52 protein-coding genes, 1 other RNA gene and 1 pseudogene are annotated in these 56,317 nt (G+C 59.7%); 16 read left to right on the top strand and 38 right to left on the bottom strand.

Annotated elements, in window-relative coordinates:
• Window positions 1-377: 377 nt before the first annotated feature.
• From KGA81_RS03815 to KGA81_RS03850, 8 genes are all read right to left on the bottom strand, one after another.
• Window positions 378-1,475, bottom strand: a complete 1,098-nt coding sequence (locus tag KGA81_RS03815; protein WP_223544642.1) for a polyamine ABC transporter substrate-binding protein — start codon at window positions 1,473-1,475, stop codon at window positions 378-380.
• Between the two features lie 168 nt (window positions 1,476-1,643).
• Window positions 1,644-2,528 carry an ABC transporter permease subunit gene (locus KGA81_RS03820; RefSeq protein WP_223544643.1) on the bottom strand — a complete coding sequence of 295 codons (885 nt, stop codon included), beginning with the start codon at window positions 2,526-2,528 and terminating at the stop codon, window positions 1,644-1,646.
• The gene (locus KGA81_RS03825) at window positions 2,525-3,406 is read right to left on the bottom strand and encodes an ABC transporter permease subunit (RefSeq protein ID WP_317850772.1); all 882 of its coding nucleotides are present in this window, start codon (window positions 3,404-3,406) and stop codon (window positions 2,525-2,527) included. Before KGA81_RS03825 ends, KGA81_RS03820 begins: the two co-directional genes overlap by 4 nt.
• A gap of 35 nt (window positions 3,407-3,441) precedes the next feature.
• Window positions 3,442-4,584 carry an ABC transporter ATP-binding protein gene (locus tag KGA81_RS03830; RefSeq protein ID WP_223544645.1) on the bottom strand — a complete coding sequence of 381 codons (1,143 nt, stop codon included), beginning with the start codon at window positions 4,582-4,584 and terminating at the stop codon, window positions 3,442-3,444.
• Between the two features lie 50 nt (window positions 4,585-4,634).
• Window positions 4,635-5,732: a polyamine ABC transporter substrate-binding protein gene (locus tag KGA81_RS03835; protein ID WP_317850769.1), complete on the bottom strand. Its 1,098-nt coding sequence runs from the start codon at window positions 5,730-5,732 to the stop codon at window positions 4,635-4,637.
• A 187-nt stretch (window positions 5,733-5,919) separates the two neighbouring features.
• Entirely contained in the window at window positions 5,920-7,029 is a 1,110-nt protein-coding gene (locus tag KGA81_RS03840) for a polyamine ABC transporter substrate-binding protein (RefSeq protein ID WP_223544646.1), read from the bottom strand.
• 171 nt (window positions 7,030-7,200) lie between these two features.
• Window positions 7,201-8,565, bottom strand: a complete 1,365-nt coding sequence (locus KGA81_RS03845) for an aspartate aminotransferase family protein (RefSeq protein ID WP_223544647.1) — start codon at window positions 8,563-8,565, stop codon at window positions 7,201-7,203.
• A 59-nt stretch (window positions 8,566-8,624) separates the two neighbouring features.
• Window positions 8,625-9,983 carry a glutamine synthetase family protein gene (locus KGA81_RS03850; RefSeq protein WP_223544648.1) on the bottom strand — a complete coding sequence of 453 codons (1,359 nt, stop codon included), beginning with the start codon at window positions 9,981-9,983 and terminating at the stop codon, window positions 8,625-8,627.
• A 667-nt stretch (window positions 9,984-10,650) separates the two neighbouring features.
• Here KGA81_RS03850 and KGA81_RS03855 point away from each other — a divergent pair.
• The gene (locus tag KGA81_RS03855) at window positions 10,651-12,027 is read left to right on the top strand and encodes a glutamine synthetase family protein (RefSeq protein ID WP_223544649.1); all 1,377 of its coding nucleotides are present in this window, start codon (window positions 10,651-10,653) and stop codon (window positions 12,025-12,027) included.
• A gap of 197 nt (window positions 12,028-12,224) precedes the next feature.
• The gene (locus KGA81_RS03860) at window positions 12,225-12,860 is read left to right on the top strand and encodes a TetR/AcrR family transcriptional regulator (protein ID WP_223544650.1); all 636 of its coding nucleotides are present in this window, start codon (window positions 12,225-12,227) and stop codon (window positions 12,858-12,860) included.
• A 64-nt stretch (window positions 12,861-12,924) separates the two neighbouring features.
• On the opposite strand, the gene KGA81_RS03865 is transcribed toward KGA81_RS03860, so the two are convergent.
• The 11 genes from KGA81_RS03865 to argE form a co-directional block, all read right to left on the bottom strand.
• A complete protein-coding gene (locus tag KGA81_RS03865) occupies window positions 12,925-13,140 on the bottom strand; it encodes a molybdopterin-binding protein (RefSeq protein ID WP_007967989.1) in 216 nt (71 codons plus the stop codon).
• 33 nt (window positions 13,141-13,173) lie between these two features.
• Window positions 13,174-13,980 carry an aliphatic sulfonates ABC transporter ATP-binding protein gene (ssuB, locus tag KGA81_RS03870; RefSeq protein ID WP_223544651.1) on the bottom strand — a complete coding sequence of 269 codons (807 nt, stop codon included), beginning with the start codon at window positions 13,978-13,980 and terminating at the stop codon, window positions 13,174-13,176.
• Window positions 13,977-14,759, bottom strand: a complete 783-nt coding sequence (ssuC, locus tag KGA81_RS03875; RefSeq protein ID WP_057712846.1) for an aliphatic sulfonate ABC transporter permease SsuC — start codon at window positions 14,757-14,759, stop codon at window positions 13,977-13,979. The genes ssuB and ssuC overlap by 4 nt, the downstream gene beginning before the upstream one ends.
• Window positions 14,760-14,768: 9 nt before the next feature.
• Window positions 14,769-15,917, bottom strand: coding sequence for an FMNH2-dependent alkanesulfonate monooxygenase (ssuD, locus tag KGA81_RS03880; protein ID WP_223544652.1), 1,149 nt, complete (start codon window positions 15,915-15,917; stop codon window positions 14,769-14,771).
• Window positions 15,918-15,942: 25 nt separating this feature from the next.
• Window positions 15,943-16,923, bottom strand: a complete 981-nt coding sequence (locus tag KGA81_RS03885) for a sulfonate ABC transporter substrate-binding protein (RefSeq protein ID WP_223544653.1) — start codon at window positions 16,921-16,923, stop codon at window positions 15,943-15,945.
• A gap of 91 nt (window positions 16,924-17,014) precedes the next feature.
• Window positions 17,015-17,608 carry an NADPH-dependent FMN reductase gene (gene ssuE, locus KGA81_RS03890; RefSeq protein ID WP_223544654.1) on the bottom strand — a complete coding sequence of 198 codons (594 nt, stop codon included), beginning with the start codon at window positions 17,606-17,608 and terminating at the stop codon, window positions 17,015-17,017.
• Window positions 17,609-17,937: 329 nt separating this feature from the next.
• Window positions 17,938-18,576 (bottom strand): peroxiredoxin, encoded by a 639-nt coding sequence (locus KGA81_RS03895; protein WP_223544655.1) that lies wholly within the window; start codon window positions 18,574-18,576, stop codon window positions 17,938-17,940.
• A gap of 292 nt (window positions 18,577-18,868) precedes the next feature.
• Window positions 18,869-20,212 (bottom strand): OprD family porin, encoded by a 1,344-nt coding sequence (locus tag KGA81_RS03900; RefSeq protein ID WP_223544656.1) that lies wholly within the window; start codon window positions 20,210-20,212, stop codon window positions 18,869-18,871.
• A 413-nt stretch (window positions 20,213-20,625) separates the two neighbouring features.
• The gene (locus KGA81_RS03905; RefSeq protein ID WP_223544657.1) at window positions 20,626-21,966 is read right to left on the bottom strand and encodes an OprD family outer membrane porin; all 1,341 of its coding nucleotides are present in this window, start codon (window positions 21,964-21,966) and stop codon (window positions 20,626-20,628) included.
• A 515-nt stretch (window positions 21,967-22,481) separates the two neighbouring features.
• On the bottom strand, window positions 22,482-23,780 hold the full coding sequence (gene argA / locus KGA81_RS03910; protein WP_223544658.1) for an amino-acid N-acetyltransferase: 1,299 nt from the start codon (window positions 23,778-23,780) through the stop codon (window positions 22,482-22,484).
• Between the two features lie 270 nt (window positions 23,781-24,050).
• A complete protein-coding gene (gene argE / locus KGA81_RS03915) occupies window positions 24,051-25,199 on the bottom strand; it encodes an acetylornithine deacetylase (protein WP_223544659.1) in 1,149 nt (382 codons plus the stop codon).
• Window positions 25,200-25,356: 157 nt separating this feature from the next.
• Between argE and KGA81_RS03920 the strand changes: the two genes are divergently transcribed.
• Window positions 25,357-26,724: an inorganic triphosphatase gene (locus KGA81_RS03920; protein WP_223544660.1), complete on the top strand. Its 1,368-nt coding sequence runs from the start codon at window positions 25,357-25,359 to the stop codon at window positions 26,722-26,724.
• Window positions 26,725-26,847: 123 nt separating this feature from the next.
• On the opposite strand, the gene KGA81_RS03925 is transcribed toward KGA81_RS03920, so the two are convergent.
• Window positions 26,848-27,312, bottom strand: a complete 465-nt coding sequence (locus tag KGA81_RS03925; RefSeq protein WP_008015415.1) for an Lrp/AsnC family transcriptional regulator — start codon at window positions 27,310-27,312, stop codon at window positions 26,848-26,850.
• Between the two features lie 126 nt (window positions 27,313-27,438).
• Between KGA81_RS03925 and KGA81_RS03930 the strand changes: the two genes are divergently transcribed.
• From KGA81_RS03930 to KGA81_RS03950, 5 genes are all read left to right on the top strand, one after another.
• Window positions 27,439-27,777: a hypothetical protein gene (locus KGA81_RS03930; RefSeq protein ID WP_223544661.1), complete on the top strand. Its 339-nt coding sequence runs from the start codon at window positions 27,439-27,441 to the stop codon at window positions 27,775-27,777.
• A 90-nt stretch (window positions 27,778-27,867) separates the two neighbouring features.
• A complete protein-coding gene (locus KGA81_RS03935) occupies window positions 27,868-29,652 on the top strand; it encodes a GspE/PulE family protein (protein WP_223544662.1) in 1,785 nt (594 codons plus the stop codon).
• An 84-nt stretch (window positions 29,653-29,736) separates the two neighbouring features.
• On the top strand, window positions 29,737-30,657 hold the full coding sequence (locus KGA81_RS03940) for an SPFH domain-containing protein (RefSeq protein ID WP_223544663.1): 921 nt from the start codon (window positions 29,737-29,739) through the stop codon (window positions 30,655-30,657).
• Window positions 30,658-30,665: 8 nt separating this feature from the next.
• A complete protein-coding gene (locus KGA81_RS03945) occupies window positions 30,666-31,115 on the top strand; it encodes an NfeD family protein (protein WP_223544664.1) in 450 nt (149 codons plus the stop codon).
• 68 nt (window positions 31,116-31,183) lie between these two features.
• On the top strand, window positions 31,184-31,501 hold the full coding sequence (locus KGA81_RS03950; protein WP_223544665.1) for a DUF2388 domain-containing protein: 318 nt from the start codon (window positions 31,184-31,186) through the stop codon (window positions 31,499-31,501).
• Between the two features lie 195 nt (window positions 31,502-31,696).
• Here the strand turns inward: KGA81_RS03950 and gcvP are convergent, their stop codons facing one another.
• The gene (gcvP, locus tag KGA81_RS03955; protein WP_223544666.1) at window positions 31,697-34,570 is read right to left on the bottom strand and encodes an aminomethyl-transferring glycine dehydrogenase; all 2,874 of its coding nucleotides are present in this window, start codon (window positions 34,568-34,570) and stop codon (window positions 31,697-31,699) included.
• 153 nt (window positions 34,571-34,723) lie between these two features.
• Here gcvP and KGA81_RS03960 point away from each other — a divergent pair, with 153 nt between their 5' ends.
• On the top strand, window positions 34,724-35,863 hold the full coding sequence (locus KGA81_RS03960; RefSeq protein WP_223544667.1) for a DegT/DnrJ/EryC1/StrS family aminotransferase: 1,140 nt from the start codon (window positions 34,724-34,726) through the stop codon (window positions 35,861-35,863).
• Between the two features lie 107 nt (window positions 35,864-35,970).
• On the opposite strand, the gene gcvH is transcribed toward KGA81_RS03960, so the two are convergent.
• The 9 genes and pseudogenes from gcvH to KGA81_RS04005 form a co-directional block, all read right to left on the bottom strand.
• On the bottom strand, window positions 35,971-36,354 hold the full coding sequence (gcvH, locus tag KGA81_RS03965) for a glycine cleavage system protein GcvH (protein ID WP_223544668.1): 384 nt from the start codon (window positions 36,352-36,354) through the stop codon (window positions 35,971-35,973).
• 49 nt (window positions 36,355-36,403) lie between these two features.
• Window positions 36,404-37,486, bottom strand: a complete 1,083-nt coding sequence (gene gcvT / locus KGA81_RS03970) for a glycine cleavage system aminomethyltransferase GcvT (RefSeq protein ID WP_223544669.1) — start codon at window positions 37,484-37,486, stop codon at window positions 36,404-36,406.
• Window positions 37,487-37,641: 155 nt separating this feature from the next.
• The gene (locus tag KGA81_RS03975) at window positions 37,642-39,258 is read right to left on the bottom strand and encodes an ABC transporter permease (protein ID WP_223544670.1); all 1,617 of its coding nucleotides are present in this window, start codon (window positions 39,256-39,258) and stop codon (window positions 37,642-37,644) included.
• A 193-nt stretch (window positions 39,259-39,451) separates the two neighbouring features.
• Window positions 39,452-40,456, bottom strand: coding sequence for an extracellular solute-binding protein (locus tag KGA81_RS03980; RefSeq protein WP_223544671.1), 1,005 nt, complete (start codon window positions 40,454-40,456; stop codon window positions 39,452-39,454).
• Window positions 40,457-40,687: 231 nt separating this feature from the next.
• Window positions 40,688-41,905 carry a 2-octaprenyl-3-methyl-6-methoxy-1,4-benzoquinol hydroxylase gene (locus KGA81_RS03985; RefSeq protein ID WP_223544914.1) on the bottom strand — a complete coding sequence of 406 codons (1,218 nt, stop codon included), beginning with the start codon at window positions 41,903-41,905 and terminating at the stop codon, window positions 40,688-40,690.
• Between the two features lie 9 nt (window positions 41,906-41,914).
• Window positions 41,915-42,025 (bottom strand): annotated as a pseudogene (locus tag KGA81_RS03990) (tetrameric acyl-CoA thioesterase); the annotation flags it as partial.
• Window positions 42,026-42,063: 38 nt separating this feature from the next.
• Window positions 42,064-43,251 carry a 2-octaprenyl-6-methoxyphenyl hydroxylase gene (gene ubiH, locus KGA81_RS03995; RefSeq protein ID WP_223544672.1) on the bottom strand — a complete coding sequence of 396 codons (1,188 nt, stop codon included), beginning with the start codon at window positions 43,249-43,251 and terminating at the stop codon, window positions 42,064-42,066.
• Complete coding sequence (gene pepP / locus KGA81_RS04000) at window positions 43,248-44,582, bottom strand: Xaa-Pro aminopeptidase (protein WP_223544673.1); 1,335 nt, start codon at window positions 44,580-44,582, stop codon at window positions 43,248-43,250. Before pepP ends, ubiH begins: the two co-directional genes overlap by 4 nt.
• A 27-nt stretch (window positions 44,583-44,609) precedes the next feature.
• Window positions 44,610-45,167: a YecA family protein gene (locus KGA81_RS04005; RefSeq protein WP_223544674.1), complete on the bottom strand. Its 558-nt coding sequence runs from the start codon at window positions 45,165-45,167 to the stop codon at window positions 44,610-44,612.
• 194 nt (window positions 45,168-45,361) lie between these two features.
• On the opposite strand from KGA81_RS04005, the gene KGA81_RS04015 reads away from it, so the two are divergent.
• From KGA81_RS04015 to KGA81_RS04030, 4 genes are all read left to right on the top strand, one after another.
• A complete protein-coding gene (locus KGA81_RS04015) occupies window positions 45,362-45,571 on the top strand; it encodes a TIGR02449 family protein (RefSeq protein ID WP_007940359.1) in 210 nt (69 codons plus the stop codon).
• Window positions 45,568-45,885: a cell division protein ZapA gene (locus KGA81_RS04020; RefSeq protein WP_223544675.1), complete on the top strand. Its 318-nt coding sequence runs from the start codon at window positions 45,568-45,570 to the stop codon at window positions 45,883-45,885. The genes KGA81_RS04015 and KGA81_RS04020 overlap by 4 nt, the downstream gene beginning before the upstream one ends.
• A gap of 30 nt (window positions 45,886-45,915) precedes the next feature.
• Window positions 45,916-46,094: non-coding RNA, 6S RNA (gene ssrS, locus KGA81_RS04025), on the top strand.
• 86 nt (window positions 46,095-46,180) lie between these two features.
• Window positions 46,181-46,786 (top strand): 5-formyltetrahydrofolate cyclo-ligase, encoded by a 606-nt coding sequence (locus KGA81_RS04030; protein WP_223544676.1) that lies wholly within the window; start codon window positions 46,181-46,183, stop codon window positions 46,784-46,786.
• 40 nt (window positions 46,787-46,826) lie between these two features.
• Here KGA81_RS04030 and KGA81_RS04035 read toward each other — a convergent pair whose 3' ends face one another.
• Entirely contained in the window at window positions 46,827-46,982 is a 156-nt protein-coding gene (locus tag KGA81_RS04035) for a hypothetical protein (RefSeq protein WP_007978897.1), read from the bottom strand.
• Between the two features lie 195 nt (window positions 46,983-47,177).
• Here KGA81_RS04035 and KGA81_RS04040 point away from each other — a divergent pair, with 195 nt between their 5' ends.
• Complete coding sequence (locus tag KGA81_RS04040) at window positions 47,178-47,630, top strand: EVE domain-containing protein (RefSeq protein ID WP_223544677.1); 453 nt, start codon at window positions 47,178-47,180, stop codon at window positions 47,628-47,630.
• A 156-nt stretch (window positions 47,631-47,786) separates the two neighbouring features.
• On the opposite strand, the gene KGA81_RS04045 is transcribed toward KGA81_RS04040, so the two are convergent.
• Window positions 47,787-48,194 carry a flagellar basal body-associated protein FliL gene (locus tag KGA81_RS04045; RefSeq protein WP_218431642.1) on the bottom strand — a complete coding sequence of 136 codons (408 nt, stop codon included), beginning with the start codon at window positions 48,192-48,194 and terminating at the stop codon, window positions 47,787-47,789.
• A gap of 150 nt (window positions 48,195-48,344) precedes the next feature.
• Between KGA81_RS04045 and KGA81_RS04050 the strand changes: the two genes are divergently transcribed.
• Window positions 48,345-49,322 (top strand): NADPH:quinone oxidoreductase family protein, encoded by a 978-nt coding sequence (locus KGA81_RS04050; protein ID WP_223544678.1) that lies wholly within the window; start codon window positions 48,345-48,347, stop codon window positions 49,320-49,322.
• A 122-nt stretch (window positions 49,323-49,444) separates the two neighbouring features.
• Here the strand turns inward: KGA81_RS04050 and KGA81_RS04055 are convergent, their stop codons facing one another.
• Window positions 49,445-50,113 carry a gamma-glutamylcyclotransferase gene (locus KGA81_RS04055; protein WP_223456517.1) on the bottom strand — a complete coding sequence of 223 codons (669 nt, stop codon included), beginning with the start codon at window positions 50,111-50,113 and terminating at the stop codon, window positions 49,445-49,447.
• 313 nt (window positions 50,114-50,426) lie between these two features.
• On the opposite strand from KGA81_RS04055, the gene KGA81_RS04060 reads away from it, so the two are divergent.
• The gene (locus tag KGA81_RS04060) at window positions 50,427-50,903 is read left to right on the top strand and encodes a sn-glycerol-3-phosphate transporter (RefSeq protein WP_263293228.1); all 477 of its coding nucleotides are present in this window, start codon (window positions 50,427-50,429) and stop codon (window positions 50,901-50,903) included.
• 12 nt (window positions 50,904-50,915) lie between these two features.
• Here the strand turns inward: KGA81_RS04060 and KGA81_RS04065 are convergent, their stop codons facing one another.
• From KGA81_RS04065 to KGA81_RS04085, 5 genes are all read right to left on the bottom strand, one after another.
• On the bottom strand, window positions 50,916-51,884 hold the full coding sequence (locus KGA81_RS04065) for a CDP-6-deoxy-delta-3,4-glucoseen reductase (RefSeq protein ID WP_223544679.1): 969 nt from the start codon (window positions 51,882-51,884) through the stop codon (window positions 50,916-50,918).
• Window positions 51,884-53,350, bottom strand: a complete 1,467-nt coding sequence (gene ubiD, locus KGA81_RS04070) for a 4-hydroxy-3-polyprenylbenzoate decarboxylase (protein WP_108217171.1) — start codon at window positions 53,348-53,350, stop codon at window positions 51,884-51,886. The genes KGA81_RS04065 and ubiD overlap by 1 nt, the downstream gene beginning before the upstream one ends.
• Window positions 53,351-53,490: 140 nt before the next feature.
• Window positions 53,491-54,750, bottom strand: coding sequence for a transcription termination factor Rho (rho, locus tag KGA81_RS04075; RefSeq protein WP_057712815.1), 1,260 nt, complete (start codon window positions 54,748-54,750; stop codon window positions 53,491-53,493).
• 247 nt (window positions 54,751-54,997) lie between these two features.
• A complete protein-coding gene (gene trxA, locus KGA81_RS04080) occupies window positions 54,998-55,327 on the bottom strand; it encodes a thioredoxin TrxA (RefSeq protein WP_003206727.1) in 330 nt (109 codons plus the stop codon).
• Window positions 55,328-55,448: 121 nt separating this feature from the next.
• Window positions 55,449-56,156: a FadR/GntR family transcriptional regulator gene (locus KGA81_RS04085; RefSeq protein WP_223544680.1), complete on the bottom strand. Its 708-nt coding sequence runs from the start codon at window positions 56,154-56,156 to the stop codon at window positions 55,449-55,451.
• Window positions 56,157-56,317 lie beyond the last annotated feature (161 nt).

The following is a 56,317-nucleotide window of genomic DNA, read 5'->3' on the forward strand; positions in this document are numbered from 1 at the left end:
AAAAAGGAAGGAAAGTATTAATATCGCGCATAAGAACGCCGGTTTGTTAGATGTGTTTGCTCGCACGAACATCATCAACCAAATCGGCGTTCTTGTTTCTGTGTTTCCCGGGATTCCGTGAAGAACCATAAAAAAGGCGCCCGAGGGCGCCAAACTTCACCTGAACCGAGGGAGCCAGGTGAGGCCGTTCTACTGCAGGAGAGGCAGCGGTGGTAAGGCGCTGCGTGAACGGAAATGGGTAAAGCTGAAAGGTGTGCTGGATGTTCTGGCCTCATCGCGAGCAAGCTCGCTCCCACAGTGGTCGGCAGTGAACCACTTATGTGGGAGCGAGCTTGCTCGCGATGGCAATGTCAGACTCAGCAGATTGATTGAGTGAATTACTGCCCGAGTTTCACCTTGGTCCAGCCACGGGTCATGATCCGCTGGACGGCAATCGGCTGGTCCGGCACGGCATAGAGCGTGGCCATCACCGCTTCCGGCGGGTAGGAGCCCGGATCGTTGCGGATCGCTTCATCCACCAACGGCGTGGCCGCCGCGTTCGCATTGCTGTAGCCGATGTTGTTGGTGATGTCGGCAATCACGTCGGGGCGCATCAGGAAGTTCATGAACAGGTAAGCGTTCTCGACGTTGGCGGCATCGCGGGGGATGGCGAGCATGTCGTAGAAACTGGCGGCGCCTTCTTTCGGGATGCTGTAGTCGATCTTCACCTTGTCCCCGGCTTCCCGGGCGCGGGCCTTGGCCTGCAGCACGTCGCCTGAGTAACCGACGGCCACGCAGATGTTGCCGTTGGCCAGGTCCGAGATGTATTTCGACGAATGGAAGTACGCCACGTTCGGGCGAATCTTCATGAACAGCGCCTGGGCTTGGGCGATGTGCTGTTTGTCCTGATCGTTCACCGGGTAGCCCAGGTAGTGCAGGGCGGTCGGGATCATTTCAGTCGGTGAATCGAGGAAGCTGATGCCGCAGGCTTTGAGCTTCTCGGCGTTTTCCGGTTTGAACAGCAGGTCCCAGGAGTTGGTCGGGGCATTGGCGCCGAGCACTTCCTTGACCTTCTGCGGGTTGAAGCCGATGCCGATCGAGCCCCACATGTACGGGATGGCGTAGGCGTTATCGGGATCGCTTGCCGAGGCGTTCTTCAGCAGCACCGGATTGAGGTTTTTCCAGTTCGCAAGCTTCGACTTGTCCAGTTCCTGATAGACGCCGGCCTTGATCTGCTTGGCCAGGAAACTGTTGGACGGCACGACGATGTCGTAGCCGGATTTACCCGCCAGCAGACGTGCTTCAAGGGTTTCGTTGCTGTCGAACACATCGTAGGTCACCTGGATGCCGGTCTCGTCCTCGAACTTCCTGACGGTGTCCGGGCCTATGTAATCGGACCAGTTGTAGACGCGCAGAACCTTGTCATTGGCCTGGGCAACCGTGGCGATTGCGCCCAATAAGGACAGTGTCAGCAGAGTCCTGCCAAACATTTTCATCGGTACAACTCCATTTCTTTTTTATTCAAAAACACAATGCAAAATCACAGTGAATCTGTGGCGAGCGAGCTTGCTCGCGCTGGACTGCGCAGCAGGCCCATCTTTTGGGGCCGCTTCGCGACCCAGCGGGAGCAAGCTCCCTCGCCACAAAGAGCGAACCACAGTGCCTTAGGCGGTGGCTGCGAGCATTTTCTTTTCAGGTTGCTGCCAGGATTCGCTGGCGGTCTGGTCCATGGCTTCCTGGATCGCACGCTTGCGGCTTTCTTCGGCACGACGGCTGAAGAACCAGACCATGAAGGTCACGATCGACACCGCCAACAGGATCAGGCTGGCCACGGCGTTGATCTCGGGCTTGACCCCCAGACGCACCGCCGAGAACACTTCCATCGGCAGGGTCGTGGAACCCGGACCCGAGACGAAGCTCGCCAGCACCAGGTCATCCAGCGACAGCGCGAAGGACATCATGCCGCCCGCTGCCAGCGACGGGGCGATCATCGGGATGGTGATCAGGAAGAACACCTTCCACGGCTTCGCGCCCAGGTCCATGGCCGCCTCTTCGATGGACAGGTCCAGCTCGCGCAAACGCGCCGAGACCACCACCGCCACATAGGCCGCGCAGAACGTGGTGTGGGCAATCCAGATGGTGACGATGCCACGTTCCTGCGGCCAGCCGATCATCTGCGCCATGGCCACGAACAGCAGCAACAGCGACAGACCGGTGATCACCTCAGGCATCACCAGTGGCGCGGTGACCAGGCCACCGAACAGGGTGCGGCCCTTGAAGCGCGTAATGCGCGTCAGGACGAACGCCGCCAATGTACCCAGTGCCACCGCCGCCACCGCCGTGTAGCAGGCGATTTCCAGCGAGCGCACCACTGAGCCCATCAACTGGCTGTTGTCGAGCAGGCCGGCGTACCACTTGATCGACCAGCCGCCCCACACCGTTACCAGTTTGGAGGCGTTGAACGAGTAGATCACCAGGATCAGCATCGGCGCGTAGATGAATAGCAAACCCGCTATCAGCATGAAACTTGAGAAACGGAAGCGCTTCATTCTTTACCCTCCATTTCCTTGGCCTGACTGCGGTTGAACAGAATGATCGGCACAATCAGGATCGCCAGCATCACCACCGCCAGGGCAGACGCCACCGGCCAGTCACGGTTGTTGAAGAACTCCTGCCAGAGCACTTTACCGATCATCAGGGTTTCCGGACCGCCGAGCAGTTCCGGGATCACGAACTCGCCCACCACCGGGATGAACACCAGCATGCAGCCTGCGATGATGCCGTTTTTCGACAGCGGCACGGTGATTTTCCAGAAGCTGTTGAAGGTGCTCGAGCCCAGGTCCGACGCGGCTTCCAGCAGGCTCTGGTCGTGCTTGACCAGGTTGGCATACAGCGGCAGGATCATGAACGGCAGGTAGGAATAGACCACGCCGATGTAGACCGCCAGGTTGGTGTTGAGGATCTGCAGCGGTTCGTCGATCCAGCCCATGCTCATCAGGAAACCGTTGAGCAGGCCGTTGTTGCTGAGAATGCCCATCCACGCATAAACACGGATCAGGATCGCGGTCCAGGTCGGCATCATGATCAGCAGCACCAGCACCGTCTGCACTTCCTTGCGGGCAACGGAGATGCCGTAGGCCATCGGGTAGCCGATCAGCAGGCAGAGGATGGTGCTGAAAAGCGCCATCTTCAACGAGCCGAGGTAAGCGGCGATGTACAGCTCGTCACCGGCCAGCATCGCGTAGTTGCCCAGGTTAAGCAGCAACTGCAGCTTCTGCTCGGCGTAGCTGTAGATTTCGGTGTACGGCGGAATGGCCACGTCCGCTTCGGCGAAGCTGATCTTCAGGACGATGAAGAACGGCAGCATGAAGAACAGGAACAGCCAGATGAACGGAATGCCGATGACCATCTGACGGCCACCGGGAATTATTCGATTGAGTCGACGCTTGAATTTGCGCATGTTCATGAGCGAAGCACCACGCCGCTGTCGTCTTCCCAGTACACGTAGACCTGATCACCCCAGGTCGGACGCTGCCCGCGACGCTCGGCGTTGGCCACGAACGACTGCACCAGCTTGCCGCTTGGCAGTTCGACGTAGAACACCGAATGGCCGCCGAGGTAGGCGATGTCGTGGACCTTGCCGCTGGACCAGTTGTACTGGCAGGTCGGCATGTTGGCGGTGACCAGCAGTTTTTCCGGACGGATCGCGTAGGTAACCGACTTGTCCTGCACCGAAGTGCTGATGCCGTGCCCGACGTAGATCTGACGATCCAGGTCTTTGCAGGTAATGATCGCGTGGCCTTCGGCGTCGTCGATCACTTCGCCTTCGAAGATGTTCACGTTGCCGATGAATTCGCAGACCAGGCGGCTGGTCGGGGTTTCGTAGATGTCGATCGGACTGCCGATCTGGGCAATCCAGCCCAGGTGCATGATCGCGATGCGTTCGGCCATGGTCATGGCCTCTTCCTGGTCGTGGGTCACCATCACGCAGGTCACGCCGACGCGCTCGATGATCTCCACCAGCTCCAGCTGCATTTGCGAACGCAGCTTCTTGTCCAGTGCGCCCATCGGTTCGTCGAGCAGCAGCAATTTCGGACGTTTGGCCAGGGAACGGGCCAGGGCCACCCGCTGACGCTGGCCGCCGGACAGTTGGTGCGGCTTGCGCTTGGCGTACTGGCTCATCTGTACCAGCTTGAGCATGTCGGCCACCCGCGCATCGACTTCAGCGGCCGGCAACTTGTCCTGCTTGAGGCCGAAGGCGATGTTCTGCGCCACGGTCATGTGCGGAAACAAGGCGTAGGACTGGAACATCATGTTGATCGGCCGCTCATAGGGCGGCATGTCGGTGATGTCTACGCTATCGAGGAAAATGCGCCCCTCCGTGGGCCGTTCGAAACCTGCGAGCATGCGCAGCAACGTGGACTTGCCCGATCCCGAACCGCCGAGCAGGGCGAAAATTTCGCCTTTCTTGATTTCCAGGGACACATCGTCCACGGCAATCGTCTCGTCGAACTTCTTCGTGACCCGGTCGATTTTGACCAGCACCTGTTTAGGTGACTGGTCGCCCTCGAGGGCTTTCTTATAGGCGCCGGAGGCAACTGCCATTTACGAAACTCCCAACAAAATTTTCAGTTCGCTCAAGGTGAGCCTTGAAACTATTTACCCGACTTGACCTTGGTCCAGCTGCGGGTCATCAAACGTTGAATATTCGGCGGCAGCTCGACCGACACGTAGGTCTTGTCGAGCACCGCTTGCGGTGGGTACACCGCTTCGTCGGTGCGAATGGACTGTTCCATCAGTTTGTCCGAACCCGGGTTAGGGTTGGCATAGCCGACGTAATCACTGACCTGGGCAATCACCTCAGGCTTCAGTAAATAGTTGATGAAAGCGTTGGCCTGCTTGACGTTGGTCGAGTCCTTCGGAATCGCCAGCATGTCGAACCAGAGTGCGCCGCCCTCTTTCGGGATCGAGTAGGCGATGTTCACGCCTTTCTTGGCTTCTTCGGCGCGATTCTTCGCCTGGAAGATGTCGCCAGAGAAACCGATCGCCACGCAGATATCGCCGTTGGCCAGATCCGCGATGTATTTCGAAGAGTGGAAGTAGGTCACGTAAGGCCGCACCGCGAGCAACTTGGCTTCGGCCTTTTTGTAGTCTTCAGGGTTGGTGCTGTTGGCATTCAGGCCCATGTAGTTGAGTACTGTCGGCATCATTTCATCGGCGGAGTCGAGGAAGGCTACACCACAGCTTTGCAGCTTCTTGATGTTTTGCGGCTCGAACAGCACGCCCCAGGAATCGATCGTGTCGACGCCCAGCACAGCCTTGACCTTGTCGACGTTGTAACCGATGCCATTGGTGCCCCACAGGTACGGCACGGCGTACAGGTTGCCCGGATCGTTCTGTTCCAGGCGCTTGAGCAGCACCGGGTCAAGGTTCGAATAATTCGGCAGCTGCGATTTGTCGAGCTTCTGGAATGCCCCGGCCTTGATCTGTTTGCCGAGGAAGTGGTTCGACGGCACGACCACGTCATAACCGGTACGCCCGGCCAGCAACTTGCCTTCCAGGGTTTCGTTGGAATCGAAGACGTCATAAACCGGCTTGATGCCGGTCTCTTTCTGGAAGTCGGCCAGGGTGGTTTCACCGATGTAGTCCGACCAGTTATAAATATGCACGGTGCCGGCGGCCTGGACACTGACAGCAATCGTCAGCCCGGCGCCGACCAGCATGGCTTTGCGCAAGAAAGAAAAAACAGGCAAGTGGAGGTCCTCTGAAATTAGTTGGGCCCAAGTTGCCCCGCGCTACATGACAACCGTGGTTGCCCGGCAACAAAACCGGCGCGCAACTTACCCTCGAAAAACCGTTCCAGCAAAACTTTTGTCATTTAATTCAACCTGTTGCCGCCACCGCGCAGGTGGCGACAACAGGCTGTTACATCAAACCGGCTTATTTACCGGATTTGATCTTGGTCCAGCTGCGGGTCAATTCCCGCTGAGTCGCCGCTGGCAGGTCGGCGATGGCATACAACTTGGCCAGCACATCGGCTGTCGGGTAGATGCCTGGATCGCTGGTGATGTCTTTGTCGACCAGAGGTGTTGCAGCAGCGTTACCGTTCGGGAAGCGTACGGCGTTGGTGATACCGGCCATGACTTCAGGCTTCTGCAGGAACGTCATGAACTTGTAGGCGCCCTGAACGTTCTCGGCATCCTTGGGAATCGCGACCATGTCGTAGAAGGTGCCAGCGCCTTCTTTCGGAATGGCGTAGCTGACTTTGACCTTGTCACCCGCCTCTGCGGCACGGGACTTGGCCTGCTGAACGTCACCCGAGTAGCCGACCGCTACGCAGATGTTGCCGTTGGCCAGGTCCGAGATGTACTTGGACGAGTGGAAGTAGGTGATCGAAGGACGAATCTTGAGGAACAGTTCCTCGGCTTTCTTGATGTCTTCTTTCTTCTGGCTGTCGGTTGGCAGGCCCAGGTAGTGCAGCGCGACCGGGAGCATTTCGGTCGGCGAATCGAGGAAACTCACACCGCAACCCTTGAGCTTGGCGATGTTTTCCGGTTTGAGCAGTACGTCCCAGGAGTCGATGGTATCGACGCCCAACGCAGCCTTGACCTTCTCCGGGTTGTAACCGATGCCGATCGAGCCCCACATGTACGGGAAGGCGTGCTTGTTGCCAGGGTCACTGACCGAAACGGCCTTGAGCAGATCCTGGTTCAGGTTTTTCCAGTTAGGCAGCTTGGACCGGTCCAGCTCCTGATATACGCCGGCCTTGATCTGCTTGGCCAGGAAGTTGTTCGATGGCACGACCACGTCGTAGCCGGACTTGCCCGCCAGCAGTTTGGCTTCCAGGGTCTCGTTGCTGTCGAATACGTCGTAAACGACCTTGATCCCCGACTCTTTCTCGAAGTTCGCGATGGTGTCCGGAGCGATGTAGTCGGACCAGTTGTAGACGTGCAACACCTTGTCATCCGCCTGAACCGCACCCGCCATCATGCCCGCGACGGACAGGGCGAGAAGTGTCTTGCCAGCAAGCTTTTTACCTAATGCCTTCATGCGTCATGCTCCAAATTTTTCTTTTTTGAACCACTTTGTTCAGCGGCCGAACCCTGACAACTGGAACTGTGGCTAGTCTGGCAAGATCCGAGGCGGTCTTTCAAGAAAAGACCGGCCTTTGTGACGGCTTTGAGCGAGAGCGCCGCAGCTCCCTCGCTCAGAGCCTAGCACTTAGCCCTGCAATGCACTCAGGGTCAGGTCAAGGCACTTGCGAGCCTTGGTTACCAGTTCATCGATTTCCGCCGGCGTGATCACCAGTGGCGGAGCGATGATCATGGTATCGCCGACTGCGCGCATGATCAGGCCGTTGTCGAAGCAGAACTGACGGCAGATCATGCCGACGCCCTTGCCCTCGTAACGCTTGCGAGTGGCCTTGTCCTGGACCAGTTCGATGGCCCCCAACAACCCGACCCCACGAACTTCACCCACCAGCGGGTGATCGTTCAGTTCCCGCAGACGCTTTTGCAAATACGGTGCCGTTTCTGACTTCACGCGCTCGACAATTTTTTCGTCGCGCAGGATACGGATGTTTTCCAGCCCCACAGCCGCTGCCACCGGGTGCCCGGAGTAGGTGAAACCGTGGTTGAAGTCACCGCCCTCGTTGAGCACGTCCACCACTTCGTCTCGCACGATCAGGCCGCCCATCGGGATGTAACCCGAGGTCAGGCCCTTGGCGATGGTCATCATGTCTGGCTTGAGGCCGTAGAAATCGCTGCCGAACCACTCGCCGGTACGACCGAAACCGCAAATCACTTCGTCAGCCACGAACAGGATGTCGTACTTGTCGAGAATTTCCTTGATGCGCGGCCAGTAGGTCGCTGGCGGAATGATCACGCCACCGGCGCCCTGGATCGGCTCGGCAATAAAGGCACCGACGTTGTCGACGCCGACTTCCAGAATCTTTTCTTCCAGCTGGTTGGCCGCCCAGATACCGAACTCTTCCGGAGTCATGTCGCCGCCTTCGGCGAACCAGTACGGCTGGGCAATGTGGACGATGCCCGGGATCGGCAGGTCGCCCTGTTCGTGCATGTACGTCATGCCACCCAGGCTCGCGCCGGCCACGGTGGAACCGTGATAGCCGTTCTTGCGGCTGATGATGACTTTCTTTTTCGGCTGGCCCTTGATCGCCCAGTAGTGACGAACCATACGCAGCATGGTGTCGTTGCCTTCAGAGCCGGAACCTGTGAAAAACACATGGTTCATGCCTTCTGGTGCGATGTCCGCGATAGCCTTGGCCAGCTCCAGTACCGGCGGGTGAGCGGTCTGGAAGAACAGGTTGTAGTAAGGCAGTTCGCGCATCTGTTTACTGGCGGCATCGGCCAGTTCATCGCGACCATAACCAATCGCGACACACCACAGGCCAGCCATACCGTCGAGGATCTTGTTGCCTTCGCTGTCCCAGAGGTAAACGCCCTTGGCATTGGTGATGATCCGCGGGCCTTTTTCTTTCAGCTGCTTGAAGTCGCTGAACGGAGCCAGGTGGTGATCATTGCTCAGGGTTTGCCATTCACGGGTTTGCGGATTGTTGCTGGTCATACGAATCTCCTAAAACAATCAGGTGAAGGCGCCGCCAGGCAGCGGCGGCGCCCGGCGTATCAGACGGCAAAGAGCAGGAATTCCCTTTCCCACGAACTGATCACGCGCTTGAAGTTTTCATGCTCGGCCCGCTTGACCGCGACGTAGCCACTGATGAAATTTTTGCCCAGGTAACGTTCGATGGTCGCGCTGTTTTCCATGCGTTCCAGCGCGTCTTCGATGGTCAGCGGCAGGCGCAGGTTGCGGCGTTCATAGCCACGCCCCACCACCGGTGCACTCGGGTTCAGGCCTTCGACCATGCCGATGTAACCGCAGAGCAGGCTCGCGGCAATCGCCAGGTACGGGTTGGCATCGGCGCCCGGCAGGCGGTTTTCCACCCGACGGTTCTGCGGCCCGGCATCCGGCACCCGCAGGCCCACGGTGCGGTTCTCTTCGCCCCATTCCACGTTCACCGGCGCCGAAGTGTCCGGCAGGAAGCGACGGAACGAGTTGACGTTCGGGGCGAACAGCGGCAACAGCTCGGGGATGAGTTTCTGCAAGCCACCGATGTGGTGCAGGAACAGCTGGCTCATGGTCCCGTCTTCATTAGAGAAGATGTTCTTGCCGGTCTCGATGTCGATGATGCTCTGGTGCAGGTGCATGGCGCTGCCCGGCTCGCCGGTCATCGGCTTGGCCATGAAGGTCGCGGCCACATCGTGCTTGAGCGCAGCTTCGCGCATGGTGCGCTTGAACACCAGGATCTGGTCGGCCAGGGACAGGGCATCGCCGTGACGGAAGTTGATTTCCATCTGTGCGGTGCCGTCCTCGTGAATCAGCGTATCGAGGTCCAGGTCCTGCAGTTCGCACCAGTCATAGACGTCTTCGAACAGCGGATCGAATTCGTTCGCCGCTTCAATGGAGAACGACTGACGACCGATTTCCGGACGACCGGAACGACCGATTGGCGGTTGCAGCGGGTAGTCCGGGTCGTCACTGCGCTTGGTCAGGTAAAACTCCATTTCCGGCGCCACGATCGGCTGCCAGCCCTTGTCGGTATAGAGTTTCAGGACTTTCTTGAGCACGTTGCGTGGCGACAGCTCGATCGGGTTGCCTTGCTTGTCGTAGGTATCGTGGATGACGATGGCGGTCGGCTCGATGGCCCACGGCACCAGGTACACCGCGTTCTGGTCGGGACGGCAGATCATGTCGATGTCGGCCGGGTCGAGCAGTTCGTAATAGATGTCGTCTTCGACGTAATCGCCGGTCACGGTCTGCAACAGCACGCTTTCTGGCAGACGCATGCCTTTTTCGGCGATGAATTTGTTGGTCGGCGAAATCTTTCCCCGGGTAATCCCGGTCAAGTCGGCGATCATGCATTCGACTTCTGTGATCTTGTGGTTTTTCAACCAATCAGTGAGCTGGTCGAGGTTGTTACTCATAAATGCCTCTAGGCTTGAGTTGTCTGACCCTTTGAAGGTCAGGCGTTGTTTGACGCATCGGCGTCGCGTTGTAGAGCGTTTGCGCGGCAGATTATCGTGCTTGCCGACATGGCTGCGCAGGCCGGGCGTGCAGAATCGCGAGCGGTGTCCTGAACGATGGTCAGGCCGCTATTGTGAATCGGTTCTATATTGAATGGAGTAACCGTAATGGGGGGGCCATCGCGACCGTCCAGAATATCGGACGGGGACGGTCGAACCGTCAGGGACGCAAGGATCACCGCAACCGCCGAGGCCAAGGAACGGACGGACGTGTCATCACTGATGTGATAAACATGCCGACCGACCTGTCTTGAGCAGTCGGTGACGCCGATTATCGGCAGGCGAGACATGAAGCACCCCGGTATTATTGCTGTTATGGGTTTGATTCGAGCTTAGCCTTGTTCATTTTTTTACACAACACCCCCGTAAAAAATACAACACGGCCCGCTCAAGCCTGCGGGCGCCATAGGGGCTCAAGGCATAAAAACGCCCCAAATCGCCTCAAAAAAGCCATACGAGCGCTTTTTTAGGGCAAAAAAGGCCTCGCTTGACTTCGGCATGCCGTTCGGGTTGACTGGAATCTGAAAAGATCAATGATTGATATTTTTAACAACAAAGGTGTTGCATCATGTCGGTACCCCCGCGTGCCGTTCAGCTTAACGAAGCGAACGCGTTCCTTAAGGAACATCCTGAGGTTCTGTACGTTGACCTTCTGATTGCGGATATGAATGGTGTGGTGCGCGGCAAGCGCATCGAACGCACCAGCCTCCACAAGGTTTACGAGAAAGGCATCAACCTGCCGGCCTCTCTATTTGCTCTGGATATCAATGGCTCGACGGTGGAAAGCACCGGTCTGGGCCTGGACATCGGTGATGCTGACCGAATCTGCTATCCAATCCCCGATACCCTATGCAACGAGCCATGGCAGAAGCGCCCGACCGCGCAACTGTTGATGACCATGCACGAACTCGAAGGCGAGCCATTCTTCGCCGACCCGCGTGAAGTGCTGGCCAATGTGGTGCGCAAGTTCGACGACATGGGCCTGACCATCTGCGCCGCGTTCGAACTGGAGTTCTACCTGATCGACCAGGAGAACGTGAACGGTCGTCCGCAACCACCTCGCTCGCCGGTTTCCGGCAAACGTCCGCACTCGACACAGGTCTACCTGATCGACGACCTCGACGAATACGTCGACTGCCTCCAGGACATTCTGGAAGGTGCCAAGGAGCAAGGCATCCCGGCCGACGCCATCGTCAAGGAAAGTGCCCCGGCGCAGTTCGAAGTCAACCTGCACCACGTGGCCGACCCGATCAAGGCGTGCGACTACGCGGTCCTGCTCAAGCGCCTGATCAAGAACATCGCCTACGACCATGAAATGGACACCACCTTCATGGCCAAGCCTTACCCAGGCCAGGCGGGTAACGGTCTGCACGTCCACATCTCGATTCTCGACAAAGACGGCAAGAATATTTTTGCCAGTGAGGATCCCGAGCAGAACGCCGCACTGCGTCACGCGATCGGCGGTGTGCTCGAGACCCTACCGGCGCAGATGGCCTTCCTCTGCCCGAACGTCAACTCGTATCGTCGTTTCGGTGCACAGTTCTACGTGCCGAACTCGCCGTGCTGGGGCCTGGACAACCGCACCGTAGCGATTCGCGTACCGACCGGTGCCGCCGATGCCGTACGCATCGAACACCGTGTGGCCGGCGCCGATGCCAACCCGTACCTGCTGATGGCTTCGGTCCTGGCGGGCGTGCACCACGGCTTGACCAACCAGATCGAGCCGGGCGCCCCGGTGGAAGGCAACAGCTACGAGCAGAACGAGCAGAGCCTGCCGAACAACCTGCGCGATGCACTGCGCGAGCTGGACGACAGCGAAGTCATGGCCAGGTACATCGATCCGAAATACATCGATATTTTCGTGGCCTGTAAAGAGAGCGAGCTGGAGGAGTTTGAACACTCCATCTCCGACCTCGAGTACAACTGGTACCTGCATACCGTTTAATCGGTTGCAGTAAAAAACGCCGCCGGCTGTAAAAGCCTGCGGCGTTTTTTTATGGCAGCCTGCGGCGGTTCGCTGGCAAGCCAGCTCCAACAGGAGGAATGCATTCAATTGTAGGCGCTGGCTTGCCAGCGAAGGCACCTGGGCAGACAACACGCAACCCGACTCGTACAATGCCCGCTGCCCCGCAGGAGACTTCAATGACACGCGTAGCCAGCCCCCGCAAACCCCGCGCACGCAGCCAGGCCCGGATCGATTCGATACTCGACGCCGCCCGTACACTGCTGGCCGCCGAGGGCGTGGCCAGCCTGTCGATCTACAGCGTTGCCGAGCGCGCGGAGATTCCGCCCTCCTCGGTCTACCATTTTTTTGCCAGCGTCCCGGCCTTGCTCGAAGCGCTGACCGCCGACGTCCATGCGGCCTTCCGCGCCTGCCTGCAAGCCCCCATCGATCACCTCGCCTTGAACAGCTGGCGCGATCTGTCGCGACTGGTGGAACAACGCATGCTCGACATCTATGCAGAGGACGCTGCCGCCCGCCAACTCATTCTGGCCCAGCACGGCCTGACCGAAGTCACCCAGGCCGACCGCCAGCACGACATCGAACTGGGCGACCTGATGCACAAGCTGTTCGACCATCACTTCGAGCTGCCGACATTGCCCAGTGATGTCGATGTGTTCGCCCTGGCCATGGAGCTGGGCGACCGGGTGTATGCGCGCTCGGTGCAGCAGCACGGGCAGATTACGCCGCGCATGGCCGAGGAAGGGATGCGGGTGTTTGATGCTTATGTGGGGTTGTATTTGCCGCCGTATCTGCCCAAGCGTGCGATCTTTTGATCTTGACGAATAAAAAAACCCCGAAGGGCTCAAACCCTTCGGGGTTGTTGTTTACGCATGCGGCTTACAACTTGGCGATCGATACCTCGGTGGATTTCACAAACGCGATCACTTCACTGCCGACGGCCAGTTCCAATTCCTTGACCGAACGCGTGGTGATCACCGAAGTGACGATGCCGGACGCGGTCTGCACGTCGATTTCCGACAGCACGTCGCCGAGGACGATTTCCTTGATGGAGCCCTTGAACTGGTTGCGAACGTTGATGGCCTTGATTGTCATGATGTTGATTCCTGTCGTTGGATAAAACTTGAGTTATTGAGCCCAACGCAATTGCGTGGGCAAGGGTGAAACAGGTTCCGGTTCCGGCGGCTGGCCGGGCAGCGCCAGCACGCGATTGAGCACTTCGGTTTCCAGCGCCGCCAGTCGATGGGAGCCTCGAACGCGAGGACGCGGCAGTTCCACGTGCAGGTCGAGTCCGATTTCACCGTCTTCGATCAGGATCACCCGATCGGCAATCGCTACGGCTTCACTGACGTCATGGGTCACCAGCAATACCGTGAAGCCATGCTGCTGCCAGAGCCGTTCGATCAGTTGCTGCATTTCAATTCGGGTCAGGGCATCCAGAGCACCCAGGGGTTCGTCGAGCAACAGCAGGCGCGGCTGATGAATCAGCGCACGGGCCAGAGCCACACGTTGTTTCTGTCCACCGGACAGCGCGGCCGGCCACTCGTGGGCGCGATCGGCCAGGCCCACCGCGTCCAAAGCTTCAAGCGCCTGCGGCCGCCAGTTGCCCTTGAGACCCAGACCGACGTTGTCGATGATCTTTTTCCAAGGCAGCAAACGCGCCTCCTGGAACATCAGCCGTGTGTCCTCCCGCGCGTCACTCAATGGCGCGGCACCGGCGAGCAACTCACCGCCGGTTGGTTGATCGAGGCCGGCGAGCAAGCGCAGCAAGGTACTTTTGCCGCAGCCGCTACGACCGACCACGGCGACAAACTGGCCCGCCGGAATGTGCAGGTCGATCTCACGCAGCACCTGCCGCGAGCCAAAGGTTTTTTGCAGTTTGCGCACCGCCAGCGGAATGCCGCGCAGCAGGCGTGGAGGTTGCTCTGCGATCATGCCGCACCTCCCTTGGCAACCTGATACGCCGGGTGCCAGCGCAGCCACACACGCTCTAGCCCACGGGCCGCGAGGTCGGCCAATTTGCCGAGCACCGCGTACAACAGAATCGCCAGCACCACCACGTCAGTCTGCAAGAATTCCCGGGCATTCATGGCCAGATAGCCGATGCCGGAACTCGCGGAGATGGTTTCCGCCACGATCAACGTCAGCCACATGAAGCCCAGGGCGAAGCGCACGCCGACCAGAATCGAAGGTAGCGCCCCTGGCAGGATCACCTGCCAGAACAGGCTGAAACCGCTCAGGCCATAGCTGCGCGCCATCTCCACCAGCGCCGGATCGACGTTGCGGATGCCGTGATAGGTATTGAGGTAAATCGGGAACAACGTGCCCAGCGCCACCAGGAAAATCTTTGCCGACTCGTCGATGCCAAACCACAGGATCACCAGCGGAATCAGCGCCAGGTGCGGCACGTTGCGGATCATCTGCACCGAACTGTCGAGCAGGCGCTCGCCCCACTTCGACAGGCCGGTGATAAAACCCAAGGTCAAACCGATGCCGCCGCCAATGGTGAAACCCAGTGCGGCACGCCAGCCGCTGATGGCCAGGTGCGTCCAGATTTCGCCGCTGCGCACCAGGCTCACGCCGGCTTCGATCACGGCGATCGGCGCTGGCAGAATCCGTGTCGACAACCAGCCCGCCGACACACTCAACTGCCAGACCGCCAGCAGCAACACCGGCAACGCCCAGGGCGCCAGGCTGTGGATGATTTTCTTCATGACCGCGCCTCAGCTCTGGGACGCGGCTTTGGGCAGAATGTCGTTGGCGACCATCTCGCCGAACGGGCTGACGTAACCGGCACTTTTCGGCAGTTCTGGACGCTCGACATCGAGGTGTGGGAACAGCAGTTCTGCGACCCGGTACGACTCTTCCAGGTGTGGATAACCGGAGAAAATGAACGTGTCGATGCCCAGGTCCGCGTACTCCTTCACGCGGGCCGCCACGGTCGGACCATCGCCCACCAGCGCCGTACCGGCACCGCCGCGCACCAGACCGACACCGGCCCACAGGTTCGGGCTGACTTCCAGATTGTCGCGGCTACCTCCATGCAATGCGGCCATCCGTTGCTGACCGACCGAATCGAAACGCGCCAGCGAAGCCTGGGCGCGGGCAATGGTGTCGTTGTCCAGATGGGAGATCAGTCGATCCGCGGCTTTCCAGGCCTCCTCGTTGGTTTCGCGCACGATCACATGCAGGCGAATGCCAAAGCGCACGGTGCGCCCGAGCTTGGCGGCTTTGGCCCGAACCTGCTCGATCTTCTCTGCCACCGCTGCCGGTGGTTCGCCCCAGGTCAGAACCATTTCCACCTGCTCTGCCGCGAGGTCTTGTGCCGCATCCGACGAGCCACCGAAGTACAGCGGCGGACGTGGTTGCTGGATCGGCGGATAGAGCAGTTTCGCCCCCTTCACGCTGATGTGCTGGCCGTCGTAATCGACGGTTTCGCCTTCCAGCACACGGCGCCAGATGCGGGTGAATTCCACCGAGGCCTGGTAGCGTTCTTCGTGGCTGAGGAACAGACCATCACCGGCCAACTCTTCCGGATCACCACCCGTCACCAGGTTGAACAACGCACGGCCGCCGGACAGACGATCCAGGGTCGCGGCCTGACGCGCCGCCACCGTCGGAGAAATGATCCCGGGGCGCAGAGCGACAAGGAACTTCAAGCGCTGGGTCACCGGAATCAGCGATGCCGCCACCAGCCAGGAGTCTTCGCAGGAGCGGCCAGTCGGAATCAGCACCCCGCCAAACCCCAGGCGGTCAGCGGCTTGCGCGACTTGTTGCAGGTAACCGTGATCGACGGCGCGGGCGCCTTCGGCGGTACCAAGGTAATGGCCGTCGCCGTGGGTAGGCAGGAACCAGAAAATATTGAGGCTCATGGAGTGGTCTCCTTGGGGAGTCGAATTATTGGGCTTTGGTTACCGAGCTTTGGGCCACGACAGCCGGCGGCGTCCAGATCACGTCTTTGATGCTCAGAGGCTTGGGAATCAGCTTGAGCTGGTAGAAGCTGTCGGCGATTTTCTGTTGCGCGGCGACCACTTCCGGGGTGAGGAACAGCGCGCCGTAACCCTGGCGTTTTACCGAGGTCAGGGTGACGTCCGCTGGCAGACCGAGCAGTGGTGAAACCTGTTGGGTCACCTCTTGCGGGTTAGCCCTGGACCACTCGCCCACTGCGCGCACTTCTTCCACCAGGGTCTTGATCACTTCAGGATTTTTTTGCGCGTAAGGTTTGGTCGCCAGGTAGAACTGATGGTTGTCGACGATGCCCTGGCCATCACGCAGGGTGCGCGCTTGCAGCTGTTGTTCGGCCGCTGCCTGGTACGGGTCCCAGATGACCCAGGCGTCGACGCTGCCACGTTCGAACGCAGCCCGGGCATCGGCCGGCGGCAGGAATACGGTCTGGATGTCGGTGTATTTGAGGCCGGCGTCTTCCAGTGCGCGCACCAGCAGGTAGTGCACGTTGGAGCCCTTGTTGAGCACGACTTTCTTGCCCTTGAGCTCTGCCACCGATTTGATCGGCGAGTCCTTCGGCACCAGGATCGCCTCACTGTGCGGCGCTGGCGGTTCATAGGCGACGTAGAGCAGATCGGCACCCGCTGCCTGGGCAAACACCGGAGGCGTTTCGCCGGTCACACCGAAATCGATGGAGCCGACGTTCAGGCCTTCGAGCAACTGCGGACCACCGGGGAATTCAGTCCATTGCACGTCCACGCCTTGGGCGGCGAGGCGTTTTTCCAGGGTACCTTTGGCTTTGAGCAGCACCAGGGTGCCGTATTTCTGATAGCCGATTCGTAATGTCTCGGCCTGAGCTTGAGTAATGGCGCCGAAGGTGACAGCCGCAGCAAACAGAGCGACCAGACCACGACGCAAAATGACAGGGCGCATGGCGCTCTCCTTTTTGCAGTTGGGTTTTGGCTGCACCTGCTTGCCCGTTGGCGGGCGAGTAAGGCCAGTACTTCAGTTGTTTCGGTGAGGCTTAAATGCTCCAGCGAGCACTCAACAAACGTTCATTCAACAGGCCTGGATCGAGCGGCCCGGGCCGTCGCGCCATGGCTGCGCAAAACTGCTCCAACGCTTCATACAAACGTTGCTCCAGCTCCGGCGCCAATTGCGCCAGGGCGCTGCCTTCGCCGTAAGCGATCTGGCTGTCGACGGCGAAAATGCCCTGCAGCATTTCCTGGGCCTTCAAGGCCGACAGCACCGGTTTGAGCGCGTAATCCACCGCCAGCATGTGGGCGATGCTGCCGCCCGTGGCCATTGGCAAAACCACCTTGTGGCTCAAGGCGCGTTCGGGCAGCAGATCCAGCACGACTTTCAGTGCTCCGGAAAACGATGCCTTGTAAACCGGTGTGGCAATCAGCAGGCCATCGGCGTTTTCAATCTGTTGCAACAAGGCGATCACCTTGGGGCTGCCGAAGCGTGCGTGCAGTAAGTCCTCGGCCGGGAAGTCCCGTACCTGATAACTCACCACTTCCACGCCCTGCTCTTGTAACCATTGCCGGGAGCGATCCAGCAGCACCCCGGAACGAGAGCGCTGACTGGGACTGCCACCGAGTGAGACAACCAACATTCAGACGATTCCTTGCACGGTGCTGGCGATTCGCGGTTTGCGATCTCGCTTCGATGGAGTGACCTTAACAGCTGATTTATATATCCATAAATCATATTTATTCATTTGGTTATGCATTAAAGAGATATGCAATCCGGTTCCTTCCAGACAAAAAACAGGCCGTCGAAACGGCCTGCAAACCCCCTGCTTTGTGGGTATACATCTTGAATTCTGTTGCGCCTGATCCGCCGCCATCGCGAGCAAGCTCGCTCCCACAGGGGTACGCGGTCAACTGTGGGAGCGAGCTTGCTCGCGATGGCGGCATCAGCTACGCCGAAAATGCTGAAGACTTACCGATTGGGCTGCGGCGTCAGGCGCAAGTATGGCTTGACCACCCGATAGCCCTTGGGAAAACGCTGTTTGATTTCATCCTCATCCTTGAGCGACGGCACGATCACCACCTCATCACCGTCCTGCCAATTGGCCGGTGTGGCCACCTTGTAGTTGTCGGTGAGTTGCAACGAGTCGATCACCCGCAGGATTTCGTTGAAATTGCGCCCGGTGCTCGCCGGGTAGGTGATGGTCAACCGGACCTTTTTGTTCGGGTCGATCACGAACAGCGAGCGCACGGTCAGGGTGTCGTTGGCGTTGGGATGGATCAGGTCGTAGAGGTCCGAGACCTTGCGGTCGGCGTCGTCGAGGATCGGGAAATTGACCACGGTGTTCTGCGTCTCGTTGATGTCCTCGATCCACTTGTGATGCGACTCCACCGGATCCACCGACAAGGCGATGGCCTTGACGCCACGCTGGGCGAATTCATCCTTGAGCCTGGCGGTGAAACCCAATTCGGTGGTGCACACTGGCGTGAAATCCGCCGGATGGGAAAACAGCACACCCCAGCTATCGCCCAGCCACTGATGAAAACGGATGATGCCGGCGCTGGAGTTCTGTTCGAAATCGGGGGCGATATCGCCAAGTCTGAGACCCATGATGCTGCTCCTTGTGAGTGCTTGATGGGCTCAACTGTGCCTGTGTTTTTTATTCATTAAAAAGAATAAATACTGATCTATTTAGATCATATAGAAATATTAAAGATCTGTTCACTGGACGTGCACGCACAACCCGCCGAACATCGGCCACGAGGTTCGAGAAGGCCTTGAGTTGCTGCAAAGAGGGAACTTCAAGGCGGGATTACGGGGGTGAACCCGTCTTGAACATGTAAAGGCCCCGCCCGGTGCAATACCGGGCGGGGCTTTTTTTGTCTCGGTTACGCGAGCGCTATTACAGCAGCGGGATCGAGTAGCTGAGGATCAAGCGGTTTTCATCCTGGGAACGAGTGTTCGGCAGATCGGTACGCCATGTGGCGTTTTTCCACATCAGGCCGAGGTTCTTCAGCGCACCGGACTGAACGACGTAACCCACTGTCAGGTCGCGTTCCCACTCAGAGGCGCCATTGGCCGCCTCGCCGCCCTTGGCATTAACGGTATCGATATTGTCACCGCGCAGGTACACCAGGCCTGCCGTCAGGCCAGGTACGCCGACCGTGGCGAAGTCATAGGAGTAACGTGCAAGCCATGTACGCTCGCCGGCACGGCCGAACTTCTGGATTTGCGAATCGGTGATGGTGTAGTTCGACGAACCGTCGCCCTGGTTCAGCCAAGGGAAATCGCTGCTGCCGTTGCTGACCTGGTAACCGGCGCCGAAGGTGTGTCCGGCAACGGAGTACAGGAACAGGCCGCTGTACAGGTTGTTGTCGACCTTGCCTTTACCGTTGGCTGCACCGCTGTAGTTGCCAGTGGTGAAGAACAGTGGGTCGTGGCCGTTGGCACCGTCGTCGGAGCTGTTGAAGTAACGCAAGTCCGACTTCAATACGCCAGGGCCGATAGCCCAGTTGTGCACCAGACCCAGGAAGTGTTGTTTGTAGAACTCTTCCAGGTTGCCGTAGTAGTACTGGGCAGTCAGGTCCTTGGTGATCTTGTAGTCGCCGCCGGCATAGATGAACTTGTTGCTGTCGCGGAATTTGGTGCCGCGAGTGTTTGCGCCCGAAATCGACATCTGCTCATTGTTGCTGGAGTTACGGCCTTTGACGGCTTCGATCTGACCACCGATCAGGGTCAGGTCCTTGATGTCGCTGGAGCTGATCTGGCCACCCTGCCAGGTTTGCGGCAACAGACGACCGTCGTTGGTCACGATCACCGGCAGTTTTGGCTGCAGGGTTCCCAGCTTCAGTTCGGTCCGGGAAACCCTGGCTTTAGCGGTCAGGCCCAGGCTGGAGAAATCATCAACCGCCTCACCGTTGGATTTGCTCGGGAAAACCGTGCCACCGTAAGAGGTCGCCGTGGCGCCATTAGTGCCACCGCCCGAATCCAGTTTGACGCCCAACAGGCCGATCGCATCGATACCGAAGCCGACGGTGCCCTGGGTGTAACCCGAGATGAAACGCAGATCGAAGCCTTGGCCCCATTCTTCGTTTTTGTTCGGGCCAGTGCCGTCACGGTAATCGGTGTTGATGTAGAAGTTACGTAGCCCCAGTGTTGCCTTGCTGTCTTCGATAAAACCCGCAGCGTTTGCCTGCTGGGCCAATGCCCCGACGGCCACAGCCATGGCCAGGGTGGACTTGTTCATGTTTCGCTCCTCTCGTTTCTAATTCTGATGTTCTGGTCCCGAATCGATTGCCCGGGATCCTGAATGCATAAATTCGCGGCAAACCGTCCAGGCCGGTCATTTGGCGGGCCGCAGGATACGCGGCATTAAATCCATAAAGAATTTCTAAGTATTTTTTAATTCTATTTTGGAATATGGCTTTCCACGGCAGATCCGAGGTATCGGCGGCAAGGCCAATTCCTGTAACTGATCAATTGTCGGGGGGATGAAATTGCCAGATCCGAGCTCAGGGATGAGTGTCGGACAGGTGCACTTTAAAGCGCGGATTAAAAAACCAAAAAGAATAAAAAAGAAACACGACCTTTGTTTATGGAATATAAAACTCGACACGAAAAAAAACCCCGCCAATCGACGGGGCTCTTTTCTTGCGGCAATTACATGAAGCTGTAGGTGTAGTTGAAGATCAGACGGGTCTGGTCTTGATCGAGGGTGCTGGTGTTGCCACGGTAAGTACCGTGACGCAGAGTCGTACCAAACCCTTTCAGTGCGCCCGTTTGAATCACGTAATCAATGCGCGCGTCGGTTTCGTGCTCACTCAGGTCTTTACCAACACCGTTGGTAGCCTTGATGTCCTGGCCATTCAAGTAAGCAATCGAAGCTTTCAAGCCTGGTACGCCCAGGGAGGCGAAGTCATAGGAGTACTGACCGAACGTGGTGTTTTCACCGGCACGGATAAAGCTGCCAACCGTAGCGTCGGTAAACGAGTAGAAGCTCGCGCCGCCGGCACCTTCAGGATTACCGTTGCTATCGACAAGGTTGCCTTGGTTCAAGAAAACGAAGCCGCCGTCATCATTGACACGCTGATGCCCGATCAGGAATGCGTTGCCACCCAGGGTATAGGTGAACATGGCGCTCCAGGTCTTGTTATCGACCACGCCCTTTTCCTTGGCGAAGCCATTGTTGTTGTTGAACTGGAAGCCCGGATCACCGTTCTTGCCATCGGAGCTGCTGTCGAAATAACGGATATCGGTCTTGAACGACTGATTGGCCGCGATTGGGTAGACGTGCACCAGACCGAGGAAGTTCTGCTTGTAGAAGTCTTCCAGGTTCGCATAGTAGTACTGCAGCATCAGGTCTTTGGTGACCTTCCAGTCAGCACCGCCGTAGAGGAATTTGTTGCTGTCCTGAGTAGCGCCAGCCACAGACAGGCCAGTGGAGTTCGAGGAGGCGCGACCCGACGCATGCTCAAGTTGACCAAAGTTGAAGGTCACATTGTCGATTTCTTTGGAGGTGATGGTGCCACCTTCAAAGGTCTGTGGCAGCAGACGGCTGTCGTTCGCGATCAGGATCGGCAGGTTAGGTGCCAGAGCGCCACCCAAGTGGGCTTCGGTCTTCGAGAAGCGCGCCTTGACGTTGCCATCCAGACGGCTGAACTCGTCGGCCGCCTCATTGCCATCGCTAGGGAAGAATGAGTTGCTGTTACCGGTCGGGTGATGCCCCTTGCCACCATCCAGGTGGATACCTACGAGTGCCTGGGCATCGATACCGAAGCCGACAGTACCCTGGGTGAAACCCGACAGGTAATCGAACTTCAGACCCTCAGCGGTTTCTCGCTGACGGTTGGCAGGAGTGCTCGCACCTTCACGCATATCGGCGTCGTAATACATGGTGCGAGAGCTGATGGAAGCCTTGCTGTCTTCCAGGAAACCGGCGGCGCCTGCCTGCTGCGTCAATACCCCAACGGTCACGGCCAGAGCCAAGGTGGACTTGTTCATTGTGTAGCTCCTCTCGATTCTAATTCTTGTGTTCCTGGTCTCGAGTCGACGCCCGAAATCCTAAGATGCGCGATTAGCGCCAGAGCGTGACCCACAAGTCAATCGTAACCATGTGTGTCTACGACCATAGTCTAATCCCTCCGGTTTTTTGGTCCCTGCAGGGTCATGAATTCGTCATACCCCTGAAAAGAATTACCCGATTCTTTTCTAATACCGTTTAGGAATTTAGCTCCCCACGCCCTAATCACCCAGAATAGACGGTTTGGCTCATGAGCTAATTCATAATCGGTATTTGCTTTCGCCTTTTTAGATCGATTAGTTTCTGACGTAATTCGGAAACAAATCTTATACAGAAAGGCGGTTCCATGACGTCCAAACGCGCACTATCCGGATCAATTGTTACAATTTGTGTATCGCTCGCATTTTCTTTCACCGCGCGTGCGGCGAAAGAAAATGCGAAGTTTGGGCAGGAGTGAATGTAAAACCATGTGGCGAGGGGGCTCACCGCTACAGCATCACAAGGCTTTTTCGAAAATCTTCGAATTACGCTGATAGTTGTACAGCGACGCCCGCGCCGACGGCAGGCGATCGACGCTGCTGGGTTCGAAGCCACGTTCGCGGAACCAGTGCGCGGTGCGGGTGGTGAGGACGAACAAGGTTTTCAACCCCTTAGCCCGCGCGCGGTTTTCAATGCGTTCCAGCAGCTCATCGCCGCGACCGCCATGGCGGTACTCCGGATTCACCGCAAGGCACGCCAGCTCGCCCGCGTCCGAATCGGCGATTTGATACAGCGCCGCACAGGCGATGATCATGCCTTCGCGTTCAACCACACTGAACTGCTCGATTTCGCGTTCCAGCACCTCACGGGAACGGCGCACCAGGATGCCCTGCTCTTCCAGCGGACTGATCAAGTCCAGCAAACCACCGACGTCTTCAATGGCCGCTTCGCGCACCACCTCGAACTGTTCCTGGGCGACCAGGGTGCCGCCACCGTCGCGGGTGAACAGCTCGGTCAACAGTGCACCGTCTTCGGCGTAACTGACGATATGGCTACGAGCCACGCCGCCACGGCAAGCTTCGGCCGCGGCATCGAGCAATTCTGCCTGATAGTTGCTGCCCAGCCGCTGCAGATGCGCCGGCACTTGCTGTGGACGCAGTTCGCGCACCAGGCGCCCGTGTTCGTCGATCAGGCCCAGGTCAGCGCCGAACAGCAGCAGCTTGTCCGCGCCCAGATCGATGGCCGCGCGCGTGGCGACGTCTTCGCAAGCGAGATTGAAAATCTCCCCGGTCGGCGAATAGCCCAGCGGCGACAGCAACACGATGGAGCGCTCGTCCAGCAGACGGTTGATGCCCTTGCGGTCGACCCGGCGCACTTCGCCGGTGTGGTGATAGTCGACGCCTTCGAGCACGCCGATCGGGCGTGCCGTCACCAGGTTGCCGCTGGCCACCCGCAGGCGTGAGCCCTGCATCGGCGACGAGGCCATGTCCATCGACAGGCGAGCCTCAATGGCAATGCGCAACTGGCCGACTGCGTCGATCACGCACTCCAGGGTCGCGGCATCAGTGATGCGCAGGCCGTGGTGATAATGCGGGGTCAAGCCGCGGGCAGCGAGGCGCGCTTCGATTTGCGGCCGGGAACCGTGAACCAGCACCAGACGCACACCCAGGCTGTGCAACAGCACCAGATCGTGGACGATATTGCCGAAGTTCGGGTGTTCAACGCCGTCGCCGGGCAGCATGACGACAAAGGTGCAATCGCGGTGGGCGTTGATGTAAGGCGAAGCGTGACGAAGCCAATTGACGTATTCGGGCATGAACCTGGGCCTGTAATAAATAGCAGCCGAAAAAAGGGCGAAACTGAAAGCGCACAGCGGGCTGATGGTTATCGTCGGAACAGGCTTGGCGACACGCGAGCACTCCTCATGAATACGGGTTTGGGTACCGGTAATTTATACGGCTTGTCAGGCAAATCACAGACCCTGTGTAGGAGCGAGCTTGCTCGCGATGAACGCAAGGAAGACGCGCCCATTCAGAAAGATCGCGTAATCGTTGACGCCCTTCGCGAGCAAGCTCGCTCCTACAGGTCAGCGGACTGTCAGGCAGTAATGTTCGATCAGTTGCCTTAATAGATGCACCGTAGGCTGCAAACGTGACATTTCGAGGTATTCCCCCGGCTGATGGGCGCAGGCGATATCACCCGGACCAAGCACCAGCGTTTCACAGCCAAGGCGCTGAAGATAAGGTGCTTCGGTACCGAACGCCACTGCTTCGGCGCTGTGACCGGTGAGCTTTTCGGCAAGGCGCACCAACTCGGCGTCCTCGACCTGCTCGAACGGCGGCACTTCGGGGAACAACGGCGCGTAATCGATCTTGACCTGATGCCGCTCGGCAACCGGCTTGAGCTTTTGCAGGATCTCGGCGCGCAGGACCTTGGGGTCCATGCCGGGCAACGGCCGCAAATCGAATTCCAGCGAACACTGGCCGCAGATGCGGTTGGGGTTGTCGCCGCCATGGATACAGCCGAAATTCATCGTTGGTGTCGGCACGCCGAATTGAGGATTGCGGAATTCGCGCTGCCATAACAAGCGCAGGCCACGCAATTCACCGATGGCATCGTGCATGGCTTCCAGGGCGCTATGGCCCAGGCGCGGGTCAGAGGAATGACCGCTCTGCCCGAGGATGTCGATGCGCTCCATCATGATGCCTTTGTGCATGCGGATCGGTTTGAGCCCGGTCGGCTCGCCAATCACCGCCGCCCGCCCCAGTGGTCGCCCCGCTTCGGCCAGCGCGCGGGCGCCGGACATCGAGCTTTCTTCATCACAGGTGGCGAGAATCAGCAACGGCTGTTTGAACGGTTGGTCGAGCAGCGGTTTGACCGCCTCGATCGCCAGGGCGAAAAAACCCTTCATGTCGCAACTGCCCAGGCCGATCCAGCGACCGTCGACTTCAGTCAGCTTCAACGGGTCGGTTTGCCATAGCGCACCGTCGAACGGCACGGTGTCGCTGTGCCCGGCCAGCACCAGGCCGCCGGGACCGGAACCGAAACTGGCCAGCAGGTTGAACTTGCCGGGGCTGACTTGCTGGATCTCGCAGGTAAAACCCAGTTCACCGAGCCACATTGCCAGCAGGTCGATGACCGGGCCGTTGCTTTGATCGAGACTGGGTTGGGTACAGCTGACCGACGGTGCAGCGATCAACGCAGCGAATTGTTCTTTCATCGACGGCAATGGCATCGCTGACTCCCGGCACCCGAATTGAGAACCATCATAGAACCAACCGATGACAGGAATAAACCGTCTCGGCGCGTACTAACCTTGAGTCCTGTACACTGCACGACCTTGGCAGCCACACATTCCCCCGGCTGCGCTCCCGATCCTGGATTTTCCGGCCATGCAGAAAGAAACCGAAATCAAACTCCGCGTCAGCCGCGAAACCCTCGCCGCCCTGCGCGAGCACCCGTTACTGAAAAAGCGCAACAAAAGTGGCTGGGAACGCCGTGAGTTGATGAACCAGTACTTCGACACGCCCGAACGCGACCTGGCCCAGGCCAAAGTCGCCCTGCGCCTGCGCAAGGATGGCGACGACGTGATTCAGACCCTCAAGACCCGCGGCCAGAGCGTCGCCGGTCTGTCGGTGCGTAACGAATACGACTGGAACCTGCCCAAAGCCAAGCTCGACCTGAAGAAACTCGACGGCGAATGCTGGCCCGAGGAGCTGGCCGAGCTTGACAAGAAAACCCTGAAGCCGATCTTCACCACCGACTTCGTCCGCGAACGCGCGGAAATCGCCTGGGGTCGTGGCAAGACCAAAGTGGTCATCGAAGCCGCGCTGGACCTCGGTCACGTGGTGGTCGGCAAGCAGAAAGAAGAAATCTGCGAGCTGGAACTGGAACTGCGCGAAGGCGAGCCGGCCGCGTTGCTGGAGCTGGCCGCCGAACTGGCCGAGAAGCTGGCTTTGATGCCGTGCGACATCAGCAAGGCCGAGCGCGGTTATCGCCTGTACGACGCCCACAGTTACTCGTTGAGCCTGCCGGCGCCGCAAATTACCGCCGAAACGCCGCTGGACGACGCGTTCGCCGCGCTGAGCTGGCATTTGCTGGGCAGCAGCCAGCGTCTGGCCGAACAGTATCGCTTCAATGGTCACTGGCGCCTGTTGCAGGACTGGGTCGAGAGCCTCGCGGAAATGCGCGCACTGATCAGCAGCCTGGGCCAGGCCGCTCCGCGTCAGTCGACCCACGACCTGCGTATCGCCCTCGATGCCTTGCTGGAAGACTGGCGTCCGCTGGTCCAGGCCGGCATCGAAGATGAAGACGTGCGCAAAGCCGCGCCCGAGCAGTTTCTCGAAGAACTCGAGGACCCGCGCTGGGGCCTGTTCTCCCTGACCACCTCGCGCTGGCTGCTGGCCCGCACCTGGGCCGCCGATCGCAACACCCGTGGCAATCGCCAGGGCGCTGCGCAACTGGGCAGCTGGTTGCCGCGCCTGCTGGGTGAAGAAGCCAACTCGCTGCAATTACAGCGCTACCAGCAACAACCGGAAGACCTGGCCGAGCAACTGCCGCGCATCGAACGCATCCAGGTCTGGCTGCACCATGCGCGTAACATACTGGAGATCCCGGAAATGGATCGCCTGTACGGTGAGCTGAACAAACTGGCGCAACTGGCCAACGAATCGATCACCGACGAAGTCCTGGATGCGCGCAAGCAGCAGGCGATTGCGGTGTATCAGAACCGTGCCTGGAAGATGCTGTTGCGTCTGTAATAGCGCCATCGCGAGCAAGCTCGCTCCCACAGGATCTGTGTCGGATCACGCATCGTGTTCCAACACAAAACACTGTGGGAGCGAGCTTGCTCGCGATGGGGCCGGCACCGTCACCACAAAATTTCAGACCGGCAAACTGGTCGTCGACTTGATCTCCGACAACGCCACGATCGAATTGACCTCCTGAATCCCCGGCACCATCGACAGCTTCTCGAAGAAGAAGCGCTCGTACGCCTCGATGTCTGCCGTGACAATCCGCAGCAAGAAATCCACCGCCCCCATCAGTACGTAACACTCCAGCACCTCCGGAAAGCCGCGAATCGCCTCGGTGAATTCGGTGAAGTTCGAACGCCCGTGGGCATTGAGTTTCACCTCCGCGAAGATCTGTGTGTTCAGACCGATTTTCTTGCGGTCGAGCAAGGTCACCTGGCCGCGAATGATGCCCTCCTCTTTCATCCGCTGAATCCGCCGCCAGCACGGCGACTGCGAGAGCCCCACCTGCTCGGCGATCTGTGCGCTGGAAAGCGAGGCATCCTCTTGCAGCAAGGCAAGGATCTTGCGGTCGTAGCTGTCCAGTTCGCTCTGCATAAAAAAACCCTAAACATGGTAATTAGTGAATTGATTAATTCTACATTTCTGCAATGTAGCCAATCATAGAGAAGAAATACCCGGCACAGGATGTAAACATTTCTCCAGTAATTTTGGAGCCAGACCATGCCGTATCTCGACACCGTGAACACCTCACCTGCCCGCGCCGATGTCTGGAGCGTCGGCAACGCCCACTACCGGGTTCGCTATCAAATGCTCGCCGAGGCAGAACCGGACCTGCTGTGTCGCGCCCTCAATCTGTTCGCCTTGCAATTGCTCACGCCGGACCAGGTCAACGTGCAGCGCCGGGACGACTGGCTGGCCATCGAGATCGTTATCGACGGTTTGAGCTGGCACCGCGCACAAGTGATTGCGGAAAAACTTCGTAACCTGATCAGCGTCTGCTCGGTAGAGTTGCAAGAAGCTGATGCTGCCTGGGCCGAAGCGGTTCAAGCGGCGGGTTGAAAAACTCCGAAACGGATTCGTCGGGTAGTGGCCCAGCGGTCAGCCGGGCCACGGCTATCCTTTGCGCACTGTCGTTCAAAAGGAGCCCGCATGTCCGTACATATCGCCCTTCAGGACCGCTGGCTGGATCTCAATGATGTGCTGCGCGAACTGGTCGCCCAAGGCTTTATCAGTCAGGATTCGGCCGAACACGCGCTCAATGCCCGCCGCCGCAATGCCTCCCTTGGCCAGATGCATCCGCTGGAGTTCATTGCCAGCCAACAGCTGGACGATCTCAGCCGTCCCGGCAAACCGCTGGACCTCGAAAGCCTGACCCTGTGGCTGTCCCGGCAGGCCGGCCAGCCTTACCTGCGCATCGATCCGTTGAAAATCAACGTCGCGGCCGTGACCCCGCTGATGTCCTATGCCTTCGCCCAGCGCCACAAGATCCTCGCGGTAGCGATCGACCGCGAGGCGGTCACCGTGGCCAGCGCCCAGCCTTATGTCAGTGGCTGGGAGGCTGACTTGACCCACGTGCTCAAGTTGCCGATCAAGCGCGTGGTGGCCAACCCGGTGGACATCCAGCGCTTGAGCGTTGAATTCTTCCGCCTGGCCAAATCGGTCACCGGGGCGAACAGCGCCGACCCGCAAGTCAGTACCCTCGGCAATTTCGAACAGTTGCTCAACCTCGGCGCCAGCGACCAGGAGCCGGACGCCAACGACGCACACATCGTCAACATCGTCGACTGGCTGTTCCAGTACGCGTTCCAGCAACGCGCCAGCGACATCCACATCGAACCCCGGCGCGAACAAGGCACAGTGCGCTTTCGCATCGACGGCGTGCTGCACAACGTCTATCAATTCCCGCCCCAGGTCACCATGGCCATCGTCAGTCGCCTGAAAACCCTGGGGCGCATGAACGTCGCGGAGAAACGCAAACCCCAGGACGGCCGGGTGAAAACCAAGACCCCGGACGGCGGTGAAGTCGAACTGCGGTTGTCGACACTGCCCACCGCCTTCGGCGAAAAAATGGTCATGCGGATCTTCGACCCGGAAGTCCTGCTAAAGGACTTCGACCAGCTTGGTTTCTCCGCCGACGACCTGCGCCGCTGGCAGGACATGACCCGCCAGCCCCACGGCATCATCCTTGTCACCGGGCCGACGGGTTCGGGCAAGACCACTACCCTCTACACCACCCTGAAAAAACTGGCGACGCCGCAGGTCAACCTCTGCACTATCGAAGACCCGATTGAAATGGTCGAGCCGGCGTTCAACCAGATGCAGGTCCAGCACAACATCGACCTGAGCTTTGCCGCCGGCGTGCGCGCGCTGATGCGACAAGACCCGGACATCATCATGATCGGCGAGATCCGCGACCTCGAAACCGCGGAGATGGCGATCCAGGCGGCGCTCACCGGGCATCTGGTGCTGTCGACCCTGCACACCAACGATGCGCCCAGCGCCATCAGCCGCCTGCTGGAGCTCGGCGTACCGCACTACCTGATCAAGGCCACAGTGCTCGGCGTCATGGCCCAGCGACTGGTGCGAACCCTGTGCCCGCACTGCAAGGCGCCGCTGGCGCTGGGCGAAGACGACTGGCAAACCCTGACCCGGCCCTGGCAAGCCCCCTTGCCGGCCAATGCCCAGCGTGCCATCGGTTGCGTGGAATGCCGCGACACCGGTTATCACGGTCGCGCCGGGGTCTACGAAATCATGCAGCTCAACGACAGTATCAAAGCGCTGATCAGTCCCGACACCGATCTGCTGGCCGTTCGGCGCCAGGCATTCAAGGAAGGCATGCGCAGCCTGAGGCTGTCAGGGGCGCAAAAAGTCGCCGCCGGGCTGACGACCATCGAGGAGGTTCTGCGTGTGACACCCCAGAGCGAGCAGAGCTGAGCCCGACAGTACTTGTCCGGCATCGGCACCGCTACACTCAAGCGAATGCAACTCCACAGATCCACACATCAACAAGGAATCGTTATGCAGATCGGTAGTGTGCTTTTGCTTTTCGTCGGCCTGGTGGTCGCCATTCTGTTCATGGGTTTCAAGGTCGTGCCCCAGGGTTTTGAATGGACCGTCGAGCGTTTCGGGCGCTACACAAACACGCTCAAGCCGGGGTTGAACGTCATCATTCCGGTCATGGACCGCATCGGCCGCAAGATGAATGTGATGGAAAGCGTGCTGGATATTCCGCCGCAGGAAGTCATCACCTCCGACAACGCCACGGTGCAAATCGACGCCGTGTGCTTCTTCCAGGTGGTCAACACGGCCCAGGCCGCCTACGAGGTGAACAACCTCGAACATGCCATCCGCAACCTGCTGCAAACCAACATCCGTACGGTGCTCGGCTCGATGGAACTCGACGCCATGCTCAGCCAGCGTGACGGGATCAATGAAAAGCTGCTGCGCACCGTCGATGAGGCAACCGCGCCGTGGGGCATCAAGATCACCCGGATCGAGATCAAGGACATCAGCCCGCCCGCCGACCTGATGGCGGCGATGTCGGGGCAGATGAAAGCCGAGCGGATCAAACGTGCACAGATCCTCGAGGCCGAAGGCCTGCGCGCTGCAGCGATCCTGACCGCTGAAGGCAAGAAGCAGGCGCAGATCCTCGAAGCCGAAGGCAGTCGCCAGGCCGCCTTCCTGGAGGCCGAAGCTCGCGAGCGACAAGCCGCGGCAGAAGCCCAGGCGACCAAAGTGGTGTCCGAAGCCATCGCAAGCGGCAACGTGCAGGCGGTCAACTATTTCGTGGCGCAGAAATACATCGATGCGCTGGGCAAGTTGTCTTCGGCCAACAACAGCAAAGTGATCCTGATGCCGCTGGAGGCCAGTTCGATGATCGGTGCGGTGGGCGGCATCGGTGAAATCGTCAAAGCCACGTTCGACGACAAGAAAGGCTGAGGCGCGCCATGTGGGGATTTTTGCAGCACCTTTCGTTCTGGGACTGGTTGGCGCTGGGCACGGTGTTGTTGATTTTTGAAGTGTTCGGCGCTGGCGGCTACCTGCTGTGGATCGGCACTGCCGCAGCGACCGTGGGCGTATTGACCTTCCTCCTGCCGGACCTGTCCTGGGAATGGCAGTTTCTGTTGTTCGGCCTGCTGTCGATCGCCACCGCGTTGTACTGGTGGCGGCGTCAGCGCACGGCGGCGCGTCCGAGCGATCAGCCGCACCTGAATCTGCGCGGCCAGGAACTGATCGGAAAAACCTTCGTGGTGCATGAGGCGATTGTCAACGGTCGCGGCAAAATCAAGGTGGCCGACAGCGTGTGGATGGCTCGCGGGCCGGACACTGCCATTGGCAGCCGCGTGCGGGTGGTCGGCCAGCAAGGCGCGATCCTGCTGGTCGAAGCAGCGGAATAGGCAACCACGGAACTCGATTGGGGGTTGGCAATCCAACGGCGTAGTCAACCCAGTGGAGTCACCCTGTCATGCGTTTCAAACTTGCTGTCGCTACCGTCGCGCTGTTGTCCCTGCCTGTCGGTTCGGCGATGGCCGATACTTTTTGGCGTAACGTTCTTACATCCGGTGCAACCACCGGTTCGAGCTATCTGACATCCAAGGATAACAAGCTGGTCGTCGCAGCCCAGGACGATGCCAGCAGCTTCGTCGCCAGTGATGGCGGTATCCGCGGCCCGTACCTGGAAGCGGCCATGCAGAAAGTCCGCGCCGACAACCCGGGCCTGCAAGCCACGGACATGGCACTGGCGAACGCGATCCTGGCGAAGAATGCCGTGGCTTCGGAGTAACAGTCGCGAACACAAGAATGCCGCTCACTTGAGCGGCATTTTTTTGCTTTGCGAACACAAACTCCATGTTCACCGAGCCCCCCTGTGGGAGCGAGCTTGCTCGCGATTGCGGTGGATCAGTGAAATCTTCAGTGACTGACACACCGCTATCGCGAGCAACCTCGCTCCTACAGGGGTTATGTGCAGCCTGAAATGTCAGCGGTATTCATCCACCGGCACACACGCACAAAACAGATTGCGATCGCCGTAGACATTGTCCACCCGGTTCACCACCGGCCAGTATTTGTATGCCTTGGTGTGCGCGTCCGGCGTGACCGCTTGCACAATGCTGTACGGCCGCTCCCACACACCAGTGATATCGGCCAACGTATGCGGCGCACCCTTCAACGGATTTTCTTCAGCCGGCCAGTTACCGTTCTGCACTTCGTTGATTTCCGCGCGGATGCTCAGCATCGCGCCGATAAACCGGTCCAGCTCTGCCTTTGACTCGCTTTCGGTCGGTTCGACCATCAGCGTCCCCGGCACCGGAAACGACATGGTCGGGGCATGGAAGCCGTAGTCCATCAGGCGCTTGGCGACGTCCTCTTCGGTGATGCCGGTCAACACCTTGAGCGGCCGCAGGTCGAGGATGCATTCGTGCGCCACCCGTTCGTTGCGCCCGGTGTACAACACCGGGAAGGCACCGGACAAATGCCGCGCCAGGTAATTCGCAGCCAGGATCGCCACTTCGCTGGCATCCGCCAATTGCGGCCCCATCATGGCGATGTACATCCAACTGATCGGCAGAATGCTTGCGCTGCCCCAGGGCGCTGCGCTGACGGCGCCATTTTGCGGGTGCGGCCCGTCGATCGGCACCACCGGATGATTGGCCACGAACGGCGCCAGATGCGCCCGCACCCCGATTGGTCCCATGCCTGGCCCACCGCCACCATGGGGAATGCAGAAAGTCTTGTGCAGGTTCATGTGCGAGACGTCGGCGCCAATATCGGCCGGCCGCGCCAGCCCGACCTGAGCATTGAGGTTGGCGCCATCCATATACACCTGACCGCCGTGCTGGTGGATCACTTCACAGATTTCGCTGATGCCTTCCTCATACACGCCATGGGTCGAAGGGTAAGTCGCCATCAGGCAGGCGAGTTGGTCTGCGGCCTGCGCGGCTTTTTCCTTGAGATCATCGAGGTCGACGTTGCCCGCCTCGTCACACTCGACGATCACCACGCGCATCCCGGCCATTTGCGCCGACGCAGGATTGGTGCCGTGAGCCGACGAAGGAATCAGGCAAATGTCGCGGCCACCCTGTTGACGGCTCTCATGGTATTTGCGGATCGCCAGCAGCCCGGCGTATTCGCCCTGAGCGCCGGAGTTGGGCTGCATGCAGATCGCATCGAAACCGGTGATCGCGCAGAGCCAGCGTTCCAGTTCTTCGATCATCAACCCGTAACCGGCGGCCTGTTCCTTGGGCACGAACGGATGCAGGTTGGCGAACTGCGGCCAGGTGATCGGGATCATCTCGCTGGTGGCGTTGAGCTTCATGGTGCAGGAGCCCAGCGGAATCATCGATTGGTTGAGTGCCAGGTCCTTGTTTTCCAGTTGCTTGAGGTAGCGCAGCATCTCGGTTTCGCTGTGATGGGCGCTAAACACCGGATGGCGCAGGTAAGGCGAGGTTCGCGCCAGCCCTTCGGGAATTCCGCCGGGCAAGACCTCGGCATCCAGATCCTCGATGCTGAGCCCGTGATCGGCCCCCAGAAATATGTCGAACAGCTTTGCCACGGTGGCTTCGTCGCAGGCCTCGTCGAGGCTCAAGCCCAGTTGGCCACGCCCGAGAATACGCAGATTGATCTGCGCGGCCCGGGCACTTTCGATGATCGCGGTCTGGGCTCCGCCGACTTCCAGCGTCAGGGTGTCGAAGAAGTGCCGGTTGATCCGGGTGATACCGTTGCGCTCAAGCCCGGCGGCAAGGATGCAGGTCAGCCGATGAACCCGCTGGGCGATCCGCTTGAGCCCTTCCGGGCCGTGGTAGACCGCATAGAAACTGGCGATATTGGCCAGCAGCACCTGGGCCGTGCAGATATTGGAGTTGGCCTTCTCCCGGCGGATGTGTTGCTCACGGGTTTGCAGGGCCATGCGCAGGGCGGTGTTGCCCCGCGCATCTTTTGAAACACCGATGATCCGCCCGGGAATCGCTCGCTTGTATTCATCGCGGCTGGCAAAAAATGCCGCGTGTGGTCCGCCGTAACCCATAGGCACGCCAAATCGCTGGGACGAGCCGAACACCACATCGGCGCCCAGTTCACCTGGCGGGGTCAGCAACAACAGGCTCAGCAAATCCGTGGCGACACAGGCCAGGGCCTGTTGCGCGTGCAGGTGATCGATCAGCGGCCGCAGGTCGTGGATTTCACCGTGGGTGTCTGGGTACTGCAGTAGCGCACCGAACACCTGGTGCTGCTTCAAGTTATCCACAGCGTCGACGATCAGCTCGAAGCCGAAGCCTTCAGCGCGGGTCTGCACCACGGAAATGGTTTGCGGGTGGCAGTTTTCGTCGACAAAGAACAGGTTGCTTTTGGACTTGGCGACCCGCTTGGCCAGGGCCATGGCTTCCGCCGCGGCAGTAGCCTCATCGAGCAGCGATGCGTTGGCCAGTTGCAGACCGGTCAGATCGATGGTCAGTTGCTGGAAGTTCAGCAGTGCTTCGAGCCGCCCTTGGGCGATCTCCGGTTGATAGGGTGTGTACGCGGTGTACCAGCCAGGATTTTCCAGCACGTTACGCACAATGACCGCCGGTGTGAGGGTGCCGTGGTAGCCCATGCCGATCAGGCTGGTCCAGACCTGATTCTGCTCGGCATAACCACGCAACTTGGCCAGTGCGGCCTCCTCATCGAGTGCCGGGGGCAGGTCCAGCGCCCGGTTGAGGCGAATGCCCGGCGGCACCGTTTGCTCGATCAATTCAACCCGGCTGCCCAGACCGAGGCTGTCGAGCATTGCCTGTTGCTCGGCGGCATCGGGTCCGAGGTGGCGGCGCAGAAAGGTATTGGGGTCGCGTAACTGGCTCAGGGACGGCATCTTGGACATGACGGGCTCTCTCTTGACTGGCGCTCAACGTCGATGCAACACGGTCAAACCAGCATAGCAGCCGATATCCGCGTGGATGACGTGGCGCCGTCGAGCAATCCGGATCATCATGCTCGGCGCCTGACTAATTTCCGCTAATCGGTGACTGTATCCATGAGCCAACTGCCTTTCCTGCCGTTTTCCAAACCCACCATCGATGAAGCCACGATTGCCGCTGTCGGCGACGTATTGCGCTCAGGCTGGATCACCAGCGGCCCCAAGGTCCAGGCCTTCGAAGCACAACTTTCGGAGTATTTCGGCGGGCGCCCGGTACGCACCTTCAATTCCGGTACCTGCACCATGGAAATCGCCTTGCGCATTGCCGGGGTCGGGCCGGGCGACGAAGTGATCACTACGCCGATTTCCTGGGTGGCCACCGCCAACGTCATTCTGGAAGTCGGCGCCACCCCGGTGTTTGCCGACATCGACCCGGTGACCCGCAACATCGATCTGGATCAACTGGAAGCGGCGATTACCCCCCGCACCAAAGCCATCATCCCGGTATACCTCGCCGGGTTGCCCGTGGACATGACGCGGTTGTACGCCCTGGCGAACAAGCACGGCCTGCGGATCGTCGAAGATGCTGCCCAGGCGCTGGGTTCCAGCTGGAACGGCCAGCGCATTGGCTCGACCGGTGATTTCGTGTCCTTCAGCTTCCAGGCGAACAAAAACGTCACCTCCTCAGAGGGCGGTTGCCTGGTGCTCAATACGGCCGAAGAAGTACGACTGGCAGAGAAGTACCGGCTGCAGGGCGTTACCCGCAACGGCTTCGATGGCCTGGACGTCGACGTGCTGGGTGGCAAATTCAACATGACCGACGTCGCCGCGGCCATTGGCCTGGGGCAATTTGCTCATATCGAAACCATTACCGCTCATCGCCGTGACCTCGCCCGGCACTATTTCGCCTGCTTTGGCGAGGATTTCGAAGCGCAGTACGGGGCGCAATTGCCTCCGGCGGATTTCACCCACAGCAACTGGCATTTGTTCCAGCTGGTATTACCGGAACGTACGGACGGCAAACCGGCGCGGGCGACTTTCATGGAGCAAATGCAGGCACTGGGTGTCGGGATCGGCTATCACTATCCGCCGATTCACCTGTTGAGCCTTTACCGCGAACGCGGATTCAAGGAGGGCATGTTCCCGGTCGCCGAGCGGGTCGGTCGTTTGATTGTCTCGTTGCCGATGTTCACGGCGATGAGCAAGGCCGATGTCGAGCGTTCGGTGGCTGCGGTGAAAGCCGTCTTGCGGCCTTGACTCAACCTTGATTCGGCCTTTGTAGGAGCTGCCGGAGGCTGCGATCTTTTGATTTTAAAAACAAGATCAAAAGATCGCAGCCTTCGGCAGCTCCTACGGGACGAGCATTACTCGCCGATGGCAGCCTTGTAGCCGGCGGCATCCAGCAGCTTGTCCAGCTCGGACTTGTCGCTTGGCTTGAGCTTGAAGATCCACGCGCCGTACGGGTCGCTGTTGAGCAGTTCCGGCGAAGCGCTCAGATCTTCGTTGATCGCAACCACTTCGCCGCTGATCGGGGCGTAAATATCGGAAGCGGCTTTGACCGACTCCACCACACCGGATTGATCACCGGCGGCGAAGACTTTACCGACTTCAGTCAATTCGACAAACACCACATCACCCAGCGCTTCCTGCGCGTGATCGCTGATGCCCACGGTGACGGTGCCATCGGCTTCCAGACGTGCCCATTCGTGACTTTCGGCAAAACGCAGTTCGGCAGGGATATCGCTCATGTTCTGTATCCTCAGGAAAAGGGTCGGCGGGCATGCCCGCCAGAAAAGGTTAGATCAAGGTTTTGCCGTGACGTACGAAGGTCGGTTTGACCACTCGGACCGGGTACCACTTGCCACGGATTTCCACTTCAGCGCGGTCGGCAGTAGCCATCGGCACGCGCGCCAGTGCAATCGACTTGCTTAGCGTAGGAGAGAAACTACCACTGGTGATCTCCCCTTCGCCAACATCGGCGATACGGACCACTTGATGAGCGCGTAAAACACCGCGCTCTTCAAGGACCAGACCCACCAGTTTGTACTGCACACCGGTGGCCTTTTCGGCTTCCAGGGCCTTGCGCCCGATGAACTGCCGGGTGGCAGGCTCCCAGGCGATGGTCCAGGCCATATTGGAGGCCAATGGTGAAACATCTTGCCGGATGTCCTGACCGTAAAGGTTCATGCCGGCTTCGACCCGCAAGGTATCCCGCGCGCCAAGGCCGATGGGAGAAATCCCGGCACCGACCAGATCGTTGAAAAAGCCTGGCGCCTGATCGGCCGGCAGAATGATTTCCAGGCCGTCTTCGCCGGTATAACCGGTGCGCGCGATGAACCAGTCACCATCGGGCAGGCCTTCGAAGGGCTTGAGGAGCTGAATCAGGTTGCCGCGGGACTGGTTGACCAGCTCGGCAATTTTTTGCCGGGCGTGGGGGCCCTGGATGGCCAGCATCGCCAACTCGGAACGTTCACTGAGCTGTACGTCGAAACCATCGAGATGCGCTTGCATCCAGGCTATGTCCTGATCGCGGGTGGAGGCGTTGACCACCAGGCGATAACCCGCATCGAGACGGTAAACGATCATGTCGTCGACGATCCCGCCTTGCTCGTTGAGCATGGTGCTGTACAACGCACGGCCGGGGCTGTGCAGGCGTTCGACATCATTGGCCAGCAAATGCTGAAGCCAGGCTTTTGCCTGGGCGCCGCCGACGTCGATCACGGTCATGTGGGATACATCGAAGACACCGCAATCGCGGCGTACCTGGTGGTGCTCCTCGACCTGCGATCCATAATGCAGAGGCATGTCCCAACCGCCAAAATCGACCATCTTCGCGCCAAGTGCGAGATGAAGGTCATACAGAGGCGTACGCTGTCCCATGGGTTTCTCCTTCCGGGCGTGGCGAAGGTGCGGGCAGGTGCTGCACGGACTGAAGGCCTTGAAACATGGGCTTTCAGCCGACTTCAGCCACCTGGTCTGTCGGACAGACCGCACCGAATGCCGCGCATTGTAGCCGCAAGGTGTAGGACTGACACCTAGCTGTTTCGATGTGCCGAGCGCCGGATCAAACTGATGACCGGTAACAGCCCGACCAGCACCAGGGTCAATGCCGGCAAAGATGCTCTCGCCCATTCGCCTTCGCTGGTCATTTCGAAGATTCGCACCGCCAGCGTGTCCCAGCCAAACGGGCGCATCAGCAGGGTCGCGGGCATTTCCTTGAGCACGTCGACGAACACCAGCAACCCCGCGCTCAACGTGCCGGGTAACAACAACGGTAGATACACTTTGAAAAACAGTCGTGGCCCACTGACGCCAAGGCTACGTGCCGCTTCGGGCAAAGATGGCCGTATATGTGCCAGGCTGCTTTCCAGTGGCCCGTAGGCCACCGCAATGAAGCGCACCAGATAGGCCAGCAACAACGCTGACAGACTGCCCAGCAGCAGCGGCTTGCCTGCGCCACCGTGCCAACTGGAGAGCGGAATCACCAGCTCGCGATCCAGGTAACTGAACGCCAGCATGATCGACACCGCCAGCACCGAACCGGGCAAGGCATAACCCAGGTTGGCCAGACTGACCCCGGAACGAATGACCCGGGTGGGCGCCAGTCGTCGGGCAAACGCCAGTAACAAGGCAACGCTGACAGTGATCAACGCCGCCATCGCCCCCAAATACAAGGTATGGACGATCAACCCGGTGTAGCGCTCGTCGAGATCGAAGCGCCCGCGCTGCCAGAACCACACCATCAGTTGCAGCATTGGAATGACAAAGGCACAGGCAAATACCAGCCCACACCATGTCATGGCTGCCAGCGCCTTGAAGCCTCGCAGGTGATACAGGGCCTTGACCCGTGGTCGCTCGTTGCTCGCCCGGTTGGCCCCTCGAGCACGCCGTTCGCCATACAGCACTAGCATCACCACCAGCAGCAACAGACTGGCCAGTTGTGCGGCGGAAGACAGGCTGAAGAAACCGTACCAGGTCTTGTAGATGGCCGTGGTGAAGGTATCGAAGTTGAACACCGACACGGCGCCGAAGTCCGCCAGGGTTTCCATCAGCGCCAATGCCACGCCTGCACCGATGGCTGGCCGCGCCATGGGCAATGCCACCCGCCAGAACGCTTGCCAGGGCGATTGGCCAAGGACCCGCGCGGCTTCCATCAGGCCTTTGCCCTGGGCGAGGAAAGCCGTGCGGGCCAGCAGATATACATAGGGATAGAAAACCAGCACCAACACCACAATCACCCCGCCCGTGGAGCGCACGCGCGGCAGCCGCAGGCCACTACCGAACCACTCGCGCAGCAGGCTTTGCACGGGCCCGGCGAAATCCAGCAGGCCGACAAACACGAACGCCAGCACGTAGGCCGGTATCGCGAAGGGCAGCATCAGCGCCCAATCGAGCCAGCGCCTGCCGGGGAATTCACAGAGGCTGGTCAGCCAGGCAAGGCTGACGCCCAGCAGGGTGACACCCGCACCGACACCGAGCACTAGCGTCAGGGTATTGCCCAGCAGGCGCGGCATCTGCGTGTCCCACAGGTGGGACCAGATTTGAGTGTCGATGGTTTGCCAGGAAAGCAGCAGGACGCTCAGGGGCAACAGGACCAGCGCAGCGATGGCGAAGACCACGGGATACCAGCGGCGTTGGGCGGGGTGGGCCAAGACAAAACTCTCTAGCAGGTAATGAGGACGTTACGGCTGAAAACAAATCGTGTAGGAGCTGGCTTGCCAGCGAAGGCGCCCGAAAGATCGACGCACAATTCAAGGACGCCTTCGCCGGCAAGCCGGCTCCTACAGGGTCGTGGTATGCCCAAGCAAAACGCCCCGCATGGGCGGGGCGCAGTGTACGGCCGGCTTAGTTCCAGCCAGCCTTGTCCATCAGGCGGATGGCTTCCGCCTGGCGCTTGCCGGCAATTTCCACCGGCAAGGTATCGGCAATGAATTTGCCCCAGGCCGCCACTTCTTCGGATGGATGAACGTCAGGGTTCGCCGGGAATTCCTGGTTCACGTCGGCAAAGATTTTCTGCGCCTCAGGGGTGGTCATCCACTCCACCAGGGCCTTGGCCGCTTCCGGGTGCGGCGCGTGTTGTGTCAGGCCGATACCCGACAGGTTGACGTGTACGCCACGGTCAGCCTGGTTCGGCCAGAACAGTTTCACCGGCAGGTCTGGCTTCTGCTTGTGCAGGCGGCCGTAGTAGTAGGTGTTGACGATACCGACGTCGCACTGGCCGGCGTTGATCGCCTCCAGCACGGCGGTGTCGTCGGAGAACACATCAGTGGACAGGTTCCTGACCCAGCCCTTGAGGATTTCCTCGGTCTTCTCGGCGCCGTGCACTTCGATCATGGTCGCGGTCAGGGACTGGTTGTAGACCTTCTTCGCCGTGCGCAGGCACAGGCGGCCTTCCCATTGCTTGTCGGCCAACGCTTCATAGGTAGTCAGTTCACCCGGCTTCACCCGGTCAGTGGAGTAGGCGATGGTCCGCGCCCGCAGGCTCAGGCCAGTCCAGGCATGCGAGGCGGCCCGGTATTGCAGCGGAATGTTGGTGTCGATGGTTTTCGAGGTGAATGGCTGGAGGATGCCCATCTGCTCGGCTTGCCAGAGGTTGCCGGCATCGACGGTGAGCAACAGGTCGGCCGGCGTATTCGCGCCCTCGGCCTTGAGCCGCTGCATCAGTGGCGCTTCCTTGTCAGTGATGAACTTCACCTTCACGCCGGTCTTGGCGGTGTAGGCATCGAAGACTGGCTTGATCAGCTCGTCGATGCGCGAGGAGTAAACCACCACCTCGTCAGCGGCCTGGGCGGCGGTGCTGCCGATCAGAGTCAGGGCCAGTGCGGTCAGTAGACGCTTTGGTGCCAACATGGGAGCGGTCCCTCGATTGAAAAAATGAGGCCAAATGATAAGGACTCACATTTAGGTTCTCAATCGAACCTGGCTGTGGAGGAGTTACCAGATGTTGCTTGAGCTGGAATATGAGGTGACTGAACTGCCGCCATCGCGAGCAAGCTCGCTCCCACAGGTTTTTTTGGCGTTCACAAAACCAATGTGGGAGCGAGCTTGCTCGCGATGAGGCCATAAGCCTCAACGAAAATCTCAGGGCTTGGCGAGCGCCGGCAAATCCCCGGTCAACCCCAGCGCTTCACGCACGAACAAGGCCTTGGCTTCCGGCATCTTCTCAACCATTTTCAACCCGGTATTACGCAACCAGCGCACCGGCAACGGATCGGCCTGGAACAAGCGCTCGAAGCCTTCCATCGCCGCCATCAGCGCCAGGTTGTGAGGCATGCGCCGACGCTCGTAACGGCTGAGGACTTTCACATCCGCCAGGCGTTCGCCTCGTGTTGCCGCTTGCAGCAACACTTCGGCCAGCACGGCGGCATCGAGGAATCCGAGATTCACACCCTGTCCGGCCAACGGGTGAATGGTGTGGGCCGCGTCTCCGATCAACGCCAGGCCTTGCGCCACATAACGCTTGGCATGTCGCTGGCGCAGGGGCACGCACAACCGTGGGTCGGCGCTGAGCACTTCACCGAGTCGCCCCTCGAAGGCACGCTCCAGTTCCTTGCAGAAGCCCTGGTCATCCATTGCCATCAGACGTTCGGCTTCGCCGGGTGTGGTAGACCAGACGATCGAACACCAATCCTGTTGGCCGTCGCGCTCAAGGGGCAGAAACGCCAACGGACCGTTGTCGGTGAAGCGCTGCCAGGCCGTCATTTGATGCGGTTTGGCGCAACGCACGCTGGTGACTATGGCATGGTGCAGATAATCCCATTCCCGGGTCGCCACACCGGTCAGGCGCCGCACCGCCGAGTTGGCGCCATCCGCTGCGATCACCAGTGGAGCGCGCAGGGTGCGGCCATCGGCCAGGGTCAGCAGCCAGTCATCGCCGGAGTGGCGCATCTGTTCCAGTCGCGCATTGGCCAGCAACCCCAGGTCGCAGTCGTGCAGGCGCTCGAGCAAGGCATCCTGGACCACACGGTTTTCGACGATATGCCCCAGCACACCGGCATGCACGCTGGCCGCCGAGAAGTGTATTTGCCCGGTACCGCTGCCATCCCAGACCTGCATGTCGGTGTAGGGGCTGCTGCGCCGCCCGGCGATGCCATCCCAGACGCCCAGGCGTTCGAGAATCCGCTGGCTGGCGGCCGACAGGGCACTCACCCGCGGTTCAAACGCGGCCTGAGCGTTGAACGGTTTGACACTCATGGGGCTGCCGTCCAGCAGCAGGACTTCCAGCCCGCTGCCCTGCAACGCCAACGCCAGGGCGCTACCGACCATTCCGGCTCCGACAATCAGCAGATCTGCGCGCATTTCCATGCTTTAAGCCTGTCTCTCTTGCGGCTTGAGCCGCACGTAAAGGGTTTTCCCGACCCGCGCCACCAGGTGGCCGGCGTCGTCATGAATGTCGAGCTGCAATTGCGGCAGATATTTTTATAAATCGTGCCTTGCCAAACTGGCGGATCAACCCGTTACGCATCCGGTCGCGTCCCTAGCCCCATCGCTTGTCGGGCAAACCAGCGTTTGGCCGGTGGCAACAGATCGAGGCCGAGCAGTCCGATGTTGCGTCCCAGGGATACCAGCGGCTGCGTGCTGCCGAACAGGCGCGTAACCTGATCGGAAAAGCCCACGGTGAGGTCCTGATCGAGACGCTGGCGTTCACGATAGGCCTGCAACGTGGCGAAGTCGCCCAATGGTTTTTCGCTGGCGAGCAGCGCGGCGGCCAAGGCATCGGCATCGCGCAGGGACAGATTGAACCCCTGGCCGGCAATCGGATGCAGGCTGTGCGCCGCATTGCCGAGCACCGCCAGGTGCGAACGCACCTGTTCTTCGGCTTCGACCAGCGTCAGCGGATACAAGTGCCGTGCACCGACCTGCTTCAACGTGCCGAGGCGATAACCGAATACGCCCTGCAATTCACTGAGGAAACTGCGTTCATCAAGGGCCGCCAGGCGTTGCGCGTCCATGCCCAGACGGGTCCAGACCAGTGCGCAGCGGTTTTCAGGCAACGGCAGCAACGCCATCGGGCCTTCGTCGGTGAAACGCTCGAAAGCCATGCCGTTGTGGGCTTCGCTGGGGGTAATGTTGGCGATCAGCGCACTCTGGTTGTACGGACGCTTCCTGATGCCGATCCCCAATTGCTCGCGCAGGCCGGAGCGGCCACCATCGGCGAGCACTGCGAGGTCGCATTCCAGGGTAGTTTCATCATTGAGGGTCAGGCGATAGCCATCGGTCAGCGGCTCCATGCGGGTGACTTCCGCCGGGCAGCGCCAACTGATCACGTCCTTGTCCAGGCCTTGCCACAGGCATTGGCCGAGCCAGGCGTTTTCAACGACATAACCCAACGCAGGAACGCCCTCTTCCATCGCCGACAACCGCGCCGTCGAGAAACGCCCACGGTCGGAAACATGAATCTGCTTGATCGGCTCGGCGCGGCGGGAGACTTCCTGCCAGACACCCAAACGTTGATAAATTTGCCGGGAGCCGAAGGACAACGCCGAAGAACGGGCGTCGTAACTCGGTTGATACGTGTCGCCGGGGGCGAACGGTTCAATCAGCACGATTTTCCAGCCCCGGGCCTTGGCTCCAGCTTGCAGGGCCAGCGCCAGACTCGCACCGACCAGCCCGCCACCGATGATTGCCAGATTGACTCGACTCATGCCGCCTGTGTCCGCGCGGCAGCCATCAAGGCCTCGATCTCGGCGACCGCTCTCGGCACGCCGCCCGTCAATATTTCACAACCGGTTTTGGTGACCACTACGTCGTCCTCGATGCGCACGCCGATGCCGCGCCATTTTTTCGCCACGCTCTGGTTGTCCGCGGCGATATAGATCCCCGGCTCCACGGTCAGCGCCATGCCGACTTCCAGCACGCGCCATTCGCCGCCGACCTTGTATTCGCCGACGTCATGTACATCCAGGCCCAGCCAGTGACCGGCGCGGTGCATGTAAAACGCTTTGTAGGCTTCGCTGGCGATCAGTTCGTCGACGTCGCCCCGCAGCAGTCCCAGCTTGACCAGCCCGGCCGTGATGACCCGGACCGTGGCCTCATGCGCCTGGTTCCAGTGTTTGTTCGGGGCGATTTCGGCAAAGGCAGCCTCCTGGGAAGCCAGCACCAACTCGTAAATCGCTTTCTGTTCCGCTGAATACTTGCCGCTGACCGGAAAGGTCCGGGTGATGTCGCTGGCGTAGCAGTCGATCTCGCAACCGGCGTCGATCAGCACCAGATCCCCGTCCTTGAGCAGCGCGTCATTCTGCTGGTAATGCAGGATGCAACTGTTGCGCCCCGCCGCGACGATCGACCCGTAGGCCGGCATCTTCGCTCCGCCCTTGCGGAACTCGTAATCGAGCTCGGCTTCGAGGCTGAATTCGTGCAACCCGGCGCGGCAGGCCTGCATCGCCCGCACATGTGCCCGGGAGGAAATCCGCGCCGCCTCGCGCATCACTTTCACTTCTGCCGCCGATTTATACAGGCGCATGTCGTGCAGCAGATGATCCAGGGCAACGAATTCGTTCGGCGGCTGGGCACCGAGGCTGGCCTTGGAGCGGATCACGTTGATCCACTCCATCAGGTGGCGGTCGAATTCGGGGTTGCTGCCCATGGCCGAATACACCCGGTCACGGCCTTCGATCAGGCCCGGCAGGATGTCGTCGATATCGGTGATCGGAAAGGCGTCGTCGGCGCCGAAGTCGCGAATCGCGCCCTCTTGCCCGGCACGCAGGCCATCCCACAGCTCGCGCTCGGCGTTGCGTTCACGGCAGAACAGAATGTATTCGCCATGCACACGCCCCGGCATCAATACCAGCACGGCCTGCGGCTCGGGAAAACCGCTGAGGTACTGGAAGTCGCTGTCCTGACGGTATACGTGCTCGACGTCGCGGTTGCGGATGGCCACTGCGGCGGCGGGCAGAATGGCGATGCTGTTGGGTTCCATCTGCGCCATCAAGGCCTTGCGGCGACGGCTGTATTCCGATTTCGGGATATGGATCATGGGCAGATGGTATTCCCTGGCAATCGATCAGTGCAGCGACGGCTTGGCGGCGGCCGGCGCGTCTTTTTTGGTCTCGGAGAACAGCAGCAGCGGTGCGACGCGCAGGTACTCCATGACTTCCATATAGTCGCTCTCGCCGTCTTCGGACTCTTCCAGCGCGTCTTGCACCTGGGAAATGGCCGCCAGATCCTGCAGCACTTCGGTGGCCTCGGTGCTCAGGGAGCTGCTGTCACGGCAGTTCAGGCCGAAACCGCTGAGGAAGCCTTGGCACCATTGGCCCAGTGCGGCGGCACGCTCGGTGAGCGGGGCGTCGTCGGTCGGCAACAGCAGAACGACGGTCACGTCATCGCCGGTGAGCTCGCCCTTGACCATCTCTTGCAGGCCGATCAGGGCGTTGCGAACGTTGTCCTGCGGCTCGGTTTCGAGCAGTTCGGCGGCGTCGATCAGCCAGCCTTCGGCGTCGAAACCGGCGCCGGCGCAGCTGCGGCCGAGCAACAGGCCGTGCAGCTCAGCTGGCGAGACGTTGTGTCCGCTGGAAGTCAGCAGGGTGGCGAAGCCTTGGTACGGGGAATTCTCAATGGTCATGGGCAGCTAGGCGCCAGACGGCGCTATGTCTAGAATGAAGGCCTTGTATCCTACATCGACTACCCCTGTAGGAGCGAGCTTGCTCGCGATGGTCGTCAACGATAACGCTGGGTACCTGAGACCCCGCGGCGTTCTCAGGTTCATCGCGAGCAAGCTCGCCCCTACAGTCCAACACCCATCAGACAGTGAAGACAATGGAAGACACCGACCTGCAAGCGCTGATGGCCAGACTCGAACTGCTGATTACCCGAGTCGAGCAACTTAAGAGTCAAAACGCACTCTTACTAGCTCAGGAAAAGACCTGGCGCGAGGAACGCGCGCACCTCATTGAAAAAAACGAAATCGCCCGGCGTAAGGTCGAATCGATGATTTCGCGCCTCAAGGCCCTGGAGCAAGACTCATGAGTTCAAGCAATAGCGTCACCGTGCAGATCCTCGACAAAGAGTATTCGATCATCTGCCCTCAGGAAGAGCGCAGCAATCTGATCAGCGCTGCCCGTTACCTGGACGGCAAGATGCGCGAGATCCGCAGCAGCGGCAAAGTCATCGGCGCCGACCGTATCGCCGTGATGGCCGCGCTGAACATCACCCACGATCTGCTGCACAAGGAAAAACGCCCGGATATCCAGGCCAGCGGTTCGACCCGCGAACAGGTACGTGACCTGCTCGATCGCGTCGATCTGGCACTCGCTACCGATCCGGACGTCACCAAAGGCTGATTCGCGCCGCCGCTTGCGGTATAATCCCCTCACTCCCTGGGGTGCTTGCCAGTTGGCGATGTCCCTGAGCCGATTTGCTATACCCTGGAGGTTGCACGTTGGGCTGGTGTGCATGTCCGCTAGACGGAAAGCCTTAAAGCCTACTGCATCTTCCACCTTGAACTTTCGGGTTCAAGGGCTAAGTCGACAGCGGCACATTCGGGGAGCCTGATTCCAGTCCAATGCCGGTTTTGATACCGGCGTTGGCGTTTTTACGGGTACGCTTCACGTATCCGCATTGCTGAAGCCCGAATCCATGACCGAACCTGCGCTGCTCCCCCGCCCGCAACTTCGACGCATGCTGCGCAAAGCCCGCCGCGCACTGACCTCCAGCCAGCAGCGCCAGGCCGCTCGCGGGCTATACAGGCAACTGGCCCAGCAACCGCTGTTCCGCCGCGCCAGACACATCTCGCTCTACCTGCCGACCGACGGTGAAATCGATCCGCGCCTGCTGCTGCGCGCCGCGCAACGCCGGGGCAAAGCCACCTATCTACCGGTGCTGAGCGCCTGGCCGCGAACCAAAATGGTGTTCCAGCGTATCCGGCCCGGAGAAAAGCTCAAACCGAACCGCTTCCGCATTCTCGAGCCACGGGCCAATCTCGCCCGGCAACGCAAGATCTGGGCGCTGGACCTGGTGTTGTTGCCCTTGGTGGGGTTTGACGATGTCGGCGGACGCCTGGGAATGGGCGGCGGCTTCTATGATCGGAGCCTGGCCTACCTGGCACGACGAAACGACTGGCGCAAGCCGACGCTGTTGGGGCTGGCCCATGAATGTCAGAAGGTGGAGCGATTGGCTCAGGCAAGCTGGGATGTGCCGCTGCAAGGAACGGTGACGGACAAGGCCTGGTATTACGCAGGGTAGGCGCCACCTCGATCAGCGACGCCGAGGCACCACACCAGGATCAGCGCTTGAAGGCTGTCGACTGTTGCTGCAATTGGGCGAGCTCGACTGGTGCATCGGTCTTGCTGGCCCACAGGCTTTGGGCATAGCCGGTGGTCACGACGCCAAGGCCAAACAAAATGACCAGAATCCATAGTAAATCCGGTTTGCGTTTCATCGATTACCCCCCAAAGGCATATCTACACGATGACAGCAGCGGTTTCCGTTTATAGGCCGTGCAGCAGCGTCAAGCTTTAAAGGCCGGCATTTTGCGACAACGTGAACCGCTGCGCAAATGCTGACGTCAACCGACTGTCGGTTTGTCATAAAATCGCCGACAAGCTGCTCAATCACCTCGCAAGGAGCAACAGACATGGCCTACTGGCTGATGAAATCCGAGCCCGACGAACTCTCGATCAAAGGACTGGAAAAACTCGGCAGAGCGCGCTGGGACGGGGTTCGCAACTATCAGGCCCGCAATTTCCTGCGGGCTATGGCCGTGGGGGACGAGTTCTTTTTCTATCATTCCAGCTGCCCCGAGCCTGGTATTGCCGGAATCGGCAAAATTGTCGAAGCCGCGTATCCGGACCCGACGGCACTGGAGCCGCAGAGCCATTATTTTGACCCGAAGGCCACCCCGGACAAAAACGCCTGGAGCGCGATCGATGTCGCGCATGTCGAGACCTTTGCCCGGGTGCTGAAACTGGATTACCTGAAACAGCAGACGGCGCTGGCGGAGTTGCCGCTGGTGCAGAAAGGCTCGCGGCTGTCGGTGATGCCGGTGACGGCGGAGCAATGGGCGGCGGTGATTGCTTTAAAACCTTGAGTCATTTATCGCTTGGACTGGCCTCATCGCGAGCAAGCTCGCTCCCACAGCGTTCTGCAGTGGATATGTAATTGTGCTTCAACACAAATCCACTGTGGGAGCGAGCTTGCTCCGGGCGGCGTTCCGACGATGACGCCAGCTCAAGCAATAGAAGTCTTACTGAATAATCAGGTTGTTGAACAACAAATCCTCAACCACCGGCTTACCGGTTTCATCATTCATGATCTGCTGGGTCTGCTTCAGCGCTTCCTGACGCAGTTTTTCCTTGGCCTCGACGTTGTTCATCGTCTCGGTAGTCTGCTGGGCGAACAGCGCGACCAATTGATTGCGGATCAAAGGTTCATTGGCCTTTACCGCTTTGGCCGCCTCGTCACCGGTCACCCGCAACGCCACATCGGCCTTGTAGACCTTGAGTTTCGGCGTGCCGTCCAGCCCGTAGTTACCCACGAACGGCGGGCTCAGGGTGATGTAACTGACCTTCGGAGCTGCATCTTCTTTGGCTTCTTCGGCCACCGCTGTCACAGGCAGAGACAGGGCCAGCATCAACATGATCCACGCTTTCAAAATTCGCTCCTTATCCGGTTTGCGGCCTAGCATAACGACCCGTCACGCCAGCACAAGCTTATGGCTGACTATCAGGGCCAGGCATGCTCGTTGACCCATCAACTCTCACACCTACACTTATCGGCCATCACTCTCAAAGGAATAGCCCTGATGAAAGCCGTGCTGTGCAAAGCCTTCGGCCCTGCCGAATCGCTGGTGCTGGAAGACGTCGCCAGTCCTGTCGCGAAGAAGAATGAAATCCTGCTGGACGTGCACGCTGCCGGGGTCAACTTCCCTGACACGTTGATCATCGAGGGCAAATACCAGTTCAAGCCGCCCTTCCCGTTCTCTCCGGGTGGCGAAGCGTCCGGTGTGGTCAGCGCTGTAGGTGAAAAGGTCAGCCACTTGAAAGTCGGTGACCGGGTCATGGCCCTGACCGGCTGGGGCAGTTTTGCCGAACAGGTCGCCGTGCCAGGCTACAACGTGTTGCCGATCCCGTCGTCCATGGACTTCAACACCGCCGCCGCCTTCAGCATGACCTACGGCACCTCGATGCACGCCCTCAAGCAGCGCGGCAACCTGCAACCTGGCGAAACCCTGCTGGTGCTTGGCGCCTCCGGCGGTGTCGGCCTGGCGGCGGTGGAAATCGGCAAGGCCATGGGCGCCCGAGTGATTGCCGCGGCCAGCAGTGCAGAGAAACTCGCCGTGGCCAAGGCCGCCGGCGCCGACGAACTGATCAACTACAGCGAAACCAGCCTGAAGGACGAAATCAAGCGCCTGACCGACGGCCAGGGCGCTGACGTGATCTACGATCCAGTGGGCGGCGACCTGTTCGACCAGGCCATCCGCGCCATTGCCTGGAACGGCCGTCTACTGGTGGTCGGCTTCGCCAGCGGGCGCATCCCCGAATTACCGGTGAACCTGGCGCTGCTCAAGGGCGCAGCAGTGCTCGGCGTGTTCTGGGGCTCCTTCGCCCAACGCCAGCCACAGGACAACGCTGCCAACTTCCAGCAACTGTTCGGCTGGTTTGCCGAAGGCAAGTTGAAACCGCTGGTGTCGCAGGTTTATCCATTGAGCAATGCGGCGCAGGCCATCAATGATCTTGGCCAACGCAAGGCGGTCGGGAAGGTTGTTGTGCAGGTTCGCTGAGCGAGGCAAGCGATCTGGACTTCGAAAGAAGTCATTCAGATCGTTTTTCATTGGTACGTGGATCAAAGCAACTGGCGAAGATCCTCAGGTAAAAAGCTCATGTGTTACGAACCAGTCGCCAGTCAGGGCCGCGCGACATTCGCCTGGTCAGACTTCGATTTGCAGCGCTTGAGCCGCGCCTCCAGATTCCGGTCTGGCATGGCGTGGCTGCGCAGGGCGTGCGCGGTCTGCTCGACATAATCGCGAGTGGTGCCGTAGCGCCCGCAGGCGTTTTCGAACACATGGCTCAGCACATGGTCCGGCAGGTTGCCGGCATAGCTGGGCAGATGTCGCTCCAGCACAAAGCCCAGGGCCTGTACCTGGCTGCCATCTTCGAGACGGCAGTTGAGCCAGTGCGGGCGGTAAGAGGGGAATGGCATTTCGCGCTGCCATAGCGCATACAGCGAGGCCTCAAGCTGCTCTTCGGGCAAGCGATAGGCGAAACCGCTGCAAGAACCGCCGCGATCCAGGCCAAACACCAGGCCGGGCATTTCCGGGGTGCCGCGATGTTCGTGGGACCACAGGTATAACCCGCGATGGTAGCCATGCACCCGGCCGCGAACCCGTTCCACCGCCGTGCATTCAGGGCGCCAGATCAGTGAACCATACGCAAACAGCCACACCGGCCCGCCCTTGTGGCGTGCCATGGTCGATTGCATGGAGCTGAGCAATTGTTCGTGAGTGAGCTGCGGCCCCAGATCGAGCCGCGGAGGGTAAGCCAGATTCAAGAAAGCAGATTCAATGGCGCTCATGGCAACAGTTGTTCGGCCCCGCAAGCATTACAAAATGTAATGCACTATTAATGTAATAGAACATATAGCAGTAAAGGTAAAACGAAAAGTGATAAAGGACGTTTGCCTGACTGTTTATATACCCTAACGGCATTCCGCAAATATCTTAAATACCAGAATGAAATATGCATAAGCATTGAGTTCTTCCGGGAATAAAGCCGCTTATCAGAAACGTCCTACCCCCCCTTCAGATTTACCGCCTTCTGGCCTCCATCGGGCGTCGCGTATAACGGCCACACAGGCGCAAGCCAGACTGCCTTTACAGGGGCCACCGATGAAAAAACCATGGTTTTACGCAGTGCTGTTGATGGCCTTGGCGCCATTGGCGCTGGCACAGCCCGCAAACTCAAAGGACACCGGCTCCTGGTATTTGCAGACCAGTGTTTATACGAAGCACTATTCGCCCGACCCCAGGCACAACAACAATCAGGATCTTATTGGCCTTGAACGTATCGACGCGTCCGACTGGCTGTTTGGCGCTGCCACTTTTCGCAATTCGTACGGTCAGCGCTCACATTATGCCTACGCGGGTAAACGCTACGAAAACGCCTCCTATCCCGTGTATATCAAACTCACGGGCGGCCTGCTGGAAGGCTACCGTGGCAAACATAAGGACAAGATCCCCCTGAATCGCTTCGGGGTCGCACCGGTGATCATCCCCTCACTGGGCGCACATTACGGTCCGGTGGCAGCCGAGCTGGTGTTGCTCGGCTTCAACGCCGTCATGGTGACCACTGGCGTGCGCTTCTGATCCCACGCTGACCTACGAGCGTGGCGCGTAGGCAAAAACGTCGGCGCGCATCTGATGCGCATCCATTCCCGCTTCCACCAGCGCATCCAGCGTGCCGTAGACCATGGCCGGAGAGCCGCTGGCGTACACATGCAGCGGCTTGAGGTCAGGGAAGTCTTCACAGACCGCTTCATGCAACATGCCGCAACGCCCTTCCCAGCTGCATTGATCGCTGACGACCTTGTGCAGGAACAGGTTAGGCAACTTCAGCCATTCGTCCCAATGCTCGACTTGATAAAAGTCTTCTGGACGACGCACGCCCCAATACAGATGCACCGGATGCTTGAAACCCGAGGCCCGGCAATGTTCGATCAGGCCGTGGATCTGGCCCATGCCGGTGCCAGCAGCGATCAGCACGAGAGGACCGTCCGGCAACTCTTCCAGGTGGGTATCGCCAAATGGCAACTCGACCCGCACCATGCTGTTGCGCTGAAGCTGTTCGATCAGACCCAGCGCACTGGATTCGCGCGCCAGTACGTGGATTTCCAGGTCGCGCCCCGCATGCGGTGCCGAGGCGAGGGAGAAGGCAGACTTTTCGCCGTTCTCGCGTTCGATCATCAGGTACTGACCGGCGTGATAGCGCGGCGGTTTACCCGCCGGAGCCCGCAGACGCACGCGCCAGGTGTCGCCGCCCACGTCCTTGCACTCAATGACCTGACACGACACGCTGCGCACCGGCAGTTCTCCCAGGGCGAGCACGCCATCCCACAGCACGATGCAGTCTTCCAGCGGCTCCGCTATGCAAGTGTAGAACTCGCCATGATCACGCACATTGCCGGCCTGCTCGACCCGGCCTTCCACCAGCAGCGCCGCGCACACGTGGCAATTGCCGTTGCGGCAGCTTTGCGGGCATTCGTAGCCCAGACGGCGTGCGCCATCGAGAATCCGCTCGCCGGGCAATATCTCAAGCACTGCTCCGGAGGGCTGCAAGGTTACACGCATCAATCTATTCCTAACTGATTCCAGATGGCATCGATCCGCTGGGTCACGGCATCGTCCTTGACGATGACCCTGCCCCACTCGCGAGTGGTTTCGCCCGGCCATTTATGCGTGGCATCGAGGCCCATTTTCGAACCCAGGCCGGACACCGGCGAAGCGAAATCCAGGTAGTCGATCGGCGTGTTGTCGATCATCACCGTGTCGCGCTTGGGGTCCATGCGCGTGGTGATGGCCCAGATCACGTCGTTCCAGTCCCGGGCGTTGATATCGTCGTCGGTGACGATAACGAACTTGGTGTACATGAACTGTCGCAAAAACGACCAGACACCCAGCATTACCCGCTTGGCGTGGCCCGGATACGACTTCTTCATGGTCACGATGGCCATGCGGTACGAGCAGCCTTCGGGCGGCAAGTAGAAATCGGTGATCTCCGGGAACTGCTTCTGCAGGATCGGCACGAACACTTCGTTCAGCGCAACGCCGAGAATCGCCGGTTCATCCGGTGGACGGCCGGTGTAGGTGCTGTGGTAGATCGGTTTGATCCGGTGGGTGATGCGCTCGACGGTGAATACCGGGAAGCTGTCGACTTCATTGTAGTAACCGGTGTGGTCGCCGTACGGGCCTTCATCGGCCATTTCGCCCGGATGGATCACGCCCTCGAGGATGATTTCGGCGGTGGCCGGCACTTGCAGGTCATTGCCGCGGCATTTCACCAGCTCGGTGCGGTTGCCGCGCAACAGGCCGGCGAAAGCGTATTCGGAAAGGCTGTCGGGAACCGGGGTCACGGCACCAAGGATGGTCGCCGGGTCCGCGCCCAATGCCACGGATACCGGGAACGGCTGGCCGGGATGCTTCTCGCACCATTCGCGGTAATCCAGCGCGCCGCCACGGTGGCTGAGCCAGCGCATGATGACCTTGTTGCGACCGATCACTTGCTGACGATAGATGCCGAGGTTCTGGCGATCCTTGTTCGGGCCTTTGGTGACGGTCAGGCCCCAGGTGATCAACGGGCCAACGTCGCCCGGCCAGCAGGTCTGCACCGGCAACATGGCCAGGTCGACGTCGTCGCCTTCGATGACCACTTCCTGGCACACCGCGTCCTTGACGACTTTCGGCGCCATCGAAATGATCTTGCGGAAGATCGGCAGCTTGGACCAGGCATCCTTCAGGCCTTTCGGTGGCTCGGGTTCCTTGAGGAACGCCAGCAGCTTGCCGATTTCGCGCAGTTCGCTGACCGCCTCGGCGCCCATGCCCAGCGCCACGCGCTCGGGGGTGCCAAACAGGTTGCCGAGCACGGGAATGTCATAACCGGTAGGTTTTTCGAATAGCAGGGCCGGGCCCTTGGCGCGCAAGGTGCGGTCGCAGACCTCGGTCATTTCCAGTACTGGGGACACCGGAACCTGGATGCGCTTGAGTTCGCCGCGCTGTTCCAGGCCGCTGATAAAGTCGCGCAAGTCGCGATACTGCATGCGTGAGCCTCGTGTTGGCCGTGGCGTTCGGGGCAGGCAGTTTAGCGCCGAACCCTTCAGTTCAGAACCACGAACTGCCACCTGATCAAAAATCGGATAGCAAAAAGCCGGGTTTCCCCGGCTTTTTGTGCCTGTTCGACTTACTTGCGTTTCATCGACAGGAAGAACTCATCGTTGGTCTTGGTCGTTTTCAGCTTGTCGACCAGGAACTCGATGGCAGCGATTTCATCCATCGGATGCAGTAGCTTACGCAGAATCCACATGCGCTGCAGCTCGTCGTCGGCGGTCAGCAACTCTTCGCGGCGGGTGCCGGAACGGTTGATGTTGATGGCCGGGAACACGCGCTTTTCAGCGATACGACGATCCAGCGGCAGCTCCATGTTGCCAGTGCCTTTGAATTCTTCGTAGATCACTTCGTCCATCTTCGAGCCGGTTTCTACCAGCGCGGTGGCGATGATGGTCAGCGAGCCGCCTTCTTCGATGTTCCGCGCGGCGCCGAAGAAACGCTTCGGTTTCTCCAGGGCGTGGGCATCGACACCACCGGTGAGCACTTTGCCGGAGCTCGGGATCACGGTGTTGTAGGCGCGGGCCAGACGGGTAATGGAGTCGAGCAGGATCACCACGTCCTTCTTGTGCTCGACCAGGCGCTTGGCCTTCTCGATCACCATTTCGGCAACCTGCACGTGGCGGGTTGGCGGCTCGTCGAACGTCGAGGCAACCACTTCGCCGCGCACGGTGCGCTGCATCTCGGTCACTTCTTCCGGACGCTCATCGATCAGCAGTACGATCAGATGAACTTCAGGATTGTTACGCGCGATGTTCGCCGCAATGTTCTGCAGCATGATCGTCTTGCCGGCTTTCGGCGGAGCAACGATCAGACCGCGCTGGCCTTTACCGATCGGGGCGCACAGGTCGATGACACGACCGGTCAAGTCTTCGGTGGAACCGTTGCCGGCTTCCATCTTCATGCGCACGGTCGGGAACAGCGGAGTCAGGTTCTCGAAGAGAATCTTGTTTTTCGCGTTTTCCGGACGGTCGAAGTTGATGGTGTCGACCTTGAGCAACGCGAAATAACGCTCGCCTTCCTTCGGAGGACGGATCTTGCCAACGATGGTGTCACCGGTGCGCAAGTTGAAACGACGGATCTGGCTCGGCGAGACGTAGATATCGTCTGGACCTGCGAGATAGGAAGCGTCAGCGGAGCGCAGGAAGCCGAAGCCGTCCTGGAGGATCTCCAGCACGCCATCACCGGAGATTTCCTCACCGCTTTTCGCGTGCTTCTTGAGCAGGGAGAAAATCACGTCCTGCTTGCGCGAACGGGCCATATTTTCTATGCCCATCTGTTCGGCCAATTCGAGCAGTTCGGTAATCGGCTTTTGCTTGAGTTCAGTCAGATTCATATAGGAATGACGTAATCATTTATGGAGGGGGGAAATTAAGCTTTTGGCTTAATGAGGCCGCGCCGCGGAGAAGGCGACAGGATCGCGTACTTATTCGAAAAGGAGTGCGTCGGCGACGGCTAGCAGGGGGCAATGGAGAAACCAGTGCGGGGCCGAATGTACCACCTGAGTTTAGGAGCGTCTAGCCCTGAATACGCAAAAAGCCCCGCTATTTGCGGGGCTTTTTCAGGACACTTTGCAGCGACGCTTAGATGTTGGCGTCGAGGAAGGCAGCCAGTTGCGACTTCGACAGTGCGCCGACCTTGGTCGCTTCAACGTTGCCATTCTTGAACAGCATCAGCGTCGGGATACCGCGCACGCCGTGCTTGGCCGGGGTTTCCTGGTTTTCGTCGATGTTCAGCTTGGCAACGGTCAGCTTGCCTTTGTAGGTCTCGGCAATTTCGTCCAGAACAGGAGCGATCATTTTGCAAGGGCCGCACCACTCAGCCCAGTAATCGACCAGTACAGCGCCTTCAGCCTTGAGTACGTCGGCCTCGAAGCTAGCGTCGCTAACGTGTTTGATAAGATCGCTGCTCATGGAATTCTCCAGGGTTGTAAGCAAAAAAACGTGGCCCATCATAGCGGTCCTTCCCTCGTTCAGGAAGGTGCAGATGATTGAGTCTCGCTATGGTGTTCCATGAGTTTGGGTATAGCCCAGGTCACGCCGTGGCGGGAGCGACGAAGGCGATGCCGGTGCGCAACGCCGCGTTACGCACATGCTCGCGCATGGCTTTCTGCGCGGCGCCAGAGGCTCGGCGAGCCAGCGCGCGAAGTATCTTGCGGTGTTCCTGCCAGGTTTCCATGGCCCGCTCGGCCCGGATGAACGGTAACTTCTGACTCTCAAGGAAGATGTCGGCGCTGGCAGTCAGGATACTCAGCATCGCCTGATTGCCGCTGGCCAGCAGGATGCGGCGGTGGAATTCAAAGTCCAGCCGCGCCGCCGCTTCGAAATCAGCGGCCTTCAGTTCGTTGCGCATGGCGGCGACATTGTCTTGCAGCGCATCGAGTTCATCGGTGCTCAAGGTCACGGCCGCCAGCCCCGCGGCAAACCCCTCCAGCGCGTAGCGCAACTGGAAAATATCCAGCGGCGAAGCCTGCGCCGCGAACGGCCAGCCCGGCACCGCTTCGCCCCGCGGCAGTTCCATCGGCGATTGCACGAACACGCCTTTGCCCGGCTGGATACTGATGACGCCCAGTGCACTCAACGATGACAACGCCTCGCGCAACGACGCCCGACTGACCCCCAATTGCACCGCCAGGTCCCGTTGCGAAGGCAAGGCATCCCCCGGCCCGAAGCCCTGTTCGGTAATCAGTTTGCGGATGGCTTGCAGCGCCACTTCAGGTACGGCGCGAGAGATCGAGTTCATGGTTTTCCAGACGAACCAGGCCAATGTGCGCTCAGTTGTAAAGCTATTCGCGACGCCCGGCAAGTCGTGCCCCATGGGGGTTCGGTGCTTTTCACGGCTGCGCCATCGGGGTGCGAAACGCAACCTGACTGTTCAGACCAGTAAGACCGTACGACGCCAGC

It is taken from the genome of Pseudomonas sp. A-B-19, assembly GCF_019947515.1.
Lineage (GTDB): Bacteria > Pseudomonadota > Gammaproteobacteria > Pseudomonadales > Pseudomonadaceae > Aquipseudomonas.

Excerpts from the sequence above, each read along its gene's own strand:
- KGA81_RS03920 (WP_223544660.1), top strand. The coding sequence starts at position 25,357 with ATGCAGAAAGAAACCGAAATCAAACTCCGCGTCAGCCGCGAAACCCTC.
- KGA81_RS04035 (WP_007978897.1), bottom strand. The coding sequence starts at position 46,982 with ATGAAACGCAAACCGGATTTACTATGGATTCTGGTCATTTTGTTTGGC.
- trxA (WP_003206727.1), bottom strand. The coding sequence starts at position 55,327 with ATGAGCAGCGATCTTATCAAACACGTTAGCGACGCTAGCTTCGAGGCC.
- KGA81_RS04055 (WP_223456517.1), bottom strand. The coding sequence starts at position 50,113 with ATGAGCGCCATTGAATCTGCTTTCTTGAATCTGGCTTACCCTCCGCGG.
- ssuB (WP_223544651.1), bottom strand. The coding sequence starts at position 13,980 with ATGATCGCAGAGCAACCTCCACGCCTGCTGCGCGGCATTCCGCTGGCG.
- KGA81_RS03925 (WP_008015415.1), bottom strand. The coding sequence starts at position 27,312 with ATGCAGAGCGAACTGGACAGCTACGACCGCAAGATCCTTGCCTTGCTG.
- KGA81_RS03820 (WP_223544643.1), bottom strand. The coding sequence starts at position 2,528 with ATGAAGCGCTTCCGTTTCTCAAGTTTCATGCTGATAGCGGGTTTGCTA.
- argE (WP_223544659.1), bottom strand. The coding sequence starts at position 25,199 with ATGCCATTGCCGTCGATGAAAGAACAATTCGCTGCGTTGATCGCTGCA.
- KGA81_RS03895 (WP_223544655.1), bottom strand. The coding sequence starts at position 18,576 with ATGGGTCTCAGACTTGGCGATATCGCCCCCGATTTCGAACAGAACTCC.
- KGA81_RS03840 (WP_223544646.1), bottom strand. The coding sequence starts at position 7,029 with ATGAAGGCATTAGGTAAAAAGCTTGCTGGCAAGACACTTCTCGCCCTG.
- KGA81_RS04040 (WP_223544677.1), top strand. The coding sequence starts at position 47,178 with ATGGCCTACTGGCTGATGAAATCCGAGCCCGACGAACTCTCGATCAAA.
- KGA81_RS03945 (WP_223544664.1), top strand. The coding sequence starts at position 30,666 with ATGTGGGGATTTTTGCAGCACCTTTCGTTCTGGGACTGGTTGGCGCTG.
- rho (WP_057712815.1), bottom strand. The coding sequence starts at position 54,750 with ATGAATCTGACTGAACTCAAGCAAAAGCCGATTACCGAACTGCTCGAA.
- KGA81_RS04065 (WP_223544679.1), bottom strand. The coding sequence starts at position 51,884 with ATGCGTGTAACCTTGCAGCCCTCCGGAGCAGTGCTTGAGATATTGCCC.
- KGA81_RS03905 (WP_223544657.1), bottom strand. The coding sequence starts at position 21,966 with ATGAACAAGTCCACCTTGGCTCTGGCCGTGACCGTTGGGGTATTGACG.
- KGA81_RS03950 (WP_223544665.1), top strand. The coding sequence starts at position 31,184 with ATGCGTTTCAAACTTGCTGTCGCTACCGTCGCGCTGTTGTCCCTGCCT.
- ssuD (WP_223544652.1), bottom strand. The coding sequence starts at position 15,917 with ATGAGCCTCAATATTTTCTGGTTCCTGCCTACCCACGGCGACGGCCAT.
- KGA81_RS04015 (WP_007940359.1), top strand. The coding sequence starts at position 45,362 with ATGGAAGACACCGACCTGCAAGCGCTGATGGCCAGACTCGAACTGCTG.
- KGA81_RS04030 (WP_223544676.1), top strand. The coding sequence starts at position 46,181 with ATGACCGAACCTGCGCTGCTCCCCCGCCCGCAACTTCGACGCATGCTG.
- KGA81_RS04085 (WP_223544680.1), bottom strand. The coding sequence starts at position 56,156 with ATGAACTCGATCTCTCGCGCCGTACCTGAAGTGGCGCTGCAAGCCATC.
- KGA81_RS03855 (WP_223544649.1), top strand. The coding sequence starts at position 10,651 with ATGTCGGTACCCCCGCGTGCCGTTCAGCTTAACGAAGCGAACGCGTTC.
- ssuE (WP_223544654.1), bottom strand. The coding sequence starts at position 17,608 with ATGTTGGTTGTCTCACTCGGTGGCAGTCCCAGTCAGCGCTCTCGTTCC.
- ssuC (WP_057712846.1), bottom strand. The coding sequence starts at position 14,759 with ATGAAGAAAATCATCCACAGCCTGGCGCCCTGGGCGTTGCCGGTGTTG.
- KGA81_RS03815 (WP_223544642.1), bottom strand. The coding sequence starts at position 1,475 with ATGAAAATGTTTGGCAGGACTCTGCTGACACTGTCCTTATTGGGCGCA.
- ubiH (WP_223544672.1), bottom strand. The coding sequence starts at position 43,251 with ATGAGTCGAGTCAATCTGGCAATCATCGGTGGCGGGCTGGTCGGTGCG.
- KGA81_RS03985 (WP_223544914.1), bottom strand. The coding sequence starts at position 41,905 with ATGCGCGCAGATCTGCTGATTGTCGGAGCCGGAATGGTCGGTAGCGCC.
- KGA81_RS04060 (WP_263293228.1), top strand. The coding sequence starts at position 50,427 with ATGAAAAAACCATGGTTTTACGCAGTGCTGTTGATGGCCTTGGCGCCA.
- KGA81_RS03935 (WP_223544662.1), top strand. The coding sequence starts at position 27,868 with ATGTCCGTACATATCGCCCTTCAGGACCGCTGGCTGGATCTCAATGAT.
- argA (WP_223544658.1), bottom strand. The coding sequence starts at position 23,780 with ATGCCCGAATACGTCAATTGGCTTCGTCACGCTTCGCCTTACATCAAC.
- KGA81_RS03940 (WP_223544663.1), top strand. The coding sequence starts at position 29,737 with ATGCAGATCGGTAGTGTGCTTTTGCTTTTCGTCGGCCTGGTGGTCGCC.
- KGA81_RS03865 (WP_007967989.1), bottom strand. The coding sequence starts at position 13,140 with ATGACAATCAAGGCCATCAACGTTCGCAACCAGTTCAAGGGCTCCATC.
- gcvP (WP_223544666.1), bottom strand. The coding sequence starts at position 34,570 with ATGTCCAAGATGCCGTCCCTGAGCCAGTTACGCGACCCCAATACCTTT.
- KGA81_RS04005 (WP_223544674.1), bottom strand. The coding sequence starts at position 45,167 with ATGACCATTGAGAATTCCCCGTACCAAGGCTTCGCCACCCTGCTGACT.
- KGA81_RS04020 (WP_223544675.1), top strand. The coding sequence starts at position 45,568 with ATGAGTTCAAGCAATAGCGTCACCGTGCAGATCCTCGACAAAGAGTAT.
- KGA81_RS03860 (WP_223544650.1), top strand. The coding sequence starts at position 12,225 with ATGACACGCGTAGCCAGCCCCCGCAAACCCCGCGCACGCAGCCAGGCC.
- KGA81_RS04050 (WP_223544678.1), top strand. The coding sequence starts at position 48,345 with ATGAAAGCCGTGCTGTGCAAAGCCTTCGGCCCTGCCGAATCGCTGGTG.
- ubiD (WP_108217171.1), bottom strand. The coding sequence starts at position 53,350 with ATGCAGTATCGCGACTTGCGCGACTTTATCAGCGGCCTGGAACAGCGC.
- KGA81_RS03980 (WP_223544671.1), bottom strand. The coding sequence starts at position 40,456 with ATGTTGGCACCAAAGCGTCTACTGACCGCACTGGCCCTGACTCTGATC.
- pepP (WP_223544673.1), bottom strand. The coding sequence starts at position 44,582 with ATGATCCATATCCCGAAATCGGAATACAGCCGTCGCCGCAAGGCCTTG.
- KGA81_RS03850 (WP_223544648.1), bottom strand. The coding sequence starts at position 9,983 with ATGAGTAACAACCTCGACCAGCTCACTGATTGGTTGAAAAACCACAAG.
- KGA81_RS03930 (WP_223544661.1), top strand. The coding sequence starts at position 27,439 with ATGCCGTATCTCGACACCGTGAACACCTCACCTGCCCGCGCCGATGTC.
- KGA81_RS03830 (WP_223544645.1), bottom strand. The coding sequence starts at position 4,584 with ATGGCAGTTGCCTCCGGCGCCTATAAGAAAGCCCTCGAGGGCGACCAG.
- gcvH (WP_223544668.1), bottom strand. The coding sequence starts at position 36,354 with ATGAGCGATATCCCTGCCGAACTGCGTTTTGCCGAAAGTCACGAATGG.
- KGA81_RS03960 (WP_223544667.1), top strand. The coding sequence starts at position 34,724 with ATGAGCCAACTGCCTTTCCTGCCGTTTTCCAAACCCACCATCGATGAA.
- KGA81_RS03900 (WP_223544656.1), bottom strand. The coding sequence starts at position 20,212 with ATGAACAAGTCCACCCTGGCCATGGCTGTGGCCGTCGGGGCATTGGCC.
- KGA81_RS03885 (WP_223544653.1), bottom strand. The coding sequence starts at position 16,923 with ATGCGCCCTGTCATTTTGCGTCGTGGTCTGGTCGCTCTGTTTGCTGCG.
- gcvT (WP_223544669.1), bottom strand. The coding sequence starts at position 37,486 with ATGGGACAGCGTACGCCTCTGTATGACCTTCATCTCGCACTTGGCGCG.
- KGA81_RS03845 (WP_223544647.1), bottom strand. The coding sequence starts at position 8,565 with ATGACCAGCAACAATCCGCAAACCCGTGAATGGCAAACCCTGAGCAAT.